Raw genomic sequence first — 57,520 nt, forward strand, 5'->3', positions numbered from 1 at the left:
GGTCCGCGTCGTGAGGGCGGTGGGTTCCAGGATCGTGGTCCGCGTCGTGAGGGCGGTGGCTTCCGCGATGACCGTGGTCCGCGTCGTGAGGGCGGTTACGGCGACCGTGGCCCTCGCCGTGAGGGCGGTTTCGGTGATCGCCGCGAGGGCGGCTTCCGTGATGACCGCGGTCCCCGCCGCGAGGGCGGCTACGCCGATCGCGGTCCCCGTCGTGAGGGTGGGTTCCGTGATGACCGGGGTCCCCGTCGTGAGGGTGGCTTCCGTGACGACCGCGGTCCGCGTCGTGAGGGCGGATACGGCGACCGTGGCCCCCGTCGCGAGGGTGGTTACGGTGACCGGCGCGAAGGTGACCGTCGCGAGGCGAGGCCGTTCTCGCGGGAGGGACGCGATGAGCGTCCGGGCGGCGGCTTCCGAGCTCGCTACGGCAAGCCCGAGTCCGGCGAGGGCGAGGCTCCGCAGCGCGAGAAGCTGCCCGAGGTGGCGCCCGACATCAGGGCCGAGGAACTCGACAAGGAGGTTCTCGAGGAGCTGCGCTCGCTGCCGGGTGACCTCGCCGACCTGGTCGGCCGGCATCTCGTCGCGGCCGAGCGGGCACTCGAGGACGACGACCCCGACCGGGCGCACGAGCACACCAACGTGGCGCGCAGGTTCGCGGCCCGCATCGGTGTGGTGCGGGAAGCCGCGGGCATCGTCGCCTACCGTGCGGGGCACTTCTCCGAGGCGCTGAGTGACCTGCGGGCTGCCAGGCGGATGACGGGTTCGGAGGCGTACCTGCCGGTCATGGCCGACTGCGAGCGTGGTCTCGGCCGTCCCGAGCGGGCGATCGACCTCGTGCGTTCGCCGGAAGCCGAGCGGCTCGACCGTGAGGGCCGCATCGAGATGACCATCGTCGAGTCGGGCGCCCGCCGTGACCTGCGCCAGTACGACGCCGCGGTGATCACGCTGCAGCGTCTGCCCGAGCTGCGCGACCCGCAGCCGAGGCCGTGGTCGGCGCGGCTGGCGTTCGCGTACGCGGACGCGCTGGCCGACGCCGGACACCAGGACGCGGCCACCGAGTGGTTCGGCAGGGCGATGGCGTTCGACGAGGACGGCGAGACGGACGCCGCTGAGCGATACGCCGAGCTGACCGGAGCCGTCATCGAGGACATCGAGGAGGATGTCGACGGCGAGGACGAGTCCGGCGAGGCCGATGTCGCGGAGGCCGCCCAGGTCGACGAGGACGTCCTCGACGAGGCCGAGGACGTTACGGACGAGGACTCCGACGAGGTCGGCGATGAGTCCGACCCGGCCGACGACCCGGCCGACGACCCGGCCGAGGTCCCGGACGACTCCGATGAGGACGCCGACTCCGACGTCGCTGCTGGTGGTGAGGAAGCTGCGGAGCAGGCCGAGACATCGGCCATCACTCCGGCGTTCATCGAGCCGAACTTCGGTGACGTACTGGAGGAGTCCGGCGAACCGGCTGAGGCGCGGTCGAAGGACGACAACTGATGTGACACTCGCCCGTCGTACCCTCGTGGTACGGCGGGCGACGTGCGTTCAGGCGGCTGAGCGGCAGGTTCAGGGCGAGACGCGGTCGAGCCAGTGAAGGATGCCCGCGACGTTGGAGGGCGCTCCGCTCAGCAGCTCGAACTGCTCGGCTGTGGCCTCGTCGGCCGTCAGCGCGGAGTAGCGTTCCTTGGTGCGGTCGCGGACCATGGCGACCGCGTGATCGAGGTCCATGCCTTCCGACTTGGCCTGCCGCGTGAGGTCGACCCACACCCGGAGTTCCTCGGCGGACCGCTCCAGCGTGTCCTGTACGGCATCGACCGGCCCGTAATGGCTGAACAGCAGTCGCTGGGGCTGCAGCGCCTTGAACAAGCCGATCGAGCCGAGCGCGATGTCGAGGTCGAAGTCCGGGGGCGGGGTGGCAGGGCGCAGGTCGCCCGTTTCTGGCAGGTAGACGCCGGCCGCGTCGCCGACGTACAGGTCGCCCGTGGCAGAGTCGATCAACCCCACGTGGTGCTTCGCATGACCTGGGGAGTAGTGGCTGTTCAGGGTGCGGCCGTTGCCGAGGTCGATGGTGCCGGTGTCGCCGAGGGCGACGATGCGTTCGGCTTCGGTGGGGGACATCTCGCCGAAAAGGGTGTCCAGCCGGTCGCCCCACACCATCCGGGCGCTGGCCATCAGCCGTCCGGGCTCGGCGAGGTGCCGGGCTCCCTTCTCGTGGACGACGATCTGGGCGGACGGGAAGTGCCGGGCGATGTCACCGACTCCGCCGGCGTGGTCGAGGTGGATGTGCGTCACCACGACCGTGGCGAGGTCGTCCGGTCCGACGCCGAGTGAGGCGATGGCGTCGCGGACCACGGGAGCCGAGGTCGACGTGCCCGTTTCCACCAGGCAGGGCCGATCGCCCAGGATCAGGTAGCCCGCCGTGATGCCGGAGAATCCGGCCATCTTGGTGTCGATCTCATAGACGTCGCCGCCTAGTGCGGTGATGTTGTCCACAGGCACTCCCGAACGTCCAGTCGTCATCCCCAGAACGGCGTTCTAGCCGAACTGAGCCTGTCCTCATCGTAGAGAGTGATCTCCAGCGGAGCACCGATAGGAGGACGATTGTGGACAAGAACGAGGTCACGCTGGTGGGGAGGCTGTCGGCGTCGGTCGAGGAGCACCCGTTGCCGAGCGGCGACACCGTCACGAAGTGGCGCGTCATCGTGCGCCGACGGCGTCACCGACGGGGTGCGGCGCTGACCGACAGCGTTCCGTGCGTGACGTTCGACCCGGACATCGCGGCCGTGGTCCGAGGTCTCCAACCGCGCGACTACCTCGAGGTGGCGGGGGCGCTGCGCTGCCGCGTCTTCGGGCCGTCCGCCGCGAAGATCTGGCGGTACGAAGTAGAGGTCAGCGCCGCGCGACCGTACGAGGCCGAGCCGGCCGAGCCTGACGCCCCGACCGACCAACCTGAGGGTGGTGACCTGACCGCCGCCCTGGTGCCTCGGCAGGTGGCGTCCCTGGCGGCCATCGGGTGAGTTCCACCAGGCTGAGACTGCCGGGCATCCGCTGGATCGGCGGTGCCGCCTCGGACGTGACACGCAAGCAATTGCCCCGGCCTGCACCGGTCCTGCGCGGCGAGGGCCGGTTGCTCCTGACGGTTGTCAGTCGATGTCGAAGGTACGGAGCACCAGGCCGGTGCGTGGCTTCGGGCCGAAGGAGGTCGATTTGCGCGGGACTCGTTCGCCGCCGGCGGCGATGGACAGCACGTCCTCGACCGCGAGCGGTTTCAGGATGACCGCGGTGCCGCCCATCTGACGGGCCAGGCGCACAGCGGCGTCGATGTCGTGGTGGACGATGCGCACGGTCTGCTCGTCGTCCCGCAGACCCCAGACGATGGGCAGCACGAACGAGGTCAGGATGGAGGTGTTGAGCGAGTTCCAGCGATCGGAGTGGTCTGCGGGCATGGCGCGGGCCAGCTGCATCGGGTCCGGATCGGTGAGCAGGTGCGCACCGCCTTCCCCGGCGAGCAGGAACGCCGGCCCCTGAGTTCGTTCGAGTGCGGCCACGCCTTCGGCGATCTCGGGGTGGTCGTGGACGCGCCACGCGCCCTTCGCCTTGGCCACCGCGTCCTCCAACGGAAGGCTCGGGATGACGCGGTGGATGGCCTTGAGGTCCGGGGGATACGCGCTGGAGTCGACGAGCAACGCGAGCCCGAAGTCCCAGGGCCCGAACGCGGGACGGCTTCTGTCGCCGTCGCCGGAAGATCTCTGCCCAGCGGCGGAACCAGCGCCGGAACCAGCGGCGCCCAGGGCGGCTTCGTCGTGGGCGGCTTCGGTCTGGGCCGCTTCGGCTTGCGCTTCGGCGTTCGGTCGGCGGGAGAGGTGTTCCTGACGCTGGAGGACGCGGTACGTCGCGTACCTGTGGTGGCCGTCGGCGATCAGGGCCTGCCGGTGGTGGAGATCGGCGTTGATCGCGGCGATCTCGGATGGGTCCGTGATCGCCCACAGCCGATGGGTGAGGCCGTCCTCGGTGCGGGCCGACACGAGGGGGGAGCGCTCGTCGGCCACTGCGTCGACCAGGCGGGTGGTGGCGCCGTCGCCGCCCTCGTAGAGGAGGAAGATGGGTTCGAGGTTGGCCTGGGTGGTGCTCATGAGCGCGAGGCGGTCGGCGATGGGTCCGGGAAGCACGTCCTCGTGGGGCAGGACGATGGCCTGGGTGGGGTCGGCCAGGCCGACGTCCCCGATCAGGCCACGTTGCACGACACCTGGGCCGCTCTGCTCGTACACGTACAGGGCCGGTTCGGCGTCCGGCGCTAGGACGCCCGAGCTCAGCCACGTCCGCAAGGTGTCGCGCGCCTCGGCGTAGCGGTCCTGTGGCGGTGCGTCGGCGGCCGTCGAGCTGCTGGTGGGGGCGTTCCGGCGAGGGGAGCGGGGAAGGATGAGACGGACGACGTTGTTCGGGTGAGAGTCAAGGAGGCGCTCGACGTCGGCGTCGGAGATCAGGTCGTACGGTGGGGAGGTCACCTTGGCGGGATCTTCGACAGTGAAACGTACGCCTCGGAAGGGCCGTAGCACCAGTCCATCCGGTACCGGCAGTTCAGGAGTCCCCATACCGGGCATGCTCCCATAAATGCTCGGGCCTTCCGGAATTCGCCCCTTGATTGCAGTCAGTGCCGTCCCGCGTCAGGGCGGGACGGGAGTCGCCGTTCAGCGATGAAGGAGTCCTCCCACATGTGCCAAGATCGAAACGTACAGGATGGAAACTCGGGCGCTCCCAGGGGCGGCGTTTACGACTGGTACCAGCGTGGGGTCAAGCTTCTGAAAGAGGGTAGTCCGGCCGCCGCCGCGGCCCTGCTGGAACGCGCGGCGGCGGAGGAGCCCGAATCGCGAAGCATCCTTGAGGCGCTGGCCCGCGCACAGTTCAATTCCCGTCAGTACGCGGAGGCCGCGGCCAGTTTCCGGCAGATCGTCGACTTCAATCCGGCCGAGGATTATGCCTATTTCGGGCTGGGGCTGGCGTTGTGGCGTACGGGTGACGTGGAAGGGGCTCAGGAACCCCTCGCCATCGCCGTGGCCATGCGCCCGGACGAACACCACTACGTGTCGGCTTTGAAGAGCGTCCGTGCGACCTTGCGGGCGCGTCGCGAGATGTGAAGCTTTACCGGGCCCCGGTCGTTCCCGGTCTCGATTGCTGGTGTTTCGGGTGACGGTTCAGGCCTGGTGGCGGAGGGCGTTGGCGTGGATGGCGGCCCGGAAGTACGCGGCGAGGCCGGGAGTCTCGGCGTCGATGGAGGCCGTGAAACGAGGATCTTCGACGTACAGGTCGCCGAGTCCCCGGTGGATGTCGTAGGTGCAGTCGTAGCACCAGCGGGTGATGTGGGCGCGGTGCTCCTCTGCCAGGTCCATGGCCTCCTCGCCGTCAGTGGGCAGTCCGGCTCGCAGGGCGTCCGCCATGCGGGTGCTGATGTCGGCGGCCTCGGCCGTGAAGCGCTGCCAGTGCTCCTTGGTGTAGGACGCCGTGCGGCGTGCCGACTCGGTCCAGGGCTGGGTGCCGCCCCAGCGTCGCTCGGCCTCGGCCGCGTGTTCGTCCGGGTCGAAACCGCCGAACAGCTCGGCACGCTCCTCGGCCGACAGGTTGGCAGGTGCGGACATGGCGGGATCCTTCCTGTAGATGGGTACGAGGGCGACGCTAGAGTCTCACGCGGCGTGAGAGTCAACGGGCCGGCAGAACCACCGGCTCGTCAGCCGGCGACCCGTGGGCCATCGGCTCACCGGCCGGCGGTGTGCGAGTCAACCAGGAAGAGGCGCTGTGCTGATCGACGGCTACGACACCCTGCTGCTGGACCTCGACGGGGTGGTCTACCTGGGCGCTCACCCGGTGCCCGGTGCGCCGGCCGCGCTGGAGCGGGCGCAGCGGCACGGCGTGCGGCTCGCATACGTGACGAACAACGCCTCGCGCACGCCGGCGGCCATCGCCGCGCACCTGCGGGAGCTGGGCGCGCCCGCCTCCGCCTCCGATGTCGTGACCTCGGCGCAGGCCGCCGCCCGGGTGGTCGCCGAGCACGTGCCGCCCGGGGCGAACGTGCTGGTGGTCGGCGGGTCGGGGCTGCGGTTCGCGCTTCGCGACCAGGGGTTGCGGCCGATCTCGGTCGCCGCCGAGTCGCCTGCCGCGGTGGTGCAAGGGTTCGCGCCCGGGCTGTCGTACGGGCTGCTGGCGGAGGGAGCGCTCGCGGTGCGAGCGGGGGCGCTGTTCGTGGCTTCCAACCGCGACAGCACGCTGCCGACCGGGCGGGGGGAGCAGCCGGGGAACGGGGCCTTGGTCCGCGTGATCGCCGCCGCGACCGGGGTCGAGCCGATCTATGCGGGTAAGCCTGACCCGCCGCTGCATCGTGAATCCGTGATCCGGACGGGCGCGCGTCGGCCGCTGGTCGTCGGCGACCGGCTGGACACCGACATCGAGGGAGCGTTCAACGCCGGGGTCGAGAGCCTGTTGGTACTGACTGGGGTGGCGACGCCGGTAGAGGTGCTGACGGCCGAGCCCCGTCATCGGCCCCCGTACATAGGGGACGATCTGGAGGCTCTGCTCCAGCCGTATCCGGAGGTGCGCGACGGTACCTGCGGCGGATGGCGGGCCCACTGGACGGACGGCGTTCTGCGGCTCGACGGCGACGGCACCCGCATCGACGGTCTCCGAGCCGCCTGCCACGCCGCCTGGGCGGCCGCCGGCGAAGGACACGTTGACGCGGACGCGGTCAAGCCGGCCCTCGACCGCCTCGGCTGATCTCCACGACGCCTCTGAAGACCGGTACGACCCTCCGCCGGGTGCGACCTCACGAGGAGAGGTTGCCTGCGACGCCGCCTGGGCTGATCCACGACCCCTCTGAAAGACCGGTACGACCCTCCGCGTGCGACTTCACGAGCCTGCGACGCCGCCTGGGTGTTGGTTGGTGAAGGTCGCGTTGACGCGGACATGGTCAAGCCGGCTTCGATCGCCTCGGCTGGTTTCCGCGATGCCCTGGGGCCGGTACGGCCCTCCGACTGGTGCGCCCCTCAGACGGGTCTGTGAGGAGCGGCGGGCCGTTTGCGACGCTGCCTGGACGGCGGGCCGGTCCTCGACCGGCTCGACTCATTTCCACGACATCTCTCAAGGCCGGTATGGCCTCCCGCCGGTACGACCCTCCTCAGGGTGAGGTCTTCGACCGGGAAGAGCCTCCGTGGGTGTGGCCCTCCGAGGAGTGGGGCAGGGCAGGGGGGTCGTTTGGAGGGGAACGAAGGGGTGGAGGGTGGCTTGCGGGCCTCCCGCACATCAGAGTTGGGGCTACTGATCAGTTGTCCGCTCGTCGCGTAAGTCGGGGGCTGCGGATGTTCGCGCGTCGCTGAAACTCGGGGATTCAGCGCCACCCGGCGGACGACGTCAGAGGAGCCGGCGAAGGCGCAGCAGGTCGCCGAAGCTCGCGTCGACCTTCACCCGGCCCCCGAGCAGCGCCCGCGCCAGGTCGAGCTCGCCCGCCACCAGCGCCACCAGGTCGTCGCTCAGGATGGTGAGCTTCACGTCGGCGGACCTGCCGTCAGGCGACGGCTGCTCCAGGAACGGGTCGAGCCCTCCGTGGTGCAGCCGGCCGTAGAAGGTCACGTCGAGGTCGGACACCCGGCAGCTGAGCGTCCGCTCGACCACGTGTTTCGCGCGGTCTTGCTCATCTATCTCGTCGAACTGGGCGACGAGCTTGGCCAGTGCCGCCCGGCACTCCTCGACGCTTGCCATTTGCCTATCCTTTCATCCCTTTGCGGAGGGTAGCGTTCCCCATGAGTAGCACTCTCGTATGACCTTCAACGCATGACACGCCTGCCGAGGTCCCGGGCGCTCGCGGGAGGCACTACGGTCGAAACATGAGTGAGCTGCCCGTGGAGACCGCCGACGAGCGGGTCGACGCCATCGTGGCCGGCCTGGCCCGGCTGGGCGAGCTGCCTGTCAACGAGCACGTGGCCGTCTTCGAGGAGGCGTTCTCCGGCCTGGAGAGCGCGCTCGCGGCCGTGGACGACGCGCACGGCGAGCATACGACGGCTGGACAGGCGGCGTACGAGGGGGTCCTGGAGCGCCCGTGAGCCGCAGGATCCGACTCGACAGTGAGCTCGTGCGTCGCGGCCTGGCCAGGTCGCGCGAGCAGGCCGTCCAGCTGATCGACGCCGGTCGGGTCAGCGTGGGGGGCCGGCGGGCGGAGAAGCCCGCCACGCAGGTCGACACCGCGTCGGCCATCGTCGTCGCCCCATCAGAGGACGGTCCCGACTACGTTTCGCGCGGAGCGCACAAGCTGCTCGGCGCGCTGGAGACGTTCACGAGCCTCTCGGTCGACGGGCGCCGCTGCCTCGACGCGGGCGCCTCCACCGGCGGGTTCACCGACGTGCTGCTGCGCCGGGGCGCTGCCCACGTGCTGGCGGTCGACGTCGGCTATGGACAGCTCGCCTGGTCGCTGCGCAACGACGAGCGGGTGACCGTGATGGAGCGCGTCAACGTGCGCGACCTCACCCCCGACATGGTCGGCGAGCCGCCCACGCTGGTCGTGGGCGATCTGTCGTTCATCTCGCTGCGGCTGGTGCTGCCCCCGCTGGCCGCGGTCGCGGCGCCGAGGGCCGACTTCGTGATGCTCGTGAAGCCGCAGTTCGAGGTCGGCAAGGACCTCGTGGGGGCGGGCGGCGTCGTCCGCGACCCCGCGCTGCGGGCACAGTCGGTGCGCGACGCCGCGGCCAGGGCCATGGAGCTGGGGCTGACCGTGCGGGGCGTCACCGCGAGCCCGCTGCCCGGGCCGTCGGGGAATGTGGAATACCTGCTCTGGCTGGGCAAGGGTGAGGGTGAGCCGCCGGTCGCAGACCTTGAGAGCGAGATCCTGCGCGCCGTCGCGGAAGGGCCGCAATGAACCGAGCCGCGAACAACCGCACCGTGCTGGTCGCCGTCCACACCGGGCGCGGGGCCGCCGTCGACAGCGCCCGGCTGGTCATCGACCGGCTGGTCAAGGCGGGCATCACCGTCAGGGTGCTCGACACCGAGGCCGACGAGATCGGCCGCGCCGATGCGGAGGTCGTACCGGCGCATCCGGACGCGGCCAGGGACGCCGAGGTCATGTTCGTGCTCGGCGGCGACGGGTCGTTGCTGCGCGCGGCCGAGCTGGCCCGGCCCGCGGGCACTCCGCTGCTGGGCGTCAATCTCGGACACGTGGGCTTCCTGGCCGAGGCGGAGGTCGCCGACCTCGCCTCCGCCGTCGACAGCGTGGTGGGGTGCCGCTACGACGTCGAGGAGCGCATGACGATCGACGTCGTCGCCCGCCAGAACGGCAGGGTGCTGGCCGACACGTGGGCGCTCAACGAGGCCACCATCGAGAAGCAGGGGCGCATGCTGGAGCTGGTCGCCGAGATCGACGGGCGACCGCTGTCCCGCTGGGGCTGCGACGGCGTGATATGCGCCACCCCGACGGGTTCGACCGCGTACGCGTTCTCCGCCGGCGGGCCGGTCGTGTGGCCGGAGGTGGACGCGCTGCTCATGGTGCCCATCAGCGCGCACGCGCTGTTCGCCAAGCCGCTCGTGGTCTCGCCCCGCTCGACGCTGGCCGTCGAGATCATGCCGGACACGCCGTCCGGCACTCTGTGGTGTGACGGGCGCCGCAGGTTCGAGCTTCCGTCGGGTTCCCGCGTCGAGGTCCGCCGGGGCGCGGCTCCCGTGCGCCTGGCCCGCCTGCACGGCGTCGAGAGCACAGGTGCGCCGTTCACCGACCGCCTCGTCGCCAAGTTCGAACTACCCGTTCAGGGATGGCGCGGAAGGGCTCGACCCTGAGTGAATGGACAGGAGAGCGCGTAGGATCACGTGGGCATGGCGGGCCGCGCCGGCGGACCTTCACCGGCAGCGGTGTCAGACACGGCAGTGAACGGGAGTGGGCAGTGCGACCAAGGGTCGAGGAGGTCCGCATCCAGGGGCTCGGCGTCATCGACGAGGCCGTGCTCGAGCTTTCCCCGGGCTTCAACGTGGTCACCGGCGAGACCGGCGCGGGCAAGACGATGGTCGTCACCGGGCTCGGGTTGCTGTTCGGCGGCCGGGCCGACCCGTCCCGCATCCGGCCGGGGGCCGAGCGGGCGAGTGTCGAGGGCACGCTCGTCATCGATCCGGGCGGCCGGGTCGCGCAGCAGGTCGAGGACATCGGCGGTCAGGCCGAGGACGGCGAGCTGATCATCTCGCGCACCGTCTCGGCCGAGGGCAGATCCAGGGCGTGGCTCGGCGGGCGGTCGGTGCCCGTCGGCACGCTGACCTACCTGGCCGACGACCTGGTGGCCGTGCACGGGCAGATGGACCAGCAGCGGCTGCTGCAGCCCGCGAGGCAGCGCGCCGCGCTCGACCGCTATGCCGGGAACGCGCTGGTCAAGCCGCTGCGGGCCTATACGCAGGCGTACCGACGGCACAAGCAGGTGGCGGCGCAGCTGGAGGAGCTGACGACCCGCGCCAGGGAGCGGGCGCAGGAGGCCGACCTGCTGCGGTTCGGCCTGGAGGAGATCGAGAAGGTTGACCCCAAGCCCGGCGAGGACGCTGAGCTGCGCGCCGAGGAGGAGCGGCTCTCGCACGCCGACGCCCTGCGCAATGCGGCGACGACCGCGCACACGGCGCTGCTCGGCGACCCGATGGAGGCCGCGGGCGGCGCGCGTGACGTCGTGTCCCTGCTGGGCGAGGCGCGGGCCGCGATGGAGGCCGTACGCGACTTCGACGCCCAGCTCGCCGGGGTGGCCGACCGGCTGGCCGAGGCCGGATACCTGATCTCCGACGTGGCCACCGACCTGGCGGCGTACGCGGAGTCCGTCGAGGCCGACCCCGGACGGCTCGCGGCCGTGCAGGAGCGCAGGTCGGTGCTGTCCGGCCTGACCCGCAAGTACGGCGAGGACACCACGGCCGTCCTCGCCTGGGCGCAGAGTTCGGCGGCCCGGCTGACCGAGCTCGAAGGCGACGACGAGCGCATCGGAGAGCTGACGCGAGAGCTGGACGAGCTCACGGCCCGGCTCACCGAACTGGCCGACGAGCTGACGAAGGTGCGCGAGGCCGCCGCCGAGCGGTTCGGCCACGCGGTCACCGAAGAACTCACCGCGCTCGCGATGCCGCACGCCAGGGTCGTCGTCCAGCTCACCAGGAGCGACGAGTTCGGACCCGAGGGCCGCGACGAGGTCGAGCTGCGCATGGCCGCCCACCCGGCCGCGCCGCCGCTGCCGCTCAACAAGGGCGCCTCCGGCGGTGAGCTGAGTCGTGTGATGCTCGCCATCGAGGTGGTCTTCGCCGGCGCCGACCCCGTGCCGACGTTCGTGTTCGACGAGGTGGACGCGGGGGTCGGCGGCAAGGCCGCGGTCGAGATCGGGCGCCGGCTCGCCCGGCTGGCCCGCACCGCGCAGGTGATAGTGGTCACCCACCTGCCCCAGGTCGCGGCGTTCGCCGACCAGCATCTCGTGGTGGAGAAGGCGAGCGACGGCAGCGTCGTGCGCAGCGGCGTCGTGACGCTCAACCACGAGGGCCGCGTACGCGAGCTCTCCCGCATGCTGGCCGGGCTGGAGGACTCCGAGCTCGGCCGGGCGCACGCCGAGGAACTCCTGGGGCTGGCGGCAGCGGACAGGTGATTCCGGGTGACATAGTGGACACGCCGGGTAATGCGTGGCCTGTGCGCCGTTTCGCTCTGGCAGGATGGTCGTGATGAAGGTTCCGGGAAGCAAAATGCCGGGCCTCCGCGGGCGGAAGGTCGGTGACCTTCCCGGTATAACGGCAGTGGCGAGAATCGACCGGCGCACCAAGAGGCTTACGAAACGCCTCCAGCCCGGAGAGATCGCGATTATCGACCATGTCGACGTTGACCGGGTCAGCGCGGAGGCCCTCGTCGCATGCGGGGTCAAGGCCGTGGTCAACGTCGCGGCGGGGATCAGCGGCCGTTACCCCAACCTGGGGCCGCAGATTCTGCTCGAGGCCAACGTGCCGTTCATCGACAACGCCACCCCGGAGCTCTTCGAACGCATCAAGGACGGCGACGTCGTGCGCGTCTGCGACGGTGTCGTCCACCTCGAAGAAGACGTGGTGGGCAAGGGCATCGAGCAGACGACGGAGAGCGTCGAGGCCGCCATGGCCGAGGCCCGCGCGGGGCTCTCCGTCCAGATCGAGGCGTTCGCCGTCAACACGATGGAGTACGTACGCGGCGAGGGCAAGCTGCTCATCGAAGGGGTCGGCGTGCCCGAGATCCGCACCTCGATGGAGGGCCGGCATGCCCTCATCGTGGTGCGCGGCTACCACTACAAGGAAGACATCGCCACGTTGCGCCCCTACATCCGCGAATACCGTCCGGTGCTCGTGGGCGTCGACGGCGGGGCCGACGCGCTGCTGGAGGCCGGCTACCTTCCCGACGTGATCGTCGGTGACTTCGACTCGGTCTCCACCAAGGCCCTCACCTGCGGCGCCGAACTCGTCGTGCACGCCTACCGCGACGGCAGGGCGCCCGGCCTCGAACGCGTCCACCAGCTCGGGCGCGACGCGGTCATCTTCCCTGCCACCGGCACCAGCGAGGACATCGCGATGCTCCTCGCCGACGACAAGGGCGCCGAACTCATCGTCGCGGTCGGCACCCACGGCACGCTGGAGGAGTTCCTCGACAAGGGACGCTCCGGCATGGCCAGCACCTTCCTCACCAGGCTGATCATCGGGAGCAAGCTCATCGACGCCAAGGGCGTGAGCCGCCTCTACCGCAGCCGCATCGCCACCTCGCAACTGGTCCTTCTCGTGGTCACGGCGCTGATCACCATGGGGGTCGCGCTCTTTGTCTCGCCACTAGGCCGCACGTGGCTGAACGGCCTGCAAGACGTCTGGAACGCGTTCATCTTCTGGCTGGTCGGACTCTTCTCGTGATCGATTTTCGTTACCACCTCGTCTCCATCGTCGCCATCTTCCTGGCGCTCGCCGTGGGCATCGTGCTGGGCACCACGCTCCTGCAGGAGCCCGCGGTCAAGTCCGCCCAGGAGCTCACGGGCCGGCTCACCGAGACGAACGAGGAGCTGCGCACCGAGATCGACACGCTGCGCGGCCGTGAGGCCGGCAACGACGCGTTCATCGCCGCCGCGACCCAGAACCTCGTCACGGGTGAGCTCGTGGGGCAGCGGGTGCTGCTGGTCGAGACGCCGGGCTCCAGCAGCAGCGTGCGCGAGGCCGCCCAGCAGGTGCTCACGCAGGCGGGCGCCGAGATTTCCGGACGCGTCACGCTGACCGAGAAGTTCCTCGACCCGAGGAGCCGGGGCGTACTCGACGGGCTGGTCAACCAGCTCAAGCCGGTCAACATGCTCTTCCCGACCACGGCCACCAGCTGGGACCGCGCCGCCGCGCTGCTCGCCTCCGCCCTCGTCACGAACGACGCGGCGCAGGCCGGCACGCCCAACACCGCCGCCACCGACGTCCTCAGCACCTTCGAGGCGGGCGGGCTGCTCAGCTTCGACGGAGACCCGGCCCAGCGGGCCACGCTCGCGGTCGTCTTTGCGCCGGAGCGGCCGTACGAGGGCGACAACGCGGAGGCGCAGGCCGGCGCGGTGGTCTCGGTGGCCAACGGGTTCGACGTGGCGAGCCGGGGCACGGTGCTCGCGGGCATGGCGGCCCCTGCGGCCATGCCCGGCGACGTGATCAGTGCCCTGCGTGACAACAGCGAGGTCGCCAAGCGCGTGTCCTCGATCGATACCTCTGACATGCCGGTGGGCCGCGTCGTCATGGTCTACTCTCTCCAGGAACAGCTGTCCGGGCGCGCCGGGCAGTACGGTCTGGGCCGGGGAGCCTCCGCGGGGATGCCGCAGGTGACGACGCCCACCCCGACCCCCACTACCGACTCTGGGAGCTGACATGCCTGCCGGCCGGTCCCGTGGCCTCCTGTACGCCCTCGCCGGTGCCGGTGCCGTGGCCGGCGCCGCGACCGCCCGGCTTGCGTACGCGGCGTTCACCCGCAACCGGCCGGCCGAGCTGAGCAGCCGCTGGACGCGGAAGAACCACCGCGGCGAGCCCATCACCCTGCTGGAAGGTCCCGCGTTCGTCGCGGGTTCTGCCGCCGCCGCCGCGGTCACCCCTGGCCTGCCCGGTCGCCTGCGTGCCGCCGCGCTCATCGCGGGCACCGGCAGCGGAGCGCTCGGCGCGTACGACGATCTCTACGGCACCACCGACTCGAAGGGTTTCAAGGGCCACCTGAGCGCGCTCGCCCGCGGCCAGGTCACCAGCGGCGCCGTCAAGATCCTCGGTATTGGCGCCACGGGTCTCGTCTCGGCCGCGCTCGTGTCGCGCGGCCCGGTCGACACCCTGGTCAACGGTGCCACGATCGCGGGTGCGGCCAACCTCGCCAACCTGTTCGACCTGCGTCCCGGCCGCGCCGTCAAGGTCGGCCTGCTGACGGGCGGGCCGCTGCTCGCGGCGTCGGTGCTGCGTGACAGGCCCGCCGCGGCGGCGCTCGCCGCCGTCCCGCTGGGGGCCGCCGCCGCGCTGCTCCCCGACGACCTCGGCGAACGCGCGATGCTCGGCGACGCGGGCGCCAACTCCCTGGGCGCCCTCCTCGGGCTCGCCGCCGTCGTGGGGCTCGGCAAGCCCGGCCGGTACGCGGTGCTCGGCACCGTCGTGGCGCTGACGGCCGCGGCCGAGAAGGTCAGCTTCACCAAGGTCATCGCCGGCAATCCCGTGCTCAACCGGATCGACATGCTCGGCCGCCGCCCGGCCGAATCCGTGTGACCCGCCGTCCGCGATTGTCGGTGCCGCCTGCCAGTATGGCCTGCATCGACAACGTGGACCGGTAGGAGACGGAGGCCCGGTGAGTGTGGTGACGGCGCGGGGCGTCGCGAGCGGTGCGATGCTCATCGGGGCGATCACCGTCCTGGCACGCGTCGCTGGATTCGCCAAGCAGTACGCCTTCGCCCAGACCGTCGGCACCAACTGCCTGGCCACGGCTTACACGACGGCCAACATGATCCCCAACATCGTCTTCGAGGTGGTCGCCGGGGGCGCGCTGGCGGGCATGGTCGTGCCCGTCCTGGCCGGGGCGGCCGACGAGGGGGCGCGCGAGCGGGCGGGTCGCATCGGCTCGGCGCTGCTCACCTGGGTCGTCGTCGTGCTGGTCCCGCTGGGCGTGCTGGTCGCCGTCCTCGCGGGGCCGGTCTCGGGGCTGTTCTTCGGCGCGGGGGTCGCCGACTGCGACACCTCCGCGGTGACCGCCATGGCAACCCGCATGCTGGTCGTCTTCGCCCCCCAGATTCCGCTGTACGGCGTCGCCGTGGTGCTCTACGGCGTGCTGCAGGCGCACCACCGCTTCGCCGGTCCCGCCGCCGCGCCGCTGGTGTCGAGCATCGTGGTCATCGTCGCGTACCTGATGTTCGTGCCGCTCAGTGGTGGCGTGCGCGGCCCGGGCACCCTTCCCGGCCCGGCCGAGCTGGCGTTGTCGGTCGGCACGAGCCTCGGCGTGCTCTCGCTGGTGGTGGCGGTGCTCCGGCCCGTCGGACGGCTGGGGCTGCGCTGGCGGCCCACCTTGCGTTTCCCCGACGGCGTCGCGGCCCAGGTGCGCAGGCTGGCGATGGCGGGTGTGGCGGCGCTGCTGGCCCAGCAGGCGGCCATGATCGTGGTGGTGCTGCTGGCCAACCAGGCGATCGGCAACGGGGCCATCGCGGCGTACAACTACGCGTGGGCGATCTACCTGGTGCCGTACGCGGTGCTGGCCGTGCCGATCGCCACCAGCGCCTTTCCCAGACTGTCGGCGCAGGCGGGTGACCCCGGGGCGTTCGCGGCGCTGGCGGCGCGCACCACGCGCGCGGTGGTACTGGTGTCGGGGCTGTCGGCCGGAGTGCTCGCCGCTGCGTCCGGGCCCGGGGCGATTGTCTTCCTGGCGGGCAAGAGCGAGGTGCCTCCCGGGGAGCTGGCGGCGGCGATCGCGCTGTTCGCCCCCGGGTTGATCGGCTATGGGCTCATGGCGCACCTCGGGCGAGTGCTGTACGCGGCAGGGCAGGGGCGGGCCGTGGCCACCGGCACCGTCGCGGGGTGGATCGTCGTGATGGTCGCCCAGGCCGTCTTCGTGCTGGTCCTGCCCGACGACTTGGAGATCGGCGGGATGGCGCTCGGGATGAGCGTCGGTATGACGGTGGGCGGGGCGCTGCTGCTCGCGTCCGTGGTGCGGACTCGCGGGCGGGCGGCGGTGGCCGGGCTCGCGCGGGCGGCGGGCGCGTCCGTCGCCGGCGGTGTCGCGGGCTATGCCGCGGGGGCCGTCGTGACCGGGTGGCTCGGTGCCGACGGCATCTGGCCCAACGTGGGCGCCACCGCGCTGGGCGCTCTGGTGGCGCTCGCGGTGGGAGCCGCCGTCGTGGCCCTGGCCGACCGCCCCGACGCCGGCGAGCTCATCGGCCTCTTCCGCCGCAGCGGCTCCGCCGGCCCAGTGCATGAAAGCGGCGACTGAACAGGCTGGCACTGTCCGGTCCAGCAGGGAGGCGGCGCGTCGTCGTCGGACCAGACCGACGCCCCGGCCACTCCATCTGCCCGGGTACCAACCACCTACTGAGGCGACCTCACCAGCCCGCTGCGGACGCTCCGCCCGCCGAGGACGCTGTCCCGTGCCCGAACACCATCATGCGAACTTCGCCGGTCGGTTAGGGGCAGGTCGCGTGAACAGGCGGGTCGGCTGTGGTGGAGTGTGGCCGGGCGGCGGGTATCGGAGAGATCGCCTGACCTGCGGTGGCCGGGTGGTGCGGCCAACGCAGGTCTTGGCCGCAATAGTGCGTGCGGGGCAGACGGCCAGGCACGGGCGGTCCGGGCAGACTGCCCGGGCGGTGGCCGGGTGGTCTGCCGATGTAGGTCGGTGGTGGTGGGTGGGGCCTGGATGGGGTGGTGTGTGCGGGGCGGTCGGCTAGGCCGGGTGTGTGGGTGTACCGCTGGGGTGGTGTGCCGGGTGTAGGTCGATGGTGGTGAGTGGGGTCCGGTCGAGGTGGTGGGTGCGGGGCGTACCGCTTGCGTGGGCGGTGGGTCGGGGGCAGACCGTGTGGCTGGGCGGTTGGTCCGCCAGACTTCCTCGCTGGCCAATGAGTTTCGGGCAGGCAGCCTGGGCGGGCGGTCGTAGGGGTGTCCGTGGCGATGGGTTCCTGGCGGACCGCTTGGCCGGGGCGGGGTCGGGTAGATCGCCTGGCTGAGTGGGCGTAAGTGGTGTGTCGGCGCAGGCTGGTTGTAGCGATGGGTGCGCCTGGCGCTGGATTCGGCGGATGTTGTGTCTGACGTTGGATCCGGATGGTTGGTGGGCCTGGCGTTGGATTCGGGCGGACGGGGTGCCGGGGTGGGGCGGTTGCCGGTGGTGGCCGGGCGGTCGGGTGTGGGCAGGTTTGGCCGTGGTGGGGCTCGTGGGTGCGTGTGGTTTGGGTGGGGTGTCTTGGCAACGGGGTTGGATCTGGCGGGACAATTGCCGGCAGGCGGTGTGGGAGGAGTGGGTTGTGCGGGTGGCGTTCGTGCTGGGCACTACGTCGGGCGGTACCGGGCGGCATGTTCTGATGCTGGTCGAGGGGCTGGTGCGGCGCGGGCATCAGGTCGTCGTGGCTGGGCCGCGCAGTGTTGAGGAGCAGTTCGGGTTCGGGGCTGCCGGGGCGGTCTTCGCAGAGGTGGCCGTGTCGGATCGGCCGCGTCCGGTCGGCGACCTGCGGGCGGTGGCGGCCGTACGGAGGCTGACCCACGATGCCGATGTCGTGCACGCTCACGGGTTGCGGGCAGGGGCGCTCACCGCGCTCGGACGGCGGGGCCCGGTCGTGACACTGCACAACGCGCTGACCGCGGGCGGGTTCGTGGGGCTGGTGTACGGCGTGCTCGAACGCGTCGTGGCCAGGCGGGCGGGCCGCGTCCTGGTCGTTTCGCCCGACCTGGGGGAGCGGATGACCAGGCTCGGCGCGCGGGACGTACGGAACGCCTTGGTGGCCGCCCCCGTGCCGCGCCCGCCGAAGCGCACGCCCCGGGAGGTCAGGGACGAGCTGGGCGCGGGCGATCGGCCGCTCCTGGTGACCGTCGCCCGGCTGGCCCAGCAGAAGGGCCTGGATACGCTGCTCGACGTCGCCCGCGGTCCGTGGCCGGGCGGAGCCTCCCGCACGCCCCTGTTCGCGGTCGCGGGCGAGGGGCCGCTGCGCGCCGAACTGCAGCGGCGGATCGACGCCGAAGGGCTGCCCGTCAGGCTGCTGGGCGGTCGCGACGACGTGCCCGACCTGCTCGGCGCGGCCGACGCGCTGCTCATGCCGAGCCGCTGGGAGGGGCAGCCGCTCACGCTCAGGGAGGCGCTCATGACGGGCACGCCCGCCGTCGCCTCCGACGTGGGCGGCATACCCGAGATCCTGGGGGACGCCGGCCTCCTGGTGCCGTACGGGGACGTCGAAGGGTTCCGCGGCGCCGTACGGACGTTGCTGGAAGAGGGGGAGACGGCGCGGCGGCTGGCTGCGGCGGCGGCCCGGCGCGGCGAGGAGATGCCCGGCGCGGACGACGCCGTCGACAGTGTCCTCACGGCCTACGGGGTTCCGCCGCGGTAGGCGGGGCCGATCCGTTCTCATATACTGCCGGGGCTAGGGAGGGGAGTATCCCTTCGCGACAGCCTCGTCATCACGGTGCAGTCCCGACCCATGGGGCCCCCGGGGCTGCCGGCTCGCGGATCGTCGCGGGCGGGAGAGACCTCCGGCAACGAACCGTTTCTGCCGGAGGGTTACGTGAACGAACCTCTATGGGCCTGGATCGCCATAATCGCCGGTCTGCTGCTCGTCCTCGCCATCGACCTGTGGATCGTGGACCGTGGGGAAGCCAGAGAGTTCTCCATGCGCCAGGCGAGTTACTGGGTGACGTTCTACGTGACGCTCGCCGTGTTGTTCGGTGTGGTCCTGTGGATGACGGTCGGTGGCGACAAAGCGGGTGAGTTCTTCGCCGGCTACATCACCGAGTACAGCCTCAGCGTCGACAACCTTTTCGTGTTCCTCATCATCATGAGCAGGTTCGCCGTGCCGCGGATCTACCAGCACAAGGTGCTGCTCGTCGGCATCCTTCTGGCGCTCGTGATGCGGGGCATCTTCATCGCGCTCGGCGCCGCGGCCCTCGAACGGTTCAGCTGGCTGTTCTACGTGTTCGGCGCGTTCCTCGTCTACACCGCCGTCAACCTCGTCCGCGACCACCTCAAGGGCGAGGACGAGGAGTTCAACGAGAACATCATGCTGCGGTGGGTGCGGCGAGCCTTCCCCACCACCGACGGCTTCGTCGACTCCAAGGTCACCGTCAAGATCGACGGCAAGCGCATGGTGACGCCGATGCTCATCGTGATGGTCGCCATCGGCACCACCGACCTGCTGTTCGCCCTCGATTCGATTCCGGCGATTTTCGGGCTCACCAAAGACGCCTTCATTGTCTTCAGCGCGAACGCGTTCGCGCTGATGGGACTACGTCAGCTCTACTTCCTGCTGGGCGGATTGCTGCAGCGGCTCGTCTACATCAGCTACGGTTTGGCGTTCATCCTGGGGTTCATCGGGGTTAAGCTCGTATTGGAGGCGTTGCATGCCAGCGATGTCTCCTGGGCGCCCGCGATTCCGATCTGGGTGTCGCTCTCCGTCATCGGCGCAACCATCGTGATCACCACTGCGGCCAGCCTGATCAGGGCCCGTATGGACGCGCGCAAGGGCGAGGAGACGCAACCGGAACAGGTCTAGCTAAGTGGACCTGTAGGCGCTTTGCTTGTGTGGTTCTGCCGTGTAATAGTTACTGGTTCCGTAACAACACGGCAAAGCGCCCAGTCCAGTCACCACCAAAGGTTGTACGTGTCAGACGATCTTGCCAAGCCGACCCGCGTGAGGCTCGCACGCGGGGTCTCCCCGTGGCTCCTCCCGACGGCGGCCACGGCGGCCGCCACCGCGCTGCTGACGCGCCGAGACCGGCGATGGGCGCTCGCGGCGGTGCCGCTGAGCGCACTCACCGGAGCGATGCTCTGGTTCTTCCGTGATCCCGACCGCACCCTGGGCAAGGGACGCATCCTGTCGCCTGCCGACGGTGTGGTGCAGAGCATCGATCCCTGGCCGGACGGGCGTACGCGGGTCGCCATCTTCATGAGCCCCCTGAACGTGCACGTCAACCGTGCCCCACTTGCGGGAAATGTCACGTCCGTGCAGCATGTGACAGGTGGGTTCGTGCCGGCGTTCAACAAGGACAGCGACCAGAACGAACGCGTGGTGTGGCATTTCGAGACCGCGCTGGGCGACATCGAGATGGTGCAGATCGCGGGCGCGGTGGCGCGCAGGATCGTGCCGTACGTGAGCGCGGGAGTGAAGGTGGCCCAGGCTGAGCGGATCGGTCTCATCCGGTTCGGCTCGCGGGTCGACATCTACCTTCCCGAAGGGATCTCTCCCGCGGTGTCCGTGGGTGAGAAGACGGTTGCGGGGGTGACCAGAATTGACCACGGCTGACGCCGGAGGCTGGCAGGCCGAGAACGAGGAGCCCACCGCTCCCGTGGGCAAGGCCTTCCGCCTGTCCGCCGCCGACTCGCTCTCGCTCGGCAACGCCGTCTGCGGGTTTCTCGCGGTGTGCGTCCTGGCCTATTCCGCGATCCAGCAGCTTCAGGTCGAGGGCGGCCGCTTCTCGCCCGATCCGAGCTACTTCGCCACCGCCATCGTGCTGCTCCTGATCGGCGCCACGTGTGACCTGTTCGACGGCCTCGTGGCCCGGCGCTTCCGCGCCTCCGCGATGGGCGCCGAGCTCGACAACCTGGCCGACGTCATCAGCTTCGGCTTCGCGCCCGCGTTCATGATCGTGATCTGGGGCATGGGCTTCAGCGACCGGGTGCCCTTCGCGGCGGTGCTCGCCACGGCCGCGGCCGTGCTGGTCGCAGGTGTCGTACGCCTGGCCAGGTTCGCCTGCGTCAAGACCAAGAGCGGCGACTTCATGGGCTTGCCCATCCCGATGGGCGCCATGACCGTGATCTCCATCGTGCTGCTGTTCCAGCCGAGCATCTGGGCCCTGGCGGGCATGCTGGGCGTGGCGTGGCTGATGGTCAGCCGCATCGAGTACCCCAAGCCGAAGGGGCAGCTCGCGGCGGTCGTCCTCGGGTGGATCATGGTGAACGTGGCGTTCCTCACGTTCTGGGTGGCCTGGCCGGAGGGCGGCAACCTCCCGATCAAGATCGGCGCCACCATGCAGATCTCGCTCGTGGCGGCGATCCCGCTGCGGATGCTGTTCTACAAGCGCGAGCAGCGTCTCTACAAGCGTGAGGAGCAGCGTCGCGAGGCCGAAGCAGCCGAGCGAATCGGCGGCTGACTGGGATTTTTCCCCATACTTCGGCTTTGATGGAATCATGTCGGCTACGCCGCGCGAGCACACGCGTACGTACTATCTCGGCAAGCTGGCCGCCGAGCTGGAGCAACGCGGCCTCGTGGCCGCGTTGCGGCGGTATCCGCTCGTGCTGCGCATCAGTGATCCTCAGCGCACGGCCATGCTGGCCGAGACGGTCGACTGCGTGCCGGTCGCCGATGGCTGGTTCTACCGGTGGTCGTGGGGCGAACTCGTCGGCTCGGCCGACGACCCCGTCCTCGCGGCCGAGCGGATCGTGCACGTGCTGACCGCCCGCCAGTGACCGTCACCGGCGGGCGTGTGCCGGACGGCGCCGGCTACCAGCCCCTGGCCCGCCACTCCGGCAGAGCCGGACGCTCGGCACCCAGCGTGGTGTCCTTGCCGTGGCCCGGGTAGACCCAGGTCTCGTCGGGCAGGCGGTCGAAGATCCGCTCGACCACGTCGGTGTAGAGCTGGTTGAAGCGCTCGGGGTCCTTCTGCGTGTTGCCGACGCCTCCCGGGAACAGGGAGTCGCCGGTGAACAGGTGGTGGCCCTCCGCGCCGCCGTCGTACAGCAGCGCGATCGAGCCGGGCGTGTGGCCCCGCAGGTGGATGACCTCGAGAGTCACCTCGCCGACGGTGATGGTGTCGCCGTACTCGACCGTACGGCGGACCTGGACCGGCAGCGCAGGGGCGTCGAGCGGGTGGGCGATCACCTCGGCGCCGGTCACCTTCGCCACCTGCTCCAGCGCCTGCCAGTGGTCGCCGTGCTGGTGGGTGGTGACGATCGCGCGGACCGGCGGGTCGGAGATGAGCGCGAGCAGGCGGTCGGCCTCGGCCGCGGCGTCGATGAGCAGCCCCTCACCGGTGGCGGTGCAGCGCAGCAGGTAGGCGTTGTTGTCGTACGGTCCGACGGCGAGCTTGGAGATCGTCACGGCCGGCAGCTCGCGCACGTCGGCGGGACCGCCGACCTGGACATCGCCTGTGTACGTCATGGATGGTCCTCTGGGGGCGTCGCGGACAGGTCAGCGGGGGCCGGCACCGTGGGCCACGACGGCGTCCGCGGAAGGCGTGCGCCCCGGGACCGGTGTGCACGGTCGCCCCATCCGCACCAGCCTAACCCCATGCCGCAGGACCTGTCGGGTACGTGAGACCGCGGCGGGCCGGACATGGCGGCCGCACGTACGGGCGGCCTGGAAGCGGTCGGCTCTTGGGAAACTCGGCGGTCGGCAGGGCCGCCGTGGGTGATGGTGACGGGTACGCCTGCCGGTTCCAGGCGGTGGCGAAAACGGCATATGGTGAAATTTCGCTGTTTAAGAATTGGGCGAGGGGCATAAAAGCGCAGGTCAGAGGGTTGACTTTTGAAGCACCCCTGACGTTGTGGGAGATGGCCGTACCCTGAAGGGGACGGGTTCTCGGCCGCCGGAGCCGGTGTCGCCGAAACTGTCGGTGCCCCCGTCTACCATCCCCCGTGGACCTATCCGCCTTTTGACTTCCGGGATCGCCGTGGCAGACCGCCTGATCGTGCGTGGTGCACGAGAACACAACCTCAAGGACGTCTCGCTCGACCTGCCGCGAGACTCGCTGATCGTCTTCACCGGCCTGTCCGGCTCTGGCAAGTCGAGCCTGGCCTTCGACACGATCTTCGCTGAGGGGCAGCGGCGCTACGTCGAGTCGCTGTCGGCGTACGCGCGCCAGTTCCTCGGCCAGATGGACAAGCCGGACGTCGACTTCATCGAGGGCCTCTCCCCGGCCGTGTCCATCGACCAGAAGGCCACCAGCAAGAACCCCCGCTCCACCGTCGGCACCATCACCGAGGTCTACGACTACCTGCGGTTGCTGTGGGCGCGCATCGGCAAGCCGCACTGCCCCGTGTGCGCGCGCCCGATCGCCAGGCAGACGCCGCAGCAGATCGTCGACCGCCTGATGGACCTCGAGGAAGGCACCCGCTTCCAGGTGCTGGCCCCCGTCGTGAGAGGCCGCAAGGGCGAGTACACCGAGCTGTTCCGCGAGCTGCAGACCAAGGGCTTCGCCCGCGCCAGGGTCGACGGCACCGTCGTGCGGCTGGAGGAGCCGCCTACGCTGAAGAAGTACGAGAAGCACGACATCGAGGTCATCGTCGACCGCCTGTCGGTCAAGGAGTCGGCGCGGCGCCGGCTCAACGACTCGATCGAGACGGCCCTGCAGCTGTCAGGGGGCACGATCACGCTCGAGTTCGTCGACCTGCCGGACGACGACCCCAACCGCGAACGCTTCTACTCCGAGCACCTCTACTGCCCGTACGACGACCTGTCGTTCGAGGAGCTGGAACCGCGTTCGTTCTCCTTCAACTCGCCGTTCGGCGCCTGTCCCGAGTGCACAGGTCTCGGCACCAAGATGGAGGTCGACCCCGAGCTCGTGGTGCCCGACCCCGAGCGCACGCTCGGCGAGGGCGCGATCCACCCGTGGTCCGGCGGCCACACCAGCGAATACTTCTCCAGGCTGATCGAGGCGCTCGGCCACGTGGTCGGCTTCACCCTCGAAACGCCCTGGGAGAAGCTGTCGAAGAAGGCGCAGAAGGCCCTGCTGTACGGCCACGACGAGCAGGTGCACGTCTCGTACAGCAACCGCTTCGGCCGCAGGCGTTCCTACTACACGACCTTCACCCCCGTCATCCCGTGGGTGCAGCGCCGGCACGCCGAGGCAGAGAGCGACTCGGCGCGCGAGCGCTTCGAGGGCTACATGCGCGAGATCCCGTGCCCGGCGTGCAAGGGGTCCAGGCTCAAGCCGGTCAGCCTCGCGGTGACGGTGTCGGGCAAGTCGATCTCCGAGGTCTCGGCCATGTCGATCGGCGAGTGCGCGAAGTTCCTGGCCTCGCTCAAGCTGTCCGACCGCGACATGCAGATCGCCGAGCAGGTGGTCAAGGAGATCAACGCCCGCATGGGCTTCCTGCTCGACGTCGGCCTCGACTACCTGACGATGGACCGCGCCGCCGCCACGCTCGCCGGTGGTGAGGCGCAGCGCATCCGGCTGGCGACGCAGATCGGCTCGGGTCTGGTCGGCGTCCTGTACGTGCTGGACGAGCCGTCCATCGGCCTGCACCAGCGCGACAACATGCGGCTGCTCGACACGCTGGTCAGGCTGCGCGACATGGGCAACACGCTCATCGTGGTCGAACACGACGAGGACACCATCGCCGCGGCCGACTGGGTGGTAGACATCGGGCCTGGCGCGGGCGAGCACGGCGGCCAGGTCGTCGTCTCCGGCACCGTCCAGGAACTCCTCACCAGCGAGACGTCCCTCACCGGCCAATACCTGTCGGGGCGGCGGAGCATCCCGATCCCGGCCACGCGCCGCAAGCGCGACAAGAAGCGGCAGATCACCGTCAAGGGGGCGCGCGAGCACAACCTCAAGGGCGTCGACATCGAGTTCCCGCTGGGCGTGTTCACCGCGGTCACGGGGGTGTCAGGGTCGGGCAAGTCGACGCTGGTCAACGACATCCTCTACAACGCGCTGGCCAAGGAGCTCAACGGCGCCCGCACGGTGCCGGGGCGGCACTCCCGCATCAACGGCATGGACCAGGTCGACAAGGTCGTCCACGTCGACCAGTCGCCGATCGGGCGTACGCCGCGCTCCAACCCGGCCACCTACACCGGGGTGTTCGATCACGTTCGCAAGCTGTTCGCGGCCACGGCCGAGGCGAAGATGCGCGGCTACCAGCCGGGGCGGTTCAGCTTCAACGTCAAGGGCGGGCGCTGCGAGGCGTGCGCCGGCGACGGCACGATCAAGATCGAGATGAACTTCCTGCCGGACGTCTACGTCCCCTGTGAGGTCTGTCACGGCGCTCGCTACAACAGGGAGACGCTGGAGGTCCACTACAAGGGCAAGACGATCTCCGAAGTGCTCGACATGCCGATCGAGGAGGCGCTCGCCTTCTTCGAGGCGATCCCCGCGATCAAGCGGCACCTGCAGACACTGCACGACGTGGGTCTCGGCTACGTCCGTCTCGGGCAGCCAGCCACCACGCTGTCCGGTGGTGAGGCGCAGCGCGTCAAGCTCGCGTCCGAGCTGCAGCGGCGCCAGACCGGACGGACGATCTACGTGCTCGACGAGCCGACCACCGGTCTGCACTTCGAGGACATCCGGCGGCTGCTCGGCGTTCTCGGGCGGCTCGTCGAGGGCGGCAACACCGTGATCGTCATCGAGCACAACCTCGATGTCATCAAGACCGCCGACTGGCTCATCGACATGGGGCCGGAGGGTGGCTCGCGCGGTGGCACGCTGGTCGCCACCGGCACGCCGGAGGAGGTCGCCCTGGTGGACGAGAGCCACACGGGCCGCTTCCTGCGGAAGATCCTCTCCCTCTGACGAGCCGGGGGTTCGCCTTTCCCGTACGGGAGGCGAACCCCCGCCACGTGGGTCCGGTGCACAGGTCTCCGCGGGCGGAGACGCGGTGGTGAAGGTCTTGCCCGCAGCCTGCGGCCGGGCGCTGACCCACGGCGTACCGCTCACTGACCGGCCGGGCCCGCCCGCCGACGGCGTTCCGAAGTGCTCGGCCCACGCCTACGGCGCGGGCCGTTTTCTGTCGGACCCGATGAGGGGAGCGGGGGCCGGCGTCAATAGGGTTCTGGTCTGGTAGCGACCGCTACTCCCGGGGGTCGGCAGCGCCGCGGAGGGCGGGATCGGTCATCATCACGGAGCGGGGCGGAGTCATGTCCGAGAACGGTTGGGGACGACGTGAGGTGCTGGGCACGGCCGGAGTCGCGGCCTGCGGGCTGGCGCTGACCGCCTGCGGCGCCGAGGAGGCGACGAGCACGCCGAACCTCAAGGGCAAGGTCATCGCGAGAACCGTGGACGTGCCCGTGGGCGGCGGCACGCTGAACACCGACCTGCAGGTCGTGGTGACGCAACCCTCGCAGGGCGTCTACAAGGCGTTCAGCGCGCGGTGCACCCACAAGGGCTGCAAGGTGAGCGCCCCCAAGGACAACGTCATCAGATGCGCCTGCCACGGCAGCGAATTCGCCGCCGACTCGGGCAAGGCCACCAAGGGTCCGGCCACCGCCCCGTTGGCGGGCTTCCAGGTCAAGGTCGAAGGCGACGGCATCGTGGTCGTCTGACAAGCGGTGTCGCTCTCGTACGGGATGAACCGGAGCCGGTGTGCCGGCCGTACCTCTCGGTAGAAGCCGATCTGAGAGGACGCATCATGACGGAGAGCACGCGACGGACGGTGTTCCTCGGCGCCGGAGGCGCCGGGCTCGCGGCGGTGCTGACGGCGTGCGCGAGCTACGGCGTGCCGACGACGGAGGCGGGCCTCGACGCGGGCGCGCAGGCGCCCGCGGAGGAGGAGCCGGCCGCCGAGGCGGCCGAGCAGAAAGGCGGCGGGTCCAAGCGCAAGGCGCTGGCCGACACCGCCGACATCCCCGAGGGCGGCGGCAAGGTCTTCAAGGACCGGAAGGTCGTCGTGACGCAGCCGGCCGCGGGCGAGTTCAAGGCGTTCTCGGCGGTGTGCACCCACGCGGGCTGCACGGTCGCCTCCGTCTCGAACGGGACGATCAACTGCCCCTGTCACGGCAGCAAGTTCAACATCGAGGACGGTTCCGTCGCCAACGGCCCGGCGGGAGCCCCGCTCGAGGAGATGCCGATCACCGTGGACGGCGAGAAGATCAGGCTCGCTTGAGACACGTCTCATGAATTTCTCACCTGGGTGCGTTTGGGTCGTCATATGGGACATGACCTGAAGAGCCGCAGGGCGATGATCGCGAGCGTCGGAGTTGGTGGACTGGCGCTGGCGGTCGCCGCGTGCGGTGGCACCGATACCGTGCAGCCCGCGGGGAACGCCGCCCCCGCCGAGTCGAGCGCCCCCCAGGCAGGGGCGACGCAGTCGAGCGCGCCGCAGGGCGGCGGCACCGCTCTGGCCAAGACCGCCGACATCCCCGTCGGCGGCGGAACGATCTTCAAGGACCAGAAGATCGTGGTGACACAGCCGACGGAGGGTGACTTCAAGGCGTTCAGCGCCACCTGCACCCACCAGGGCTGCACGGTCGGCAGCGTGGAGGGCGACGCCATCGTCTGCCCGTGTCACGGGAGCCAGTTCGCCATCGCGGACGGATCCGTGAAGAACGGCCCGGCCGAGCGGCCGCTCCCCGCCCAGCAGATCACCGTCGAGGGCGACCAGATCATGCTCGGCTGAGGTCCTTTCCGCGGTGACGTTCCCGCCGTACCTTCGCGGTTGAAGTACGGCGGGCGACTTGTCGGTGCGGGCTACTAGGCTTGCAGGCGTGGTGAGATCAGCGGGCAGCCCCTTGAGTTTCCGGCCCAAGTCTGGATCGATCCCCGAATCCCCAGGGGTCTACAGGTTCAGGGACGCGACCGGCCGGGTGATCTATGTCGGCAAGGCGAAGAGCCTGCGGCAGCGGCTCAACTCCTACTTCGCCGACTTCTCCGCGCTGCATCCGCGCACGCAGACCATGCTCACCACGGCCGCCGACGTCGACTGGACGGTGGTGGGCACCGAGGTCGAGGCGCTGCAGCTCGAATACTCCTGGATCAAGGAGTACGACCCGCGCTTCAACGTCAAGTACCGCGACGACAAGTCCTACCCCTACCTCGCCGTCACGATGGGCGAGGATTTCCCCCGCGTGCAGGTCATGCGGGGCGCCAAGCGCAAGGGCACACGCTACTTCGGCCCCTACTCCCACGCCTGGGCCATCCGCGAGACCGTCGACCTGCTGCTGCGGGTCTTCCCGGTGCGCACGTGCAGCGGCGGGGTGTTCAAACGGGCCGGGCAGATCGGCCGGCCGTGCCTGCTGGGCTACATCGACAAGTGCTCGGCGCCGTGCGTCGGCCGGGTCACCGCCGACGAGCACCGCGCGCTGGCCGAAGACTTCTGCGACTTCATGGCCGGCAACACCAGCCGCTTCATCAAGCGGCTGGAGAGAGAGATGCGCGACGCCGCCACCCAGCAGGAGTACGAGCGGGCGGCCCGGCTGCGCGACGACATCCAGGCCCTGCAGCGGGCGCTCGAGAAGCAGGCCGTCGTGCTCGGCGAGGGCACCGACGCCGACGTGGTGGCGCTCGCCGAAGACCCGCTCGAAGCCGCCGTCCAGGTTTTCTACGTGCGCGGCGGGCGCATCCGCGGTCAGCGCGGCTGGGTGGTCGACAAGGTCGAGGAGACCTCGCCGGGCGAGCTGGTCGAGCAGTTCCTGCTGCAGATGTACGCCGACGCCGGCCCCGACTCGATGCCCCGCGAGGTGCTCGTGGCCGCGCTGCCGCCCGACCACGAGGCGGTGACCGAGCTGCTCAGCGAGCAGCGCCGGGCCCGGGTCGACGTACGCGTGCCGCAGCGCGGCGACAAGAAGGCGCTCATGGAGACCGTCGAGCGCAACGCCAAGGAGTCGCTGGCCCAGCACAAGATCCGCCGCGCGAGCGACCTGACCACGCGGAGCAAGGCGCTGCAGGAGATCGCCGACGCCCTCGACCTCGACCAGGCGCCGCTGCGCATCGAGTGCTACGACGTCTCCCACCTGCAGGGCGAGAACGTCGTGGCGTCGATGGTGGTCTTCGAGGACGGGCTGGCCCGTAAGAGCGAATACCGCAGGTTCTCCGTCAAGACGAAGGAGGGCGACGTCGCCTCGATTCACGAGGTGATCCTCCGCCGGTTCCGCCGCTACCTGGAGGAACGCTCCGCGACCGGAGAGCTCGCGGCCGACGATGACGACGGCCACGGTCCCATCGACCCCGAGACCGGCAGGCCGCGCAAGTTCGCCTATCCGCCCAACCTCGTCGTCGTCGACGGCGCGGGGCCCCAGGCGGCCGCGGCGCAGCGTGCCCTCGACGAGCTCGGCATCGACGACGTGGCCGTGTGCGGCCTGGCCAAGCGGCTGGAGGAGGTGTGGCTGCCCGGCGACGACCAGCCGGTGATCATGCCTCGTTCAAGCGAGGGCCTCTACCTGCTGCAACGCGTGCGCGACGAAGCGCACCGCTTCGCCATCACCTACCATCGTTCGAAGAGGTCCAAGACGGTGAAGGAAAGCGCGCTCGACGGCGTGCCAGGCCTGGGGCCGGCGCGCAGACGGGCGTTGCTCACACACTTCGGCTCAGTGAAGAAGCTGCGCGAGGCCACGGCCGCCGAGATCTGCGAGGTTCCCGGCATCGGCCCGTCCATCGCCGAGGTCATCGTGTCGACACTGAAGGGAGAGTCACCTTGATCTCGTCAGCATGCCAGGGTGTTCACGCGGAAGCATCGCGCGGCTGCGCGGTGCGCGGCCACCGCGCCGCAGGGGAGGGCCGCCGGGCGACCGCGCCGGGCGGGCCGGCGGCCGGGGTGCGATCATGAGCGTCGAACGCACCGGCGAGGCGACGTCCGATGACACTCGGCCGGAGAGCACGAACGCCCGGCGCGCGGTCGGGGAGGGCGCGCAGCGGGCGGTCGAGCAGGACAGGCCGGTGAGTGGCGGTTCGGCGAGTGCGGTGCCCACAGGTTCGGCAAGTGCGGTGCCCGCAGGCTCAAGTGCGGTGCCCACAGGTTCGGTGCCAGCAGGTTCGGTGAGTGCGGATCCGGTGAGTGTGTCGCCGTCCGCGGGCGCGCAGGCCGTGGATGCGCAGGCCGGACGTGCTGAGGGCGTGGATGCTGAGGACGCGGAGCCGGGGAGCGCTGAGCCGGCGTTCGTCATCGTCACCGGCATGTCCGGGGCCGGGCGGAGCACCGCGGCCAAGGCGCTGGAGGACCTCGGCTGGTTCGTCATCGACAACCTGCCGCCCGGGCTGCTGTTCGCGATGGCCGAGGAGGCCGGCAAGGTCAAGCTCGCCGCCGACAAGGTGGCGGCCGTCGTCGACGTGCGCAGCCTCGCCTTCACCACCGACCTGAACGCCGCGATCGAGGAGCTCGAGGCGCGCGGCGTGCGGGTACGGGTGGTGTTCCTGGAGGCCAGCGACGAGGAGCTGGTCCGCAGGTTCGAGAACGTCCGCCGTCCGCATCCGCTGCAGGGCGAGGGGCGGCTCGTCGACGGCATCGCCCGCGAGCGCGGCATCCTGCGCGAGGTACGGGCCAACGCCGACCTGGTGATCGACACCTCGACGCACAACGTGCACGAGCTGCGGGGCAAGATCGTCGCGTTCTTCGGCGGTGAGGACCGCCCGGGACTGCGGCTCAACGTGGTGTCCTTCGGGTTCAAGTACGGCCTGCCGGTCGACGCCGACCTGGTGGTCGACTGCCGGTTCCTGCCCAACCCGCACTGGGTGCCCGAGCTGCGGCCGATGAACGGGCTCGACCCGGCGGTCAGCCAGTACGTCCTCGGGCAGCCGGGGGCCAAGGAGTTCCTCGACGCGTACGAGGAGGTCCTGCAGGTGGTGGCGGCCGGGTACGCGCGGGAGGGCAAGAGCTACGCGACCCTCGCCGTGGGATGCACGGGCGGAAAGCACCGCAGTGTGGCCATGACCGAGCAGATCGCCTCCCGGCTGCGTGACCGCGGGGTCGAGGTCCAGGTGAGCCACCGCGACGTGGGTCGCGAGTGACCGGCACCGGCCTCGTCACCGTCTCCTGCCGGATCCGGCAGGAGACGGCCGCTTCAGGGGCGTGAAGCCGCCTTGCTCGGGACGAGGGCTTGGGCCTGCACAGAGCTGTGGCGGCGCACCTCACGGCGTGCGCGGATGCGGGGCATTCCCGGCCCGCGGGATCCGGCACGGAGCGGCCGGTATGGCCGGTATGGCGGGTGTGGAGCGGCTGGTGTGGGGCCGCACAGAGCGGCGATCGGGCTCGACGCCGTCGGGCACGGTGCGCGCCACGGTGCGCGCCACGGTGCGCGCCACGGTGCGCGCCACGGTGCGCGCCACGGTGTGGGGTGGGCGTGGAGCGACTGGTGTGGGGCCGCACAGGGCGGCCGGTGTGGGGGGCGTGGAGCGGCTGGTGGGTTTCGCGGCATGTGGTTCGGTGGGTATTGAGCTGTGGGCGAAACTACCGGCGTGTCTCAGTTGTCCTTGAAATGGTCAGTGGGTGAAGTTTTCCGGAACGGCGGCGGAACGCGGAGGATGACCAGGCCGCCGGGCAATGGGCGGAAATGGGGGCGATGCCCGTCCCCGAGGTCAAGGTCGCGACCGGCTCGCCGTTGAGGATCCTCAGCGTGAGAAGCGCCCGACCGGCGGTTCTGCTGGTCTCGCATCCCCCACCTGCTCCAGTGCAAGGCTCGGTGCGTCGTGTCCTTGAGTGGCTGTGGCGGCGTCCCTTCTCGGAGCGGGTATGGACGTGCGGGTGCGGCGTCGAGCACGATTGCGACGTCAGTGCCGCTCACAGCCCGCTCCAACGCGATGACGACAGAGCAGGGCAGCACGGTTTCACGTCGCCGGGGGTAGTTTCCCGGAGAAGAGGCGACTCCGGCTCGCCGGGGCGGACGGCGCGAATCAGGTAAGAGGATCTGGGATTCTCCGAACAGTAGTGGTGAGGCGGACGTGCGGAAGCGCGTTCGATACTTGGACAGGACGTCGGTTCGGGGAGAGTCCCGGCCAGGCGTCCAGGAGAGCGGTGAGCGCGTTTGCACGAAGAGGTCGAGTCCCGGGCGGTTCGTCGTGAACATCCCGGACACGCCGGGTTCGGCCCTCGGGTCGTGGCACTGGGTGGCGGGCATGGCCTCTATGCCTCCCTGTCGGCATTAAGGATGGTCACCGACCGCCTGACCGCGGTGGTGACGGTCGCCGACGACGGCGGCTCCAGCGGGCGGCTGCGCCGTGAGCTCGGCGTACTGCCCCCCGGCGACCTGCGGATGGCGCTGGCCGCACTGTGCGGCGACGACGAGTGGGGCAGCACCTGGAGCGAGGTCGTCCAGCACCGTTTCCGCAGCGAGGGCGAGCTGCACGGGCACGCCGTCGGCAACCTGCTCATCGTCGCGTTGTGGGAGCTGCTCGGCGACCCCGTGGCGGGTCTCGACTGGGTCGGCAGGCTGCTCGGCGCGCAGGGCAGGGTGCTGCCGATGGCGTCGGTGCCGCTCGACATCGTGGCCCAGGTCGAGCTCGACGGCGTGACCTCGACCGTGCGCGGGCAGGTGGCGTGCGCCCTGACCCCCGGACGCGTCCAGGCGATCTCGCTGGTGCCGGAGGACCCACCCGCCCGGCCCGAGGCGGTGGCGGCGGTGCTGGAGGCCGACTGGGTGGTGTTCGGGCCAGGCTCGTGGTTCACCAGCGTGCTGCCGCACCTCAAGGTGCCCGAGCTGGCCAGGGCGTTGCACAGCACCCAGGCCAAGCGGCTGGTCACCCTCAACCTGGCGCCGCAGCCCGGCGAGACCGACGACTTCTCCCCTCAGCAGCATCTGGAGGTGCTCCGGCAGCACGCCCCCGAACTGCCGATCGACGTCGTGCTCGCCGAGACGAGCATAGTGGACGACCCGGGCGCGCTGGAGAAGTCGGCCGCCGCGCTCGGAGCACGGCTCGTTCTCGCCGATGTCGCCGCCGCGGACGGCTCCCCGAGGCATGACCCACGACGTCTTGCCTCCGTCCTGGACGAGATTTTCCTCCAGAAGCGTTGATCCTGGTCGGCGTGGCGCGAAGGTGCGAGAGACTCATGGGGAGCCGGTCTGAATGGGGGAGAGGACTAACGCATGGCGATGACAGGTGTGGTCAAGGACGAACTTAGCCGTCTGCCGGTGCTCAAACCGTGCTGCCGCAAGGCGGAGGTATCGACGCTGCTGCGGTTCGCCAGCGGCCTGCACCTGGTGGGCGGGCGGATCGTCATCGAGGCCGAACTCGACACCAACGCCACGGCGCGGCGGCTGATCAAGGACATCGGAGAGGTGTTCGGTCACAAGGCCGAGGTGCTCGTGCTCGCGCCCGCCGGCCTGCGCAAGGGCTCGCGCTACGTCGTACGCGTCTACCGCGACGGTGAGGCGCTGGCGCGGCAGACGGGTCTCATCGACAACCACGGCCGGCCGGTGCGCGGCCTGCCCCGGCAGGTCGTCGCGGGGGCCTCCTGCGACGCGGAGGCGGCCTGGCGCGGTGCGTTCCTGGCGCACGGCTCGCTGACCGAGCCGGGCAGGTCCATGTCGCTGGAGGTCACCTGCCCGGGTCCTGAGGCGGCGCTCGCGCTGGTCGGCTCGGCGCGGCGGCTGAAGATCCACGCCAAGGCGCGCGAGGTGCGGGGCGTCGACCGCGTCGTGGTGCGCGACGGCGACGCGATCAGCGCGCTGCTCACCCGGCTCGGGGCACACGACAGCGTGCTGGCCTGGGAGGAGCGGCGCATGCGCCGTGAGGTGCGTGCCACGGCCAACCGGCTGGCCAACTTCGACGACGCCAACCTGCGGCGATCTGCCCGGGCCGCGGTGGCGGCCGGGGCGCGGGTGCAGCGGGCGCTGGAGATCCTCGGCGAGGAGGCTCCGGATCACCTGGTGGTGGCCGGGCGCCTGCGGGTCGAGCACAAGCAGGCGTCCCTGGAGGAGCTCGGCCAGATCGCCGACCCGCCGCTGACCAAGGACGCCATCGCCGGACGGATCCGCCGGCTCCTCGCGATGGCCGACAAGCGCGCCTCCGACCTGGGCATCCCCAACACCGAGGCCAACCTCACCGTCGACATGCTGGCCCCGTGACCTGCTGCGCCCGCTGGTGGCGGTACGCGGCGGTCGGGTCAGGGCGGAGATAGGGGAACCCCGCCGTCGAAACGGCCACGGGGGCGGTGGGGTCAGTCCTGGGTGGGGTTGCGGGGAGTGAAGAGGTCGGGGGCCGGCTTCTGGGCGGGTTGCTGGGCCGGTTCGAAGGGGGCTCGGTATTCCGGTTCCGTGGCCTGCTCGGTGGCCTCCGACTCGGCGCGGTGGGCCCGTCGTACGCGGGTCACCCGGAAGGTGACGAGGAGCAGCGAGACCAGGGCCGCGACGGCGATGTACAGCCACACCGCCCAGGCCTCGGCGAGCGGTTGCCGGTAGAGCGCCAGCGCGCCGGGCAGCCCCTCGGTGAAGTTGGCCACAGTGACGTCGGACAGCTGGGCGGCGCGCGGCTCGGCGGGCGGCGTGCGCAGGGGCGCGCCGATCATGATGCTCACCCCCGCGATCTGTCCGGCCACCACCGCGCCGCCCGCGTACAGGGCCGCGAGCGGCACCAGCAGGAGGCTGCGCGGGCGTACCGCGCCGATCGCGAGCGCCACGAGCAGCGCGATGAGCACCGACAGCCCCAGCGAGAGCGGCAGCCCGCTCCAGAACCCCGTCACGGCCTCCGGCAGGCTCCGCTGGAACAGCACGGCCGCACCCAGACACGCCGAACAGACCAGCGCGGTGACCAGACCGAGGACGAGTCCGGGCAGCAGGCCAGACCGCTTTCGTGACATCTCAGCCCCCAGAGAATGCACCCAGTTAACTATGACGAGTCGGGCACTTTACTCGAACCTTACAAAACGTGTCGGCCGAACGGTGAATGCAAGGCCGGGACCTCACGTGGTCTAAACCAATTTGGGTCGGATAAGGTTCGGGTTGAGGTATCAGCCCTGCCATCTGACGAGGAGATCGGTTCCCGTGAGCATCCGCGTAGGCGTCAACGGCTTCGGCCGCATCGGTCGCAACTTCTGGCGCGCTGTCGCCGCCGGCGGCAAGGACATCGAGATCGTGGCGGTCAACGACCTGACCGACAACGCGACCCTGGCGCACCTGCTCAAGTACGACAGCATCTTGGGCCGGCTGCCGTACGAGGTGAAGGCCACGAGTGACGAGATCACCGTGGACGGCAAGGCGATCAAGGTCTTCGCTGAGCGCGACCCGGGCAAGCTGCCCTGGGGCGACCTCGGCGTCGACGTCGTCGTGGAGTCGACCGGTCTGTTCACCGACGCCACCAAGGCCAAGGTGCACGCCGACAACGGCGCGAAGAAGGTCATCATCTCGGCGCCGGCCAAGAACGAGGACGTCACCATCGTCATGGGCGTCAACGACAGCGCCTACGACCCGTCCAGCCACACGATCATCTCCAACGCCTCCTGCACGACCAACTGCCTGGCGCCCATGGCCAAGGTCATCCACGACTCCTTCACCATCCAGAAGGGTCTGATGACCACCATCCACGCGTACACGCAGGACCAGAACCTGCAGGACGGCCCGCACAAGGACCTGCGCCGCGCCCGCGCCGCCGCGCTCAACGTGGTGCCCACCTCCACCGGCGCCGCCAAGGCCATCGGCCTGGTCCTGCCCGAGCTCAAGGGCAAGCTCGACGGCTTCGCGATGCGCGTGCCGATCCCCACCGGGTCGGCCACCGACCTCACCGTCGAGGTCGGCCGCGACGTCACCGTCGACGAGGTCAACGCCGCGCTCAAGGCCGCCGCCGAGGGCCCGCTCAAGGGCATCCTCAGCTACACCGAGGACGCGATCGTCTCCTCCGACATCGTCACCGACCCGGCCTCGTGCATCTTCGACGCCGGCCTGACCAAGGTGATCGGCAACCAGGTCAAGGTCGTCGGCTGGTACGACAACGAGTGGGGCTACTCCAACCGTCTCGCCGACCTCATCGAGCTGGTCGGCCGCGATCTCTGACCCGCGACCCCGGACACCGAGGTCCACACACCCCCGGGGTGCGCTGCGGGCGCGCTCCGGCCACGGCGGCCGCGCAACGCGGCCGCCTCGTCCATGTCACGGCGCCATGAAACAGCGCCATGCCACGGCGCCAGGTCAGGGTGCCACCTCACGGAGTGAGGCCATGAACGGAGCAACGGGAGCATGAGCATGCGCACGCTCGACGATCTCGACGTGAAGGGACAGCGCGTGCTCGTGCGCGCCGACCTGAACGTCCCCATCGACGGAGAGACGATCACCGACGACGGCCGCATCAGGGCGTCGGTCCCGACGATCAAGACCCTCGTGGAGCGCGGGGCCAGGGTCGTGGTCTGCGCCCACCTGGGCAGGCCGAAGGGCCAGGTCAACCCGAAGTACTCGCTGCGCCCCGTCGCCGGGCGGCTCGCCGAGCTGCTCGGCCAGGACGTCGCCTTCGCCGCCGACGTGGTCGGCGAGTCGGCGCAGGAGACGGTCAAGGCCCTCCAGGACGGCCAGGTCGCCCTTCTCGAGAACCTCCGCTACGAGCCGGGCGAGGAGTCCAAGGACGACGCCGAGCGCGGCGCGTTCGCCGAGCGGCTGGCGGCGCTGGCCGACCTCTACGTGGGCGACGGCTTCGGCGCGGTCCACCGCAAGCACGCCAGCGTCTACGACGTGCCGCGGCTGCTGCCGCACGCCGCCGGCGGGCTGGTCGAGGCGGAGGTCGGGGTGCTCAGGCGCCTGACCGAGGACACCGACCGGCCGTACGTGGTCGTGCTCGGCGGCGCCAAGGTCTCCGACAAGCTCGGCGTCATCGCCAACCTGCTGACCAAGGTCGACCGGCTGCTGATCGGCGGCGGCATGGCCTACACCTTCCTCAAGGCGCAGGGCTACGAGGTGGGCCGCTCGCTCCTCCAGGAGGACCAGATCGACCAGGTGCGCGGCTTCCTCGACGAGGCCGGGCGGCGCGGCGTCGACCTGGTGCTGCCCGTCGACGTGCTCGCCGCGACGGAGTTCGGCGCCGACGCCCCGCACGACGTGGTCGACGCCACCGCCATCCCGCAAGACCGGGAGGGCCTCGACATCGGCCCGAGGACGCGCGAGCTGTTCGCCACCAAGCTGGCCGACGCCCGTACGGTCTTCTGGAACGGCCCGATGGGCGTGTTCGAGTTCGACGCGTTCTCCGGCGGCACCCGCGCGGTGGCCGAGGCCCTGATCGCCAGGACCGGCAGCGGCGAGGCCTTCACCGTGGTCGGCGGCGGCGACTCCGCGGCGGCCGTACGCAGGCTCGGACTCCCCGAGGACGGCTTCTCGCACATTTCCACGGGTGGCGGCGCCAGTCTGGAATACCTTGAGGGCAAGACCCTTCCCGGACTCGCCGCGCTGGAGGACTGAGTTGACACGGTGCGTATCCGACGAGCAGCCGCTGAGCGGCCGATGAGCACGCGCAAGCCGCTCATGGCCGGCAACTGGAAGATGAACCTCAACCACCTCGAGGCCATCGCGCTGGTCCAGAAGCTGGCCTTCGCGCTCAACGACAAGGACTTCGACAAGGTCGAGATCGCCGTCCTGCCGCCGTTCACCGACCTGCGCAGCGTCCAGACCCTGGTGCAGGGCGACAAGCTCAGGATCGTCTACGGCGCGCAGGACCTCTCGCAGCACGACGCGGGCGCCTACACGGGAGAGATCTCGGGCGCGATGCTGGCCAAGCTCGGCTGCACGTACGTGACCGTCGGCCATTCCGAGCGCCGCCAGTACCACGCCGAGAACGACGAGGTCGTCAACGCCAAGGCGCTGGCCGCCCTGCGCCACTCGCTCACGCCGATCGTGTGCGTCGGGGAGGGCCTCGAGGTGCGGCAAGAGGGCGGACAGATCGCGTACACTCTCGGCCAACTCGACGGGGCGCTGCGCAAAGTCGCGCCCGAGCAGGCAAAATCGATAGTGGTGGCCTACGAACCGGTGTGGGCGATCGGCACCGGACAGGTGGCCACCCCAGAGGACGCCCAGGAAGTCTGCGGGGCTCTGCGCACGAGACTCGCGGAGCTCTACGACTCCGAAGTGGCCTCTGGGATCCGTATCCTTTACGGTGGCTCGGTCAAGTCAGGCAACATCGCGGGAATCATGGCTCAACCCGATGTCGACGGCGCGCTCGTGGGCGGTGCCAGCATCGACGCCGGAGAGTTCACGAAGATCTGCCGTTTCTCCGATATGCCAGGCTGACTGAGTCGTTCGGGGGGTGCGGTTTGACAACAGGCCGTACCCTCTAAAAGCAAGTTTGAATCGTCACGCGTACCAGAGCACTGAAGGAACAGGCATACCGTGGTTATCGGAATCTCCATCGCCCTCATCCTGGCGAGCCTTCTCATGATCCTGCTCGTCCTGCTCCACAAGGGCAAGGGCGGTGGCCTGTCCGACATGTTCGGTGGCGGCTTCTCGTCGAACTTCGGCGGTTCCTCGGTGGTGGAGCGCAATCTCGACCGTCTCACGGTCATCACCGGCGTGGTCTGGTTCGTCTGCATCATCGCTCTCGGCCTCCTCGTGAGGCCCTGAGCAACAACTCAAAACGCGTGACAGTGATTCTCCCCCCGTGTCCGCACACGGGGCGATCGAGCGAGGAGTTCATCCGTGGGTAGTGGCAACGCGATCCGTGGCAGCCGCGTCGGCGCCGGCCCTATGGGGGAGGCCGAGCGTGGCGAGGCGGCTCCGAGAGTGCGGGTCTCGTTCTGGTGCGCCAACATGCACGAGACGCGCCCCAGTTTCGCCAGCGACGCGGCGATCCCCGAGACGTGGGACTGCCCCCGTTGCGGCCTTCCGGCCGGACAGGACGAGACTGCGCCGCCAGCCCCGCCGAAGAACGAGCCGTACAAGACGCACCTGGCCTACGTGAAGGAGCGCCGGAGCGACAAGGACGGCAAGGCGATCCTGGAGGAGGCGCTGGAGCGCCTGCGCAACAACAAGTCCCCCTGGTAGGAACTGGTAGGAACGCGACGACGAAGGGGCCCCGGGCATCTCCCGCCCGGGGCCCCTTCGCCTTTTCCGTCAGCTGCGCTCGTACACCGGCGAGCCGTCCACGAACGTCATCCGTACGCGGGTCGTCCAGATGTCGGCGGGCGGCAGGTCGAACGGGTCACGGTCGAGCACGACCAGGTCGGCCGGGCGGCCCGGCTCGATCACGCCGGCCGGTGAGTCGTTGATCCAGGCTGATCCGGCCGTGTACGCGGTGAGGGCGTCGACCAGACCGATGCGCTGGCCAGGCAGGAACGGCGTCTGCGCGGTCGGGTAGCCGGCGTGCACCGACCCGCCCGGCTCGGTGCGGTTGACGGCGACGTGGATGCCCTGCAGCGGGTCGGCGTCGGAGACCGGCCAGTCGCTGCCGGCACAGAAGCGGGTGCCGTGGTCGAGCAGGTCCTTGAACGGGTACTGCCACGACGAGCGCGGCTCGCCGAGGTAGGGCAGGGTCAGCTCGTCCATCTGGGCGTGGTGGGTGGCCCACAGCGGCTGCAGGTTGGCCGTGACGCCGAGCGCGGCGAAGCGCGGCACGTCGGACGGCTCGATGATCTGCAGGTGAGCGACGTGGTGCCGGTTGGTCGGATCGGTGCCCTCCAGGCTGTCGAGGGCCTCGCGGACGGCTCGTTCGCCGATGGCGTGGAAGTGCACCTGAAAGCCGTGCCGGTCGAGCGCGCCGACGTACTCCTTCAGCTTGCCGGGGTCGATGTACGACAGCCCCGTGCCCCCGCACAGGCAGTACGGCTCCAGCGTGGCCGCGGTGAAGTTCTCGGTGATGCCGTCCTGCATGATCTTGACCGAGGAGGCGCGGAAACGGTCGAGGCCCTCGGCGGAGGACCGGCGGGCCACCAGGTCGTCGAGCTGCTCCAGGCCGCGCGTACGGTCCCACCACAGGGCGCCCACGACGCGCGCCCGCAGCCGCCCCGAGCGGGCCGCGGCCACGTAGGTGGGCAACTGGTCGTCCGAGCCGGCGTAGGAGCCCACGATGGCGTCCTGCCAGCCGGTGATGCCGAGCGAGAACAGGTGCCGCTGGGCGTCCTCCAGGGCGTCGTCGAGGTCCTGCGCGGTCGGGCGTGGGGTGAGCAGGCCGACCAGGTCCATCGCGCCCTCGTGCAGGACCCCGGTCGGGGTGCCGGTCCCGTCGCGCTCGATGCGGCCGTCGGCGGGGTCGGGGGTGTCCGCCGTGATGCCGGCTCGTTCGAGCGCGCGGGTGTTGACCCAGGCGGCGTGGTGGTCGCGCTGGATCAGGTAGACCGGGCGGTCGAGGAAGTCGAGCTGTTCGCGGTGGGGGAGCCCGCCGGGGAACGCCGACATGTCCCAGCCGCCGCCGTCGATCCACTCTTTATCGGGGTTTCTCGCGGCGTAGTCTGCGATCTTTTCTCTATAGGCATCCAGGCCGAAAACCTCGGACAAATCGCACTTCGCGCGTTCGAGGCCGGCCTGTACGGGGTGGACGTGCGCGTCCGTGAACCCGGGGACGAGCAGGCCCCCGTCGAGGTCGACCGTCTCGTGGGACTCTCGCGCGAGATCCCCCTCCGGGCCCACGGCGGTGATCACACCGTCTCTCACCAGCACGGACTCGGCCAGGACCCCCTTCGGGGTGAAGACACGGCCCCCTCGGAAGAGGATGTTCATGAGGGTCTTCCTTTCTCGATCGGTCCATCTTCGCGTGCCCGCCACCATGAGGTGTCGGTGGGCGGCCGTAGCGGAGGGCGCGCTCGGGCGCGACGCTGCGTGGTGCTATGTCGCCGTATTAACGGATAAATCGAACTATCTCGTGATGAACTACGCGATGAAACACTTCGTTAGCGGTCGTGTAACAGCTGTCCTGCATGCTCTCTGCCATGGGTTTCCTGCGCATCCGCACCACGGTGGACGAGCGGCCCGGCCGGCTGGCCTCGCTGGCCTCGGCCCTGGCCGACAGAGGCGGCAACATCCTCGGACTGAGCGTCCAGTCCGACCCCGACGGCACGGTCGACGAGTTCGTCGCCGACATCCCCGCCACTCCTGAGACCGTGCGCGAGGCCCTGGAGGCGGCGGGCGGCCGCCGTGTCCAGGTCGTCCCCGCCACCGCGCACGAGCTGACCGACGAGCCCACCAGGGCGCTGCTGCTGGCGTCCCGGCTGCGCGCGATGCCGTGGCGGCTGCCGGAGCTGCTGGCCGAGCTGCTGCGCGCGGACGACGCCCGTTGGATCTACGGCGACTCCGTGAGCGACCTCCCCGACCCGACCTTGCTGATCGTGCCGGTGGCCGCGCGGCGCGCGGTGCGGCTGCGCCGTTCCGGCCTGCCCTTCACGCTGACCGAGGCGGCCAGGGCTGCCTCGTTCGTCCGGCTCGCCCAGCCCGCGTCCGAGCCGGTGGGCAACGAGCGCGAGGTCAAGCTCCGCGACGACACGAAGGTCACCGTGCGCCCGCTCACCTCCATCTACCGCGAGGCCGTGCGCGACCTGCACGACAGGTGCTCGCCGGAGTCGCGCAGGTTCCGCTACTTCACCGCCATGCCGGCGCTGCCGCCCCGCACGTTCGACCGGCTGTGCGACCGGAGCAAGGGGTACTCGATGGTGGCCGGGCACGACGGGCAGGTCGTCGCGATGGCGAACCTGCTCTACACCCCCGACCCGGGCGTCGCGGAGATCGGCCTGCTCATCGAGGACGGCTGGCAGGGGCGCGGTCTGGGCGTGGCGATGGCCCGGATGCTCGTCGGCGTGGCACGCGACCTGGGCTGCGCCGAGATCAGAGCGACCCTGCTGTCGGACAACCAGAGGATGCGCAGGCTGCTGCTGTCGCTGGGCGCCACGCTCGCCTACACCGAGGACCCGGGGGTCATGGAGGCGCGGCTGCCGGTCGCGACGATGGCGTCGGCCTAGGCGTTCTCCGAGGCGTTCTCCGCCTCGGGCGGCTCCTCCCGTGCGATGCCGAGGTGGCGTTCGATGCGTTCGAGGCTCTCCTCGATCCGCGCGAGCCTCTCGCCGATCTGTGCCGCCCCCAGGTGGAACATCTCGCTGTGGCGCTCCTTGGAGCCGCGGCCCACGCGGTCGAGCACCTGCTGGCGCACGTCGACGAGATCCGCACCCGCGTTCGTCATCGCCAGGGCCGCGAGGCCCTCGCCCTCCCGGATGAGACCCAGCAGGATGTGCTCGGTGCCGATGTAGTCGTGCCGCAGCTGCAGTGCCTCGCGCAGCGACAGCTCCAGCACCTTCTTGGCCCGCGGGGTGAACGGGATGTGCGCGTCGGAGGTCTTCTGGCCCCGGCCCACCTCGCGTTCGACGAACGCGCGTATGCGGGCGAGCTCCAGCCCGCAGCCGTCGAGCACCAGGGCGGCCAGCCCTTCGCCCTCGCGGAGCAGGCCGAGCAGGATGTGCTCGGTGCCGATGTAGTCGTGGTGCAGTGTCCGCGCCTCCTCCTGGGCGAGGACGACGACCCTGCGGGCGCGGTCGGTGAAGCGCTCGAACACGGGAGGCCTCCGTTCAGCTGGGGCTCTCTCCACTATGCGCTACAAACCCGCGGATGCGGGGTATTTGTCCTGTGTGGATCTTGACGAGGTGGCGGACCGCCTCTACGCGCTGCCGCCGTCCGAGTTCACCGCCGCACGCGCGGCCGAGGCCCGCGCGGCCAAGGAAGCCGGTGACGTACGGCTCTCCCGCGAGATCGCGAAGCTCCGCAAGCCCACGGTGTCGGCCTGGGCGGTGAACCGCCTCGCCCGCGAGCACCCCGGCGACCTCGCCGAACTCATCGACGTGGGGCGACGGCTGCGCGCGGCATGGGAGGAGCAGGACGCCGCTCGGCTGGCCGAACTGGCCCAGCTCCGCAGCGAGGTCACCGCCCGGGTGGGCCGGCTGGCCCGGAGGGGCGGTGACGTGTCGCCCGCGGCCGGCACGGAGGTGGACCAAACCCTCGACGCCGCCGTCGTGGACGCGGAGGCGGCCGCGGAGGTCCGCCGTGGCCGCCTGGTCAAGCCTCTGCACTACAGCGGCTTCGCCCCGGCCCCCGTACCGCGAGAACGTCCCGCTCGGAAGCCGAGGGAGAGCGGCGCGGCGGGCGGCGGGGAGGACGAGGCGCGGCGGCGCGAGGAGGGCAGGAAAGCGAAAGCCCGCGCGGAGGCGGAGGCCGCGCACCGTGAATGGCTGGAGGCGCTGGAGGCGGCTCAACGCGAGCACGACGAGCGCGCCGAGAAGGTCGCGCGGCTGGAGCGGAAGCTGGACAAGGCGCGCGGGAAACTCGCCGAGGTCGCCCAGCGGCTCGACGTGGCGCGCCGCGAGGAACGGCAGGCCCGTCGGCGCCTCGACCGCTAGTACGCCAGTCCGGTTTCGCGATCTTGCGTCGGGCCCGACCGGGAACGGGTACGGCCATCGGGTTCAGATGAACCGGCTGAACGAGCACTACGGCGGCGACGGAGTCCTGCTCGACCTGGTCGCGCAGGGTGCGGACATGTCCGGACTGCCGACGTGCCCGTCGCGCCGGGTCACAGAGCGAGCAGGATGCGGCCGAAGGGGCCGTCCTCGGCCAGGAGGCGCTGCGCCTCGGAAGCCTTCTCCAGCGACTGCGAGGCGCTGCGGGATCTGAGATGGGCTCTCCACAGGCTGCTCTCCGATCAGAGCGACGGCGCCGAGGCCGTGTCCGCGCAGGTACTGGCCGCCCTTCCCGCGCTGTCCGTCTCGATGCGGGTCGACGACCGTGGCACCGTCGTCGCAGAACCTTCGGGTACCGGATGGCGGAGGGTCGCATCGCTCGTGCTGATCGAGTGCCTCCAGGCCCAGCAGACGGACCAGCGGCGGCGACTGAAGATATGCCGCAACGAGCGCTGCCCGTGTGCGTTCTACGACCGTTCACGCAACAACAGCGGCGTCCGGCGCGACGTACGGTACTGCGGCAACGCCGTGAACCTGCGCGCCCACCGCGCCCGTAAGCGGGAACAGGCCGCCTCCGGCGAGTGACCCTCAACGGGCGCCTACCGGCCGAGCTTGTACTCCCTGAGTGTGCGGACAGCCGGGTGGATCGGCTGATGAGGTCGGTCTGGACGGATCGCGGAACCGGGCTGGAGTACTAGCCGGTCAGGTCGGCGCGGGTGGCGTACGCCAGGTAGGCGCAGACCGGGAAACCCCTCCGGCACGTACGGCGCGGCCAGGCGCACATAGTGGGCCCTGACGCGGTCGGCCGCCTCGGGAGGCAGGGTGGCGAGCGCTCGGCCGAGCCTGGGGCCGCCGGTCTCGACGACGTCGGTCCACCAGGCGGCGGGGTCGACCTGGTGACGCCACCTGACCGTGTCGACGGCCACGTCGGTGAACCCCGCCTCGGCCAGCAGCACGGTGAAGCGGGCAGGCGTGTCGTGGGCGGCGAACGGCCGCGGCGCCGGGTCGTAGGGGACGCCGGCGGCGGCGATGGCCTCGGCGAACACGTCGGTGGCCGTCAGGTCGCCGGGCTTCCACCAGGTCAGCGCGAGCGAGCCGCCGGGACGCAGCACGCGCCGGAACGCGCGCAGCGTCCCGATGGTGTCGGGCACGTGGTTGATGACGAAGTTGCCGGCCACGGCGTCGAACCCGCCGTCCTCGAACGGCAGCTCGGGCAGCGTCGCCTGCCGGATGGTGGCGTACGGGTGGCGGCGGGCGGTGAGTTCGAGCATGGCGGGGTCGGCGTCGACGGCGGTGACCTCCGCGCCGAGGGCGAGCGCCGCCGCGGTGACGACGCCGGTGCCGCAGCCGGCGTCGAGCAGGCGCCGGGCGCGGATCTCGCAGGCGGGGGCGAGCAGGGGGGCGACCGTGTGGGCGGTGAGGCAGGCGAAGCCGCGGTCGTACGCTTCGGCGTTGGTCACGCGCCTCAGCCTAGCGGAACGCCGTCAAGTTGACATTCTGATGTGAGATTCGAGCCGAAAGTCTGTCTTTCTGCGAAATACCGGCTTTATGGTCGTCGCCATGACCACAGACCTCGATACCTTCATCGCGTCCCTGCCCAAGGTCGAACTGCACGTCCACCTGGTCGGCTCGGCCTCGATCGCCACCGTGCTCGAACTGGCGCGGCGCCACCCGGGCAGCGGGGTGCCGGCCACGGAGGAGGAGCTGCGCCGCTTCTACACCTTCCGCGACTTCCCGCACTTCGCCCGGGTGTACAGGGCGGTCAACGCGCTCGTACGCGAGCCCGAGGATGTGGCGACACTGGTGCTCGGCCTGGCCCGTGACCTCGCCCCGCAGGGCGCCCGGTACGTGGAGCTGCAGGTCACGCCGTACGCGCACCACATCGTGGGCATGCCCGCGCGCGAGGTGACCGAGGCCCTCGACCTGGCCGCCCGCCGTTCGCTGGAGGAGCACGGGGTGGAGATGGCGTACATCTTCGACATTCCCGGCGAGTACGGCGAGGAGGCCGCGAAGGTGACGCTGGACCACGCTCTGGAAGAACCTCCCGCCACATTGGTAGGTTTCGGCATCGGAGGCATCGAACAGGAACGTACGAAATATCGGGACGCGTTCCGATCGGCGTTCGCGGCGGCCCGCGCGGCCGGCCTGCACAGCGTCCCGCACGCCGGCGAGATGACCGGCCCCGAGACGATGTGGGAGGTCATCGAGGAGTACGGCGCCGAGCGCATCGGCCACGGCATCGCCTGCCTGTCCGACCCCCGGCTGGTGGCCTACCTGCGGGAGACCCAGCTTCCCCTCGACGTGTGCCCCACCTCGAACGTGTGCACCGGCCAGATCGCCCGCATCGAGGACCACCCGCTGCCGCGCATGCTGGAGGAGGGCCTGTTCGTCACTCTCAACAGCGACGACCCGCCGATGTTCGCGACGACCCTGGCGGGGGAGTACCGCGTCGCGGCCGAGCACCTGAGGCTCGGCCGCGAGCAGTTGGCCCAGCTGGCGGCGAACGGCGTACGGGCGTCGTACCTACCGCAGGAGCGGAAGGACTCCCTCCTGGCGGAGATCGCACTCGCCCGATGAGCCGCCGGGCCGTGACGTCACGGGGACGCGATGCGGCCCAGTTCCGAGGGGATCTTGCCGGCGGCGGCACGGTCGAGCAGGAACAGCGTGCGGCTCCGGCCGCGCGCCCCGGCCGCGGGCACCTGGACGGGGCCCGAGTCGGACAGCGCGAGCCGCACCGCGGACGCCTTCTCCTCACCGGCGGCCACCACCCACACCTCGCGCGCCGCCTGGATGGTGGGCAGCGTCAGCGAGATGCGCGTGGGCGGAGGCTTGGGCGAGCCGTGCACGGCCACCACAGAACGGGTGTCGTAGAGCGCGGGCAGGCCCGGGAACAGCGACGCCACGTGCGCGTCGGGACCCATGCCGAGCAGCATCACGTCGAACTGCGGCACCGGCCCGTGATCCTCCGGCCGGGCCGCCTTGAGCAGCTCGGCGGCATAGGCGTCGGCGGACTCCTCGGCCGACAGGCCCGAGTCGGGGCCGCGCATGACGTGCACCCGCTCAGGGTCGACGTCCACGTGGTCGAGCAGGGCCTCACGGGCGCCGGTCTCGTTGCGTTCCGGGTCTCCGGTGGGGACGAAACGCTCGTCGCCCCACCAGATGTCCAGGTGCCGCCAGTCGACGGCGTCGCGCGCGGGGCTCGCCGCGATGGCCGCGAGCGTCGCGATGCCGACCGTGCCACCCGTCAGCACGATGGAGGCCGTGCCGGTGGCCGCCTGCACGTCGACCAGCCGGGTGATGATCCGCGCGGCGACGGCCTGAGCCAGGACGCCGGCGTCACGATGTACGACGATATGGGGAGTGGTCACGTTCATCCCTTGTAGGACCTGGCGAATCGCTTGACGGCGCTCTCGTAGATCTCGTCGGGGTCGAGCCTGCGCAGCTCCTCGGCCAGCAGCTCCGAGGTGTGCCGCCGCGCGAGCGCGACGTTCCGGTCAGGCTGGCCGGGGCGCGAGAGCGTCGCCAGCCGGGCGTCCTCCCGGGACACCGACAGCTCGCCGTCCTCGAGCTTCAGCCGCACGGCCGTCAGGCCGGGACCGGGCGAGTCGGACACCCGGACCGGGGCCCCGAGCCGCTCCGACAGCCAGGCCGCGAGCAGCGGCGCGCTCGGGTTGCCGGCGACGGCCTCCACGACGCCCTCGTGCACCTTGCCCACCGGCTGGTCGAACGCGGCGGCCAGCAGACTGCGCCACGGCGTCAGCCGGGCCCAGGCCAGGTCGGTGTCGCCGCGGGCGTACCCCTTGGCGCGGGTCACCAGCGACTGGATGCCGACGTTGTCGAAGCCCCTCGCGTCGGTGATGCGCCGCTGCGCGAGCGCCCCCACGGGATCCTTGGACGGCGCCTCGGGCGCCTTGCCCGGCCACCACACCACCACGGGCGTGTCAGGCAGCAGCAGCGGGCTGACGACGGAGTCGGCGTGCCGGGTCAGCTCGCCGTACAGGCGCAGGACCACGACCTCGCCCGGCGTCGACTCGCCGATGCGCAGCTCGGCGTCGAGCCTGATGGGCTCCTCCACCTCGCGGTTGATCACCACGATGATGCGCGAGGGATGCTCGCGGGCCGCCTCGGTGGCGGCGCGCAGCGCGTCGTACTGGTGGCGCTCCTCGCACATCACGACGAGGGTCAGCACCATGCCGACGGCCGGCGCGCCCATCTGGTGGCGCAGGTGCGTGAGCTGGGCCGAGATCTTGCCGGCCGTCGTGTCGGACAACATGAAGGTGGTCATCTAGAGCCTCCTCCAGACGCGGCCGTCGCGGGCCATCATGGCGTCGGCGGAGGGCGGCCCCCACGACCCGGACTCGTACGGTTCCGGCTGTCGCTGCGTGGTCCAGAACTGCTCGATCGGGTCGAGGATCTTCCACGACAGCTCGACCTCCCGCTGGTGCGGGAAGAGCGGTGGGTCACCGATCATGACGTCGAGCAGCAGCCGCTCGTACGCCTCCGGCGACGACTCAAGGAACGACTCGCCGTAGGCGAAGTCCATGGACACGTCGCGCACCTCCATCGCCGTGCCCGGCACCTTCGAGCCGAACCGCACGGTGACGCCCTCGTCCGGCTGGACGCGCACGACGAGCGCGTTCTGGCCGAGGATCTCGGTGTCGTCCTTGCTGAAGGGCAGGTGCGGCGCCCGCTGGAACACCACGGCCACCTCGGTGACGCGGCGCCCCAGGCGCTTGCCGGTGCGCAGGTAGAACGGCACCCCGGCCCACCGCCGGTTGGCGATCTCGAGCTTGATGGCCGCGTACGTCTCGGTGGTGGACTCGCGCGAGATGCCGTCCTCCTGCAGGTAGCCGACGACCTTCTCGCCGCCCTGCCAGCCGGCCGCGTACTGGCCGCGGGCCGTGTTGAGCGCCAGGTTGTCCGGCAGCCGCACGGCCTGCAGCACCTTCTCCTTCTCGCGGCGCAGCGCGGAGGCCTCGAACGAGGTCGGGTCCTCCATCGCGACGAGGGCGAGGAGCTGCAGCAGGTGGTTCTGGATCACGTCGCGGGCGGCGCCGATGCCGTCGTAGTAGCCGGCCCGGCCGCCGATGCCGATGTCCTCGGCCATCGTGATCTGCACGTGGTCGACGAAGCCGCGGTTCCAGATCGGCTCGTAGAGGTTGTTGGCGAACCTCAGCGCCATGATGTTCTGGACGGTCTCCTTGCCCAGGTAATGGTCGATTCTGAAGATCGAGCTCTCCGGGAAGGCCGAGGTGGTGATCTCGTTCAGCTCGTGGGCCGACTGCAGGTCGTGCCCGAACGGCTTCTCGATGACCACGCGCCGCCACGAGCCCTCGGGCGCGTCGGCGAGCCCCGTGCGCTTGAGCTGGTTCACCACCTTGGGGAAGAACTTCGGCGGCACGGAAAGGTAGAAAGCGTAGTTTCCGCCCGTGCCCCGGGTCTCGTCGATCTCGCTCAACGCCATCGCCAGCGCGTCGAACGCCCCGTCGTCGGAGAACTCGCCAGGGACGAAATGGATGCCCTCGCAGATCTGCTTCCAGACCTCTTCACGGAAGGGCGTCCGGGCATGGGCCTTGACGGCGTCGTGCGTCAGCTTGGCGAAATCCTGGTCCTTCCAATCGCGCCTGGCGAAGCCGACCAGCGAGAAGCCGGGCGGCAGCAGCCCCCGGTTGCCGAGGTCGTAGATCGCCGGCAGCAGCTTGCGCTTGGCCAGGTCCCCCGTCACGCCGAACAACACCATCACGCATGGCCCCGCCACCCGGGGCAGCCGCTTGTCGCGCGGGTCGCGCAACGGGTTCGCGGCTTCCACCTCAAGCGTGGTGGCGGTCCCCGCGACGGCCGCCGCCACAGTGGCGGCCTCCTCCGCGGGTGCTGCCGGGTCAGTCATCTCAAGCCTCCTGTGCGGCTGCGAGCAGGCGCGCGACTCCCGCCGCGCGGTCGGTCAAATGCAGGCGTACGGCGGGACGCCCGCGCTTCTCGAGCGCCACAAGGTCGCCGAGCGCCTGGGCGAGCTGCACCCGCCCCAGCGTGTACGGCCGCCCGGGCACCCCGACGTCCTCACCTACTGCCCCCGTGATCTGCAGGAACACGCCGTTCTGCGGCCCGTCCTTGTGGTACTGGCCGCTCCCGTGCAGCGCCCCGGGCCCCCACCCGAAGGTCACCGGACGGTCGGTGCGCAGCGCGAGCAGCGTCCGCAGGGTATGCGCGTCGGCCATCATCCAGGCGTCCGTCATCTGCTCGAAGTCGGCACCGTCGGGCACGGGGGCGTCGAACGCGGCCAGCCGGTCGAGGTAGGCCGTGATCGCGAGGTATCCGTCGGCGGGGATCGCGTGCAGCAGGTCGGCGAACAGCCCGGGCAGGTCGTGGGACCCCACCGCGCCGTACGCCTCCACCGGCCCGTCGACGAACGCGGGGGCGCCGGTCGGCAGGTCGGGCAGGCTCAGCAGCGCCGCGGTGTTCTCGGCCGACTCCGCCACGGCGGGTCGGGCCGACGGCGCCACCTCCAGCAGCAGCGCCGCCATGGCGGTCGCGTATTCCCACACGAGGAACTGCGCGCCGAGCGGGCCGTCCACGCGCACGTCGCCGAGGTCGGACTCGATGGCGACGACGAGCTCGTCACCGGTGCCGTTGGGGTCGGCGGCCACCACGGGCAGGACGCCCCGGCAGTCCTTGCCGGTGGACGCGGCGACGAGCTGCTCGATCCAACCGGACAGCCCGTTGATCGCCGTGAGCTGGTCGTCGAGGATCAGCTTGTCGCGCCCGGCCAGCGCCGCGCCGCCGAGTGCGGCGCCGAGGTCGAGGCCGGGGTTGCCGGTGTCGAGCGACAGCAGCGGCAGCACCTCCTCGGCGTCGTCGAGCAGCCGCGCCACGTCGGCGCCCGCCAGCGCGGCGGGCACCAGCGCGTACGCCGACAGCGCCGCGTGCCGCCCGCCCGGCTGGGGACGGACCGCGACGACGTCGTGCCCGGCGTCGAGGGCCCGCTCCTCCAGCGGGGAGCCGGGGGCGGTGACGACCACGAAGCGCCCTGCGGGGTCGATGCCGGCGTCGGCGAAGGCCCGCTCGAAGACCCGCAGCAGGCAGTCGGTCTCCAGGGTGGCGCCGCTCTCGCTCGCCACCACCACGAGCGTGTGGTCCAGCCCCCCGGCCAGGGCGCGGAGCACCTGGCCGGGGTCGGTGGTGTCGAGCAGGGTGAGCGGCACGTCGTCGGTGTCGCAGATGACCTCGGCGGCCGTCGCCGAGTCGCCCGCCCCGGCGAGGACGACGTTCGTCAGTCCTGCGGCGCGGGCCCGCTCCGCGAGCCTGCCCAGCTCGGGCAGGAGCTCGCGGGAGGCGCGGAGGGGCGCCGGCCGGCGGTGGCCGGACGGCGTCTCCGCGTCGGCGTCCCAGACCCACAGCGTGGGGTCACCGGCGGCGAGCCGCTGGGGCACGCCGTCGGCGACGAGACGCCCCGCGACGGAGGAGGCGGCGGAGGCCACCTCCTCCTCGCGGTAGGTGACATCCATCACGGAACCAGGTTCTTGGTCACGCTCTCGAGAAGTTCGATCCAGGACGCCTCGAACTTCTCCACGCCCTCGTCCTCCAGCACCTTCACGACGTCGTCGTAGTCGATGCCGGCGTCCTTGAGCGCGGCCATGGTGTTCCAGGCGTCCTCGTAGAACGGACGCACGGTGTCGCCGGTGACGTTGGCGTGGTCGGCGGTGCTGTCGATCGTCTTCTCCGGCATCGTGTTGACGGTGCCGGGGGCGACGAGCTGGTCGACGTAGAGGGTGTCGGAGTACTCGGGGTTCTTCACGCCGGTCGAGGCCCACAGCGGCCGCTGCGGGCGGGCGCCCGCAGAACGCAGGCGCTGCCAGCGCTCGGAGTTCATGACGTCCTCGAAGGCCGCGTACGCCAGGCGCGCGTTGGCCACGGCCGCCTTGCCCTTGAGCTCGGGCTTGCCCAGCTTGTCGAGGCGCTTGTCGATCTCGGTGTCGACGCGGCTGACGAAGAACGAGGCCACCGACTCGATCGTGGCCAGGTTGATGCCCTTGGCCTGCGCGGCCTCGAGACCGGCCAGCCAGGCGTCCATGACCGCGCGGTAGCGCTCGAGGGAGAAGATCAGCGTGACGTTGATGCTGATGCCCTCGGACAGCGCCTGCGTGATCGCGGGCAGACCCTCGACCGTGGCCGGAATCTTGATCATGAGGTTGGGCCGGTCGACCATCCACCACAGCGCACGGGCCTCGGCGATGGTCTTCTCGCTCTCGCGGGCCAGGCGCGGGTCGACCTCCAGCGACACGCGGCCGTCCACGCCGCCGGTGGCGTCGTAGATCGGGCGCAGCACGTCGGCGGCCCACCGGATGTCGTAGGTGGTGATGGCCCGTACCGCCTCGCCCACGTCGACGCCGCGTACGGCGAGGTCGTGGAGCTGGGCGTCGTAGGCGTCGCCCTTGCTGAGCGCGTTGGCGAAGATCGTCGGGTTGGACGTGACCCCGACGACGTTCTTCTCACGGATCAGCTGTTCGAGGTTGCCGCTGCGCAGGCGCTCACGGCTGATGTCGTCGAGCCAGATGGCCACGCCCTGGCCGGACAGCTTCTTCAGGATCTCGCTCATCTTCAGTTTCCCGTCGTCTCGCCCTTGTCATGACCCAGCTTGGCCAGGCTCGCCCTGGCTGCCGCCGCCACGCGCTCCGCCGTCAGCCCGAACTGCTCGTACAGCGTCTTGTACGGGGCGGACGCGCCGAAGTGCTCGAGGCTGACCACCTCGCCGCACTCGCCGACGTACTGGTGCCAGCCGAGCGCGATGCCCGCCTCGACCGCCACCCGCGCGCGGATGGACGAGGGCAGAACCGTCTGCCTGTACGCGGAGTCCTGCCCGTTGAACCACTCGACACACGGCATCGACACCACGCGCGTCGGGATGCCCTGCGCCTCCAGCAGATCGCGGCCCTCGACGGCGATCTGCACCTCGCTGCCCGTGGCCATGAGGATGACCCGCGGCTGGCCGTCGGACGCCTCGCGCAGCACGTAGCCGCCGCGGGCCACGCCCTCGGCGCTGGTGCCCTCGTAGACGGGCAGGTTCTGCCGGGTCAGCGCCAGCGCGGCCGGCCGGTCGGTGTGCTCCAGCACGGCCTTCCAGGCGTAGGCCGTCTCGTTGGCGTCGGCCGGGCGGACCACGTCGAGACCGGGGATCGCGCGCAGCGCCCACAGGTGCTCGATCGGCTGGTGGGTCGGGCCGTCCTCGCCGAGACCGATGGAGTCGTGCGTCCACACGTACGTGACCGGCAGCTTCATCAGCGCGGCCAGGCGCACCGAGGGACGCATGTAGTCGGAGAACACGAGGAACGTGCCACCGTAGGGACGGGTGCCGCCGTGCAGGGCGATGCCGTTGAGGATGGCGCCCATGGCGTGCTCGCGGATGCCGAAGTGGAGCGTGCGGCCGTAGCGGTGGCCGGGGAACTCCCTCGTCTGGTATTCGTCCGGGATGAAGGACGGCTCGCCCTTCATCGTGGTGTTGTTGGACTCGGCCAGGTCGGCGGAGCCGCCCCACAGCTCGGGCAGCACCGGCGCGAGGGAGTTCAGCACCTCACCGGAGGCCTTGCGGGTGGCCACGGACGCGCCGTACTCGAACGCGGGCAGCGCCTTGGCCCAGCCGTTGGGCAGCACGCGGTGCGAGATGCGGTCGAACTCCTCGGCGCGCTCGGGGTTGGCCAGGCGCCACTCCGAGTAGCCCTTCTCCCACTCGGCGTGGTCGGTACGGCCGCGCTGGGCGATGCCGCGAACCTGCTTCAGCAGCTCGTCGGGCACGTGGAAGGTCTTCTCCGGGTCCATGCCCAGAACTTCCTTGGTGGCCGCGACCTCGGCCTCGCCCAGGGCGCTGCCGTGGATCTTGCCGGTGTTCTTCTTGTTGGGCGCGGGCCAGCCGATGATGGTGCGCAGCCGGATGAACGACGGACGGTCGGTCTCGGCCTTGGCCGCCATGAGCGCGTCGTAGAGCGCCTGGACGTCCTCGACGTACTCGCCGGTGGCGGTCCAGTCGACGCTCTGGGTGTGCCAGCCGTAGGCCTCGTAGCGGGCGACCACGTCCTCCGACTTGGCGATCAGCGTGTCGTCCTCGATGGAGATGTGGTTGTCGTCGTAGATGACGACCAGGTTGCCCAGCTTCTGGTGGCCGGCGATGGCGCTGGCCTCGTGGCTGATGCCCTCCTCGATGTCGCCGTCGCTGACGATGCACCAGATGTGGTGGTCGAACGGCGAGGCGCCGGGCTCGGCGTCAGGGTCGAACAGGCCACGCTCGCGGCGGGCCGCCATCGCCATGCCGACCGCGTTGCCGAGGCCCTGGCCGAGCGGCCCCGTCGTGGTCTCGACGCCGGCCGTGTGGCCGTGCTCGGGGTGGCCGGGCGTGAGGCTGTCCCACTGGCGCAGCCGGCGCAGGTCGTCCAGCGTCAGGCCGTAGCCCGACAGGTAGAGCTGGATGTAGAGGGTCAGGCTGCTGTGGCCGCATGACAGCACGAACCGGTCGCGCCCTGCCCAGTTGGGATCCGTCGGGTCGTGACGCATCACACGCTGGAAGAGCAGGTATGCGGCGGGAGCCAGGCTCATCGCGGTGCCGGGGTGACCGGAACCAGCTTTCTCCACTGCGTCCATTGCCAGGGCTCGAACGACATCGACCGCCTTGTTGTCGAGGTCGGTCCATTCAAGGGCTGGCACGAGTTCGGTGCTCAAGTGCTCGATCTCCGGAGTCTAGGTGTCATTGATATGTACCGGTTGGCTATCCCAAACACGGGACCTTAACCGAGTGGAGCCGGCCGTAGATTCCCCTCCTACCCCCGCGTGGCCGTGTGGGCGGCCAGCCCCCCATTGGCCGGACCGGCCGCCCCTGCGACTACAGTTTGTTTGTTCACAGAGGCGTCACGGCGCCCACCCATGGATCCGCTCTAATCAGAGGTTACGCGTTGACTCCGCACAGGCTGGAAGCGCCTTGACGGTGCTGACCAACAGGCAGGCGACGGCCCCCTCACCGCAGAAGGGGTCACCGCGCACGATCGGCTCGGTCGTGAAGGCCTACATCGCGCTCACCAAGCCGCGGATCATCGAGCTGCTGCTGATCACGACGCTGCCGGTGATGTTCCTCGCGGCGGGCGGTCTGCCGCCGCTCTGGACGTCCCTCGCGGTCATGGTGTTCGGCACCCTTTCTGCGGGCAGTGCCAACGCGCTCAACTGCTACGTCGACCGCGACATCGACCAGAAGATGCGCCGCACCCGGCGCCGGCCGCTGGCCAGGCACCAGGTCTCGCCACGCGGCGCGCTGGTTTTCGGTATCGTGCTCGGAATTTTGTCCACCATTGGGCTGTGGGTCACCACCAACGGGCTCGCCGCGCTGCTGTCGACCGCCGCGATCCTGTTCTACGTGCTGGTCTACTCCATGATCCTCAAGCGGCGCACCGCCCAGAACATCGTGTGGGGCGGCATCGCGGGGTGCATGCCGGTGATGATCGGCTGGGCCGGCATCACCGACCGGCTCGACTGGGCGCCGCTCGTGCTGTTCGGCGTGGTGTTCTTCTGGACGCCGCCGCACACCTGGACGCTCGCCATGCGCTACAAGGAGGACTACGCGGCGGCCGAGGTGCCGATGCTGCCCGTCGTGGCCACCGAACGGCGGGTCATCCTGGAGTCGATCGCCTACACGTGGGCGACGGTGCTGTGCTCGCTGGCGCTGTGGCCGGTCGCAGGCACGACGCTGTTCTACCCGGCCGTGGCCGCCGTGCTGGGCGCGTTCTGCCTGTGGGAGGTGCACCGCCTGCTGGCCCGCCTGAACGCCGGGAAGACCGGGGTCGACCTGCGGCCGATGCGCTTCTTCCACTGGTCGAACGCCTACCTGGCGCTGCTGTTCCTCGCCGTGGCGATCGACCCGCTGCTCAGCTGAGATGCCGACCGGCGGTCCGGAGCCCCAGCAGGAGGTCCGTGCCGCCTCGTCGGCTCCGTACTTCGCCACCTCGATCCGTTAAAGTCACCCTATGGCGACCCGTGATCCACGCTGGGTGTTGAAGGACCGCCCCTCGTTCGCGTTGATCACCGGGCTGTTCCTCACCAGCGTCTGTGCGCTCGTCTCGTTCTCGTACGACGTGTTCGTCGACGGCGCGCCCGTGCACTTCTTCATCGCGCTCATGCTGGCGCTCGCGCCCGTGCCGCTGCTGCTGGCCCTGGTCCTCGCGCTCGACCGCCTGGAGCCCGAGCCGCGCTCCAACCTCGTCTTCGCCTTCGGCTGGGGTGCGGGCGTCGCCGTGCTGGTCGCGGGCGTGGTCAACTCGCTCAACCTGCACTACATCATCGACGCCGCCCAGCTGTCTGAGGCCAGCGCCCGCAACATCGCGGCCACGTTCGGCGCGCCCGTGGTGGAGGAGACGATGAAGGGCCTGGTGCTGCTGGGCCTGCTCAAGTTCCGCCGGGCCGAGCTCGACGGGCCGACCGACGGCATCATCTACGCCAGCATGGTCGGCCTCGGCTTCGCCATGAGCGAGAACGTCAGCTACTACATCGCCGCCCTCACCACGTCGGGCGTCAAGGGGCTCGCGGTCACCGTGGTGCTGCGCGGCATTCTGTCGCCGCTGGCGCATCCGCTGTTCAGCGCCATGATCGGGGTCGGGGTCGCCTACGCCGCCCAGCGCCGCGGCTCCGAGCGGGTGACGTACATCCTGGCCGGCTGGACGGGGGCGATGATCCTGCACGGGCTGTGGAACGGCCTGGCCTCCTACGGCGGCTTCCCCGGCCTCGTGGTGGCGTACCTGGTGTTGCTCGTGGTGCTGGTCGTGCTGGTCGGCGTGATCTTCCGCGACCGGCGCCGCATCGTCGCGCTCATTCAGCGGTACCTGCCGCCGTACGAGCCGACCAAGCTGGTGACCGAGGCCGACATCTACATGCTGTCGGCCTTCCCCCGGCGCCGCCAGGCCCGCCAGTGGGCCAAGGCGCACGGCGGCAAGCGCGGGCTGCGCGCGATGCGCGACTACCAGCTGGCCGCCACCGAGCTCGGCCTGCTGCACGAGCGGGCGGCCCGCCACATGGTCGACGAGCACACCTTCCACGAGGAGCAGCGCGCCCTGCTGGAGTGCATGAGCACGGCGCGCGCCGACTTCCCCATGCCGGCGCCGCACGCCAGGTCGGCGGGCTCGCCTCCGCCCGGCTACGCGCCCGGCGCCCCTGGCTGACCGAGGATCCGGGTGAGCGAGACCTCGGGCGGGCCGGCGAAGACCGGATCCGAGCGCAGCACCACCGCGTCGGCGAACGCCTTGCCGGTGGCGAGCAGTTCGCGGGCGGCGTAGACGTACGTCGAAGCCCAGCGGCGGGCGGAGTCGTCGCCGGCCCCGAACGCCTCCAGCCCCGCCGTACGGCACAAGGTCACGGCGCGGGGGATGTGGAACTCCTGGGTCACCACGGTCACCCGGCGGGCCCCGAAGACGTGGCGGGCCCGTACGCAGGAGTCCCAGGTGTCGAAGCCCGCGTAGTCGAGGACCATCACCGACGCGGGCACGCCCCTGGCGCGCAGGTAGTCGCGCATGGCGGTCGGCTCGTCGTAGTCCTTGCGGCTGTTGTCGCCCGACAGCAGCAGGGCGCGTACCTTGCCGGCGTGGTAGAGCTCGGCGGCGATGTCGAGCCTGCGGGCCAGCATGGGGCTGGGGTGGCCGGCGTACAGGCCGGCTCCGAGCACGAGCGCGGCCTGTGCCTCGGGCACCTGCGCGAGCCAGCGGTCGCCCTCGGCCGTCACGCGGTGCGGGGAGCTGCCCAGCCAGGCCCAGGTCATGGGGGCGAGAGCCAGCACGCTGAGCAGCACGAGACCCTGGTAGGCGCGGCGCAGGGTCTTCCGAGAGGGGCGGACTTTTCCCCGCAAATCACACCTCTTCCGGGCCGGGGGAGTGGCGGATCTATCACCACATACCCTGGCATATCCGGTCAGCCCACGGCTGCGGCTTCGGTGGGGGAGTGGGGGCCGGGCCAGGGTGCCCGCTCAGGTGCGGGCGGGCGGCCGGGCGACGGCGGTGGCCTGGGTGCGGTGGCTCGTGGCGGCGATGGTCTCGGCGCGGTGGCCCGTGGCGGTGGCGGCTTCGGCGCGGTGGTCAGGCGACGGCGGTGGCCTGGGCGGGGGCGTGCTGGCCGGGGACGGGTGCGGCGTCGCGGGTGCGCAGGGACGTGGCCGCGCGCAGCGCGAAGATCCAGACCAGCGAGGCGCCCAGGACATGCAGCAGCACCAGCGCCGCGGGCACGGCCAGGAACCACTGCGTGTAGCCGATCACACCCTGGGCGAACTCGACGGCGAGCAGCGCCGCGGCCGCCCGCTTGGCCGCCCGCGGCGCGGCGCTGACGTGCAGCGCGAACAGCAGCGCGAACGTCAGGCCCACCACGAGGTAGGCGACGTCGGCGTGCAGCCGGGCCATC

The 57,520-nt window shown here is 70.6% G+C and carries 53 protein-coding genes (1 of these 53 cut by a window edge); 36 read left to right on the forward strand and 17 right to left on the reverse strand.

Annotated elements, in window-relative coordinates:
• The first annotated feature begins 477 nt into the window (after window positions 1–477).
• Window positions 478–1,491, forward strand: coding sequence for a hypothetical protein (locus tag BLR04_RS15665; protein WP_245740296.1), 1,014 nt, complete (start codon window positions 478–480; stop codon window positions 1,489–1,491).
• 69 nt (window positions 1,492–1,560) lie between these two features.
• Here BLR04_RS15665 and BLR04_RS15670 read toward each other — a convergent pair whose 3' ends face one another.
• On the reverse strand, window positions 1,561–2,514 hold the full coding sequence (locus tag BLR04_RS15670; protein ID WP_090764857.1) for an MBL fold metallo-hydrolase: 954 nt from the start codon (window positions 2,512–2,514) through the stop codon (window positions 1,561–1,563).
• 83 nt (window positions 2,515–2,597) lie between these two features.
• On the opposite strand from BLR04_RS15670, the gene BLR04_RS15675 reads away from it, so the two are divergent.
• Window positions 2,598–3,011, forward strand: a complete 414-nt coding sequence (locus tag BLR04_RS15675; RefSeq protein WP_176903109.1) for a single-stranded DNA-binding protein — start codon at window positions 2,598–2,600, stop codon at window positions 3,009–3,011.
• Window positions 3,012–3,137: 126 nt separating this feature from the next.
• On the opposite strand, the gene BLR04_RS15680 is transcribed toward BLR04_RS15675, so the two are convergent.
• On the reverse strand, window positions 3,138–4,595 hold the full coding sequence (locus tag BLR04_RS15680) for a DUF1015 family protein (RefSeq protein ID WP_090764862.1): 1,458 nt from the start codon (window positions 4,593–4,595) through the stop codon (window positions 3,138–3,140).
• A gap of 93 nt (window positions 4,596–4,688) precedes the next feature.
• On the opposite strand from BLR04_RS15680, the gene BLR04_RS15685 reads away from it, so the two are divergent.
• Window positions 4,689–5,129 carry a tetratricopeptide repeat protein gene (locus BLR04_RS15685; RefSeq protein ID WP_245740278.1) on the forward strand — a complete coding sequence of 147 codons (441 nt, stop codon included), beginning with the start codon at window positions 4,689–4,691 and terminating at the stop codon, window positions 5,127–5,129.
• Between the two features lie 57 nt (window positions 5,130–5,186).
• Here BLR04_RS15685 and BLR04_RS15690 read toward each other — a convergent pair whose 3' ends face one another.
• The gene (locus BLR04_RS15690; RefSeq protein ID WP_090764868.1) at window positions 5,187–5,627 is read right to left on the reverse strand and encodes a TipAS antibiotic-recognition domain-containing protein; all 441 of its coding nucleotides are present in this window, start codon (window positions 5,625–5,627) and stop codon (window positions 5,187–5,189) included.
• Between the two features lie 157 nt (window positions 5,628–5,784).
• On the opposite strand from BLR04_RS15690, the gene BLR04_RS15695 reads away from it, so the two are divergent.
• On the forward strand, window positions 5,785–6,756 hold the full coding sequence (locus BLR04_RS15695; protein ID WP_090764871.1) for an HAD-IIA family hydrolase: 972 nt from the start codon (window positions 5,785–5,787) through the stop codon (window positions 6,754–6,756).
• Between the two features lie 633 nt (window positions 6,757–7,389).
• Here BLR04_RS15695 and BLR04_RS15700 read toward each other — a convergent pair.
• Window positions 7,390–7,737 (reverse strand): SCP2 sterol-binding domain-containing protein, encoded by a 348-nt coding sequence (locus BLR04_RS15700; protein WP_090764875.1) that lies wholly within the window; start codon window positions 7,735–7,737, stop codon window positions 7,390–7,392.
• 125 nt (window positions 7,738–7,862) lie between these two features.
• Between BLR04_RS15700 and BLR04_RS15705 the strand changes: the two genes are divergently transcribed.
• The 13 genes from BLR04_RS15705 (at window position 7,863) to BLR04_RS15765 (ending at window position 21,601) form a co-directional block, all read left to right on the forward strand.
• Window positions 7,863–8,078, forward strand: coding sequence for a hypothetical protein (locus tag BLR04_RS15705; protein WP_090764878.1), 216 nt, complete (start codon window positions 7,863–7,865; stop codon window positions 8,076–8,078).
• Window positions 8,075–8,887 carry a TlyA family RNA methyltransferase gene (locus BLR04_RS15710; protein ID WP_090764881.1) on the forward strand — a complete coding sequence of 271 codons (813 nt, stop codon included), beginning with the start codon at window positions 8,075–8,077 and terminating at the stop codon, window positions 8,885–8,887. The genes BLR04_RS15705 and BLR04_RS15710 overlap by 4 nt, the downstream gene beginning before the upstream one ends.
• Complete coding sequence (locus tag BLR04_RS15715; protein ID WP_090764884.1) at window positions 8,884–9,798, forward strand: NAD kinase; 915 nt, start codon at window positions 8,884–8,886, stop codon at window positions 9,796–9,798. The genes BLR04_RS15710 and BLR04_RS15715 overlap by 4 nt, the downstream gene beginning before the upstream one ends.
• A gap of 104 nt (window positions 9,799–9,902) precedes the next feature.
• Complete coding sequence (recN, locus tag BLR04_RS15720) at window positions 9,903–11,612, forward strand: DNA repair protein RecN (protein WP_090764888.1); 1,710 nt, start codon at window positions 9,903–9,905, stop codon at window positions 11,610–11,612.
• A gap of 73 nt (window positions 11,613–11,685) precedes the next feature.
• Complete coding sequence (steA, locus tag BLR04_RS15725; protein WP_090764892.1) at window positions 11,686–12,882, forward strand: putative cytokinetic ring protein SteA; 1,197 nt, start codon at window positions 11,686–11,688, stop codon at window positions 12,880–12,882.
• Window positions 12,879–13,856, forward strand: coding sequence for a copper transporter (locus BLR04_RS15730; RefSeq protein WP_090764894.1), 978 nt, complete (start codon window positions 12,879–12,881; stop codon window positions 13,854–13,856). Before steA ends, BLR04_RS15730 begins: the two co-directional genes overlap by 4 nt.
• Before the next feature lies 1 nt (window position 13,857).
• Window positions 13,858–14,727 carry a hypothetical protein gene (locus BLR04_RS15735; RefSeq protein ID WP_090764896.1) on the forward strand — a complete coding sequence of 290 codons (870 nt, stop codon included), beginning with the start codon at window positions 13,858–13,860 and terminating at the stop codon, window positions 14,725–14,727.
• A gap of 79 nt (window positions 14,728–14,806) precedes the next feature.
• A complete protein-coding gene (murJ, locus tag BLR04_RS15740) occupies window positions 14,807–16,435 on the forward strand; it encodes a murein biosynthesis integral membrane protein MurJ (RefSeq protein WP_090764899.1) in 1,629 nt (542 codons plus the stop codon).
• A 1,021-nt stretch (window positions 16,436–17,456) separates the two neighbouring features.
• A complete protein-coding gene (locus BLR04_RS15745; protein ID WP_090764901.1) occupies window positions 17,457–18,530 on the forward strand; it encodes a glycosyltransferase family 4 protein in 1,074 nt (357 codons plus the stop codon).
• 174 nt (window positions 18,531–18,704) lie between these two features.
• The gene (locus tag BLR04_RS15750) at window positions 18,705–19,688 is read left to right on the forward strand and encodes a TerC family protein (protein ID WP_090764904.1); all 984 of its coding nucleotides are present in this window, start codon (window positions 18,705–18,707) and stop codon (window positions 19,686–19,688) included.
• 108 nt (window positions 19,689–19,796) lie between these two features.
• Entirely contained in the window at window positions 19,797–20,438 is a 642-nt protein-coding gene (locus tag BLR04_RS15755) for a phosphatidylserine decarboxylase (RefSeq protein ID WP_176903111.1), read from the forward strand.
• Window positions 20,425–21,285 (forward strand): CDP-diacylglycerol--serine O-phosphatidyltransferase, encoded by an 861-nt coding sequence (gene pssA, locus BLR04_RS15760; RefSeq protein WP_090764910.1) that lies wholly within the window; start codon window positions 20,425–20,427, stop codon window positions 21,283–21,285. The genes BLR04_RS15755 and pssA overlap by 14 nt, the downstream gene beginning before the upstream one ends.
• A 37-nt stretch (window positions 21,286–21,322) precedes the next feature.
• Window positions 21,323–21,601 (forward strand): hypothetical protein, encoded by a 279-nt coding sequence (locus tag BLR04_RS15765; RefSeq protein WP_090764913.1) that lies wholly within the window; start codon window positions 21,323–21,325, stop codon window positions 21,599–21,601.
• 34 nt (window positions 21,602–21,635) lie between these two features.
• Here the strand turns inward: BLR04_RS15765 and BLR04_RS15770 are convergent, their stop codons facing one another.
• Entirely contained in the window at window positions 21,636–22,292 is a 657-nt protein-coding gene (locus BLR04_RS15770; protein ID WP_090764916.1) for an MBL fold metallo-hydrolase, read from the reverse strand.
• A gap of 511 nt (window positions 22,293–22,803) precedes the next feature.
• On the opposite strand from BLR04_RS15770, the gene uvrA reads away from it, so the two are divergent.
• From uvrA to whiA, 8 genes are all read left to right on the forward strand, one after another.
• Entirely contained in the window at window positions 22,804–25,644 is a 2,841-nt protein-coding gene (gene uvrA, locus BLR04_RS15775) for an excinuclease ABC subunit UvrA (RefSeq protein WP_090764919.1), read from the forward strand.
• Between the two features lie 344 nt (window positions 25,645–25,988).
• Window positions 25,989–26,393, forward strand: a complete 405-nt coding sequence (locus BLR04_RS15780) for a Rieske (2Fe-2S) protein (protein ID WP_245740279.1) — start codon at window positions 25,989–25,991, stop codon at window positions 26,391–26,393.
• Between the two features lie 86 nt (window positions 26,394–26,479).
• Window positions 26,480–26,953, forward strand: coding sequence for a Rieske (2Fe-2S) protein (locus BLR04_RS15785; protein WP_090764922.1), 474 nt, complete (start codon window positions 26,480–26,482; stop codon window positions 26,951–26,953).
• Between the two features lie 45 nt (window positions 26,954–26,998).
• Complete coding sequence (locus tag BLR04_RS15790; protein WP_245740280.1) at window positions 26,999–27,466, forward strand: Rieske (2Fe-2S) protein; 468 nt, start codon at window positions 26,999–27,001, stop codon at window positions 27,464–27,466.
• Window positions 27,467–27,578: 112 nt separating this feature from the next.
• Window positions 27,579–29,483: an excinuclease ABC subunit UvrC gene (uvrC, locus tag BLR04_RS15795; protein WP_393497271.1), complete on the forward strand. Its 1,905-nt coding sequence runs from the start codon at window positions 27,579–27,581 to the stop codon at window positions 29,481–29,483.
• Window positions 29,484–29,898: 415 nt separating this feature from the next.
• The gene (rapZ, locus tag BLR04_RS15800; RefSeq protein WP_090764925.1) at window positions 29,899–30,789 is read left to right on the forward strand and encodes an RNase adapter RapZ; all 891 of its coding nucleotides are present in this window, start codon (window positions 29,899–29,901) and stop codon (window positions 30,787–30,789) included.
• Window positions 30,790–31,874: 1,085 nt separating this feature from the next.
• Window positions 31,875–32,789, forward strand: a complete 915-nt coding sequence (locus BLR04_RS15805) for a gluconeogenesis factor YvcK family protein (protein WP_090764928.1) — start codon at window positions 31,875–31,877, stop codon at window positions 32,787–32,789.
• A gap of 72 nt (window positions 32,790–32,861) precedes the next feature.
• On the forward strand, window positions 32,862–33,842 hold the full coding sequence (gene whiA / locus BLR04_RS15810; protein ID WP_090764931.1) for a DNA-binding protein WhiA: 981 nt from the start codon (window positions 32,862–32,864) through the stop codon (window positions 33,840–33,842).
• Window positions 33,843–33,934: 92 nt separating this feature from the next.
• Here the strand turns inward: whiA and BLR04_RS15815 are convergent, their stop codons facing one another.
• Window positions 33,935–34,573 (reverse strand): hypothetical protein, encoded by a 639-nt coding sequence (locus BLR04_RS15815; RefSeq protein ID WP_090764934.1) that lies wholly within the window; start codon window positions 34,571–34,573, stop codon window positions 33,935–33,937.
• 184 nt (window positions 34,574–34,757) lie between these two features.
• Between BLR04_RS15815 and gap the strand changes: the two genes are divergently transcribed.
• The 5 genes from gap to BLR04_RS15840 all read left to right on the forward strand — a co-directional run bounded on the left by gap (window position 34,758) and on the right by BLR04_RS15840 (window position 38,726).
• Entirely contained in the window at window positions 34,758–35,762 is a 1,005-nt protein-coding gene (gene gap / locus BLR04_RS15820; protein ID WP_090764936.1) for a type I glyceraldehyde-3-phosphate dehydrogenase, read from the forward strand.
• A 189-nt stretch (window positions 35,763–35,951) separates the two neighbouring features.
• The gene (locus BLR04_RS15825) at window positions 35,952–37,151 is read left to right on the forward strand and encodes a phosphoglycerate kinase (protein WP_090765536.1); all 1,200 of its coding nucleotides are present in this window, start codon (window positions 35,952–35,954) and stop codon (window positions 37,149–37,151) included.
• A gap of 42 nt (window positions 37,152–37,193) precedes the next feature.
• A complete protein-coding gene (tpiA, locus tag BLR04_RS15830; protein ID WP_090764939.1) occupies window positions 37,194–37,976 on the forward strand; it encodes a triose-phosphate isomerase in 783 nt (260 codons plus the stop codon).
• 99 nt (window positions 37,977–38,075) lie between these two features.
• On the forward strand, window positions 38,076–38,306 hold the full coding sequence (secG, locus tag BLR04_RS15835; protein WP_090764942.1) for a preprotein translocase subunit SecG: 231 nt from the start codon (window positions 38,076–38,078) through the stop codon (window positions 38,304–38,306).
• A 75-nt stretch (window positions 38,307–38,381) separates the two neighbouring features.
• Window positions 38,382–38,726, forward strand: coding sequence for an RNA polymerase-binding protein RbpA (locus tag BLR04_RS15840; RefSeq protein WP_090764945.1), 345 nt, complete (start codon window positions 38,382–38,384; stop codon window positions 38,724–38,726).
• Window positions 38,727–38,795: 69 nt separating this feature from the next.
• On the opposite strand, the gene BLR04_RS15845 is transcribed toward BLR04_RS15840, so the two are convergent.
• Window positions 38,796–40,397, reverse strand: a complete 1,602-nt coding sequence (locus BLR04_RS15845) for an amidohydrolase (RefSeq protein WP_090764947.1) — start codon at window positions 40,395–40,397, stop codon at window positions 38,796–38,798.
• 209 nt (window positions 40,398–40,606) lie between these two features.
• Between BLR04_RS15845 and BLR04_RS15850 the strand changes: the two genes are divergently transcribed.
• Window positions 40,607–41,629, forward strand: coding sequence for a GNAT family N-acetyltransferase (locus tag BLR04_RS15850; protein ID WP_090765538.1), 1,023 nt, complete (start codon window positions 40,607–40,609; stop codon window positions 41,627–41,629).
• On the opposite strand, the gene BLR04_RS15855 is transcribed toward BLR04_RS15850, so the two are convergent.
• Complete coding sequence (locus tag BLR04_RS15855) at window positions 41,626–42,216, reverse strand: Clp protease N-terminal domain-containing protein (protein WP_090764950.1); 591 nt, start codon at window positions 42,214–42,216, stop codon at window positions 41,626–41,628. The genes BLR04_RS15850 and BLR04_RS15855 overlap by 4 nt on opposite strands.
• Window positions 42,217–42,289: 73 nt before the next feature.
• On the opposite strand from BLR04_RS15855, the gene BLR04_RS15860 reads away from it, so the two are divergent.
• Both BLR04_RS15860 and BLR04_RS15865 read left to right on the forward strand, forming a co-directional pair.
• Window positions 42,290–43,054, forward strand: coding sequence for a hypothetical protein (locus tag BLR04_RS15860; RefSeq protein WP_218128986.1), 765 nt, complete (start codon window positions 42,290–42,292; stop codon window positions 43,052–43,054).
• A 321-nt stretch (window positions 43,055–43,375) separates the two neighbouring features.
• Entirely contained in the window at window positions 43,376–43,696 is a 321-nt protein-coding gene (locus BLR04_RS15865) for a CGNR zinc finger domain-containing protein (RefSeq protein ID WP_218128988.1), read from the forward strand.
• Between the two features lie 14 nt (window positions 43,697–43,710).
• Here the strand turns inward: BLR04_RS15865 and BLR04_RS15870 are convergent, their stop codons facing one another.
• Window positions 43,711–44,571: a class I SAM-dependent methyltransferase gene (locus tag BLR04_RS15870; RefSeq protein WP_218128989.1), complete on the reverse strand. Its 861-nt coding sequence runs from the start codon at window positions 44,569–44,571 to the stop codon at window positions 43,711–43,713.
• Between the two features lie 100 nt (window positions 44,572–44,671).
• On the opposite strand from BLR04_RS15870, the gene add reads away from it, so the two are divergent.
• A complete protein-coding gene (gene add / locus BLR04_RS15875) occupies window positions 44,672–45,688 on the forward strand; it encodes an adenosine deaminase (protein WP_245740282.1) in 1,017 nt (338 codons plus the stop codon).
• Window positions 45,689–45,705: 17 nt separating this feature from the next.
• Here the strand turns inward: add and pgl are convergent, their stop codons facing one another.
• From pgl to tkt, 6 genes are read right to left on the reverse strand one after another with little or no spacing between them, the layout of a single operon-like run.
• The gene (gene pgl / locus BLR04_RS15880; protein WP_090765541.1) at window positions 45,706–46,479 is read right to left on the reverse strand and encodes a 6-phosphogluconolactonase; all 774 of its coding nucleotides are present in this window, start codon (window positions 46,477–46,479) and stop codon (window positions 45,706–45,708) included.
• Between the two features lie 2 nt (window positions 46,480–46,481).
• Window positions 46,482–47,396, reverse strand: coding sequence for a glucose-6-phosphate dehydrogenase assembly protein OpcA (locus tag BLR04_RS15885; RefSeq protein ID WP_090764963.1), 915 nt, complete (start codon window positions 47,394–47,396; stop codon window positions 46,482–46,484).
• Window positions 47,397–48,998, reverse strand: coding sequence for a glucose-6-phosphate dehydrogenase (zwf, locus tag BLR04_RS15890; RefSeq protein ID WP_090764966.1), 1,602 nt, complete (start codon window positions 48,996–48,998; stop codon window positions 47,397–47,399).
• A gap of 1 nt (window position 48,999) precedes the next feature.
• Window positions 49,000–50,613, reverse strand: coding sequence for a glucose-6-phosphate isomerase (locus BLR04_RS15895; protein ID WP_090764968.1), 1,614 nt, complete (start codon window positions 50,611–50,613; stop codon window positions 49,000–49,002).
• Entirely contained in the window at window positions 50,613–51,704 is a 1,092-nt protein-coding gene (gene tal, locus BLR04_RS15900; protein ID WP_090764971.1) for a transaldolase, read from the reverse strand. Before tal ends, BLR04_RS15895 begins: the two co-directional genes overlap by 1 nt.
• A 2-nt stretch (window positions 51,705–51,706) precedes the next feature.
• Window positions 51,707–53,800, reverse strand: coding sequence for a transketolase (gene tkt, locus BLR04_RS15905; protein ID WP_425413439.1), 2,094 nt, complete (start codon window positions 53,798–53,800; stop codon window positions 51,707–51,709).
• Window positions 53,801–54,071: 271 nt separating this feature from the next.
• Between tkt and BLR04_RS15910 the strand changes: the two genes are divergently transcribed.
• Complete coding sequence (locus tag BLR04_RS15910) at window positions 54,072–55,016, forward strand: heme o synthase (RefSeq protein ID WP_090764977.1); 945 nt, start codon at window positions 54,072–54,074, stop codon at window positions 55,014–55,016.
• Window positions 55,017–55,107: 91 nt separating this feature from the next.
• Window positions 55,108–56,295, forward strand: a complete 1,188-nt coding sequence (locus BLR04_RS15915; protein ID WP_090764979.1) for a PrsW family intramembrane metalloprotease — start codon at window positions 55,108–55,110, stop codon at window positions 56,293–56,295.
• Here BLR04_RS15915 and BLR04_RS15920 read toward each other — a convergent pair.
• Window positions 56,271–56,975, reverse strand: a complete 705-nt coding sequence (locus BLR04_RS15920) for a SanA/YdcF family protein (protein ID WP_090764982.1) — start codon at window positions 56,973–56,975, stop codon at window positions 56,271–56,273. The genes BLR04_RS15915 and BLR04_RS15920 overlap by 25 nt on opposite strands.
• Window positions 56,976–57,201: 226 nt before the next feature.
• Window positions 57,202–57,520: the 3' end of a COX15/CtaA family protein gene (locus tag BLR04_RS15925; protein ID WP_090764985.1), read on the reverse strand. Its footprint extends 668 nt past the window's final position; 319 of the gene's 987 nt are visible here — the last part of the coding sequence; the start codon falls outside the window, past its right edge; its stop codon occupies window positions 57,202–57,204.

Origin of the sequence: Nonomuraea maritima, from assembly GCF_900100395.1 — a bacterium.
Taxonomy (GTDB): domain Bacteria; phylum Actinomycetota; class Actinomycetes; order Streptosporangiales; family Streptosporangiaceae; genus Nonomuraea; species Nonomuraea maritima.

Excerpts from the sequence above, each read along its gene's own strand:
- BLR04_RS15670 (WP_090764857.1), bottom strand. The coding sequence starts at position 2,514 with ATGACGACTGGACGTTCGGGAGTGCCTGTGGACAACATCACCGCACTA.
- BLR04_RS15680 (WP_090764862.1), bottom strand. The coding sequence starts at position 4,595 with ATGCCCGGTATGGGGACTCCTGAACTGCCGGTACCGGATGGACTGGTG.
- BLR04_RS15685 (WP_245740278.1), top strand. The coding sequence starts at position 4,689 with ATGAAGGAGTCCTCCCACATGTGCCAAGATCGAAACGTACAGGATGGA.
- BLR04_RS15690 (WP_090764868.1), bottom strand. The coding sequence starts at position 5,627 with ATGTCCGCACCTGCCAACCTGTCGGCCGAGGAGCGTGCCGAGCTGTTC.
- BLR04_RS15700 (WP_090764875.1), bottom strand. The coding sequence starts at position 7,737 with ATGGCAAGCGTCGAGGAGTGCCGGGCGGCACTGGCCAAGCTCGTCGCC.
- BLR04_RS15705 (WP_090764878.1), top strand. The coding sequence starts at position 7,863 with ATGAGTGAGCTGCCCGTGGAGACCGCCGACGAGCGGGTCGACGCCATC.
- BLR04_RS15715 (WP_090764884.1), top strand. The coding sequence starts at position 8,884 with ATGAACCGAGCCGCGAACAACCGCACCGTGCTGGTCGCCGTCCACACC.
- steA (WP_090764892.1), top strand. The coding sequence starts at position 11,686 with ATGAAGGTTCCGGGAAGCAAAATGCCGGGCCTCCGCGGGCGGAAGGTC.
- BLR04_RS15735 (WP_090764896.1), top strand. The coding sequence starts at position 13,858 with ATGCCTGCCGGCCGGTCCCGTGGCCTCCTGTACGCCCTCGCCGGTGCC.
- BLR04_RS15765 (WP_090764913.1), top strand. The coding sequence starts at position 21,323 with ATGTCGGCTACGCCGCGCGAGCACACGCGTACGTACTATCTCGGCAAG.
- BLR04_RS15770 (WP_090764916.1), bottom strand. The coding sequence starts at position 22,292 with ATGACGTACACAGGCGATGTCCAGGTCGGCGGTCCCGCCGACGTGCGC.
- BLR04_RS15780 (WP_245740279.1), top strand. The coding sequence starts at position 25,989 with ATGTCCGAGAACGGTTGGGGACGACGTGAGGTGCTGGGCACGGCCGGA.
- BLR04_RS15785 (WP_090764922.1), top strand. The coding sequence starts at position 26,480 with ATGACGGAGAGCACGCGACGGACGGTGTTCCTCGGCGCCGGAGGCGCC.
- BLR04_RS15790 (WP_245740280.1), top strand. The coding sequence starts at position 26,999 with ATGGGACATGACCTGAAGAGCCGCAGGGCGATGATCGCGAGCGTCGGA.
- whiA (WP_090764931.1), top strand. The coding sequence starts at position 32,862 with ATGGCGATGACAGGTGTGGTCAAGGACGAACTTAGCCGTCTGCCGGTG.
- BLR04_RS15815 (WP_090764934.1), bottom strand. The coding sequence starts at position 34,573 with ATGTCACGAAAGCGGTCTGGCCTGCTGCCCGGACTCGTCCTCGGTCTG.
- BLR04_RS15825 (WP_090765536.1), top strand. The coding sequence starts at position 35,952 with ATGCGCACGCTCGACGATCTCGACGTGAAGGGACAGCGCGTGCTCGTG.
- tpiA (WP_090764939.1), top strand. The coding sequence starts at position 37,194 with ATGAGCACGCGCAAGCCGCTCATGGCCGGCAACTGGAAGATGAACCTC.
- BLR04_RS15845 (WP_090764947.1), bottom strand. The coding sequence starts at position 40,397 with ATGAACATCCTCTTCCGAGGGGGCCGTGTCTTCACCCCGAAGGGGGTC.
- BLR04_RS15850 (WP_090765538.1), top strand. The coding sequence starts at position 40,607 with ATGGGTTTCCTGCGCATCCGCACCACGGTGGACGAGCGGCCCGGCCGG.
- add (WP_245740282.1), top strand. The coding sequence starts at position 44,672 with ATGACCACAGACCTCGATACCTTCATCGCGTCCCTGCCCAAGGTCGAA.
- BLR04_RS15885 (WP_090764963.1), bottom strand. The coding sequence starts at position 47,396 with ATGACCACCTTCATGTTGTCCGACACGACGGCCGGCAAGATCTCGGCC.
- zwf (WP_090764966.1), bottom strand. The coding sequence starts at position 48,998 with ATGACTGACCCGGCAGCACCCGCGGAGGAGGCCGCCACTGTGGCGGCG.
- BLR04_RS15895 (WP_090764968.1), bottom strand. The coding sequence starts at position 50,613 with ATGGATGTCACCTACCGCGAGGAGGAGGTGGCCTCCGCCGCCTCCTCC.
- tal (WP_090764971.1), bottom strand. The coding sequence starts at position 51,704 with ATGAGCGAGATCCTGAAGAAGCTGTCCGGCCAGGGCGTGGCCATCTGG.
- BLR04_RS15915 (WP_090764979.1), top strand. The coding sequence starts at position 55,108 with ATGGCGACCCGTGATCCACGCTGGGTGTTGAAGGACCGCCCCTCGTTC.